The organism is Lacinutrix sp. YIN62, assembly GCF_057219185.1.
In genome coordinates this window covers 1-55,560 of sequence record NZ_JBXVVH010000022.1, presented here as the reverse complement: position 1 = coordinate 55,560, position 55,560 = coordinate 1, and the positions used below count along the sequence as shown (strand labels likewise).

General features: G+C 31.4%; 50 protein-coding genes and 1 pseudogene. 27 read left to right on the top strand and 24 right to left on the bottom strand.

Annotated features, from left to right (window positions below; genetic code table 11):
• Positions 1-54 precede the first annotated feature (54 nt).
• From AC2D8I_RS13725 to AC2D8I_RS13690, 8 genes are all read left to right on the top strand, one after another.
• Positions 55-1,905, top strand: a complete 1,851-nt coding sequence (locus AC2D8I_RS13725) for a hypothetical protein (protein ID WP_484706593.1) — start codon at positions 55-57, stop codon at positions 1,903-1,905.
• Positions 1,902-2,381: a hypothetical protein gene (locus AC2D8I_RS13720; protein WP_484706592.1), complete on the top strand. Its 480-nt coding sequence runs from the start codon at positions 1,902-1,904 to the stop codon at positions 2,379-2,381. Before AC2D8I_RS13725 ends, AC2D8I_RS13720 begins: the two co-directional genes overlap by 4 nt.
• 358 nt (positions 2,382-2,739) lie before the next feature.
• Positions 2,740-3,312, top strand: coding sequence for a hypothetical protein (locus tag AC2D8I_RS13715; protein WP_484706591.1), 573 nt, complete (start codon positions 2,740-2,742; stop codon positions 3,310-3,312).
• Between the two features lie 220 nt (positions 3,313-3,532).
• Positions 3,533-4,021, top strand: coding sequence for a DUF7000 family protein (locus tag AC2D8I_RS13710; RefSeq protein ID WP_484706590.1), 489 nt, complete (start codon positions 3,533-3,535; stop codon positions 4,019-4,021).
• 162 nt (positions 4,022-4,183) lie between these two features.
• Positions 4,184-5,134, top strand: coding sequence for a helix-turn-helix domain-containing protein (locus AC2D8I_RS13705; protein WP_484706589.1), 951 nt, complete (start codon positions 4,184-4,186; stop codon positions 5,132-5,134).
• A gap of 67 nt (positions 5,135-5,201) precedes the next feature.
• The gene (locus AC2D8I_RS13700) at positions 5,202-5,564 is read left to right on the top strand and encodes a nuclear transport factor 2 family protein (protein ID WP_484706588.1); all 363 of its coding nucleotides are present in this window, start codon (positions 5,202-5,204) and stop codon (positions 5,562-5,564) included.
• 10 nt (positions 5,565-5,574) lie between these two features.
• Positions 5,575-6,117, top strand: coding sequence for a nuclear transport factor 2 family protein (locus AC2D8I_RS13695; protein ID WP_484706587.1), 543 nt, complete (start codon positions 5,575-5,577; stop codon positions 6,115-6,117).
• Between the two features lie 8 nt (positions 6,118-6,125).
• Positions 6,126-7,136, top strand: a complete 1,011-nt coding sequence (locus AC2D8I_RS13690) for an alpha/beta hydrolase (RefSeq protein WP_484706586.1) — start codon at positions 6,126-6,128, stop codon at positions 7,134-7,136.
• A gap of 232 nt (positions 7,137-7,368) precedes the next feature.
• Here AC2D8I_RS13690 and AC2D8I_RS13685 read toward each other — a convergent pair whose 3' ends face one another.
• The 7 genes from AC2D8I_RS13685 to AC2D8I_RS13655 all read right to left on the bottom strand — a co-directional run bounded on the left by AC2D8I_RS13685 (position 7,369) and on the right by AC2D8I_RS13655 (position 13,526).
• A complete protein-coding gene (locus tag AC2D8I_RS13685) occupies positions 7,369-7,626 on the bottom strand; it encodes a DUF6952 family protein (RefSeq protein ID WP_484706585.1) in 258 nt (85 codons plus the stop codon).
• Between the two features lie 44 nt (positions 7,627-7,670).
• Positions 7,671-7,979 carry a thioredoxin family protein gene (locus AC2D8I_RS13680; protein WP_484706584.1) on the bottom strand — a complete coding sequence of 103 codons (309 nt, stop codon included), beginning with the start codon at positions 7,977-7,979 and terminating at the stop codon, positions 7,671-7,673.
• Positions 7,980-7,986: 7 nt separating this feature from the next.
• Positions 7,987-8,631, bottom strand: coding sequence for a peroxiredoxin (locus tag AC2D8I_RS13675; RefSeq protein ID WP_484706583.1), 645 nt, complete (start codon positions 8,629-8,631; stop codon positions 7,987-7,989).
• 146 nt (positions 8,632-8,777) lie between these two features.
• Positions 8,778-10,244 carry a Na+/H+ antiporter NhaC gene (nhaC, locus tag AC2D8I_RS13670; RefSeq protein WP_484706582.1) on the bottom strand — a complete coding sequence of 489 codons (1,467 nt, stop codon included), beginning with the start codon at positions 10,242-10,244 and terminating at the stop codon, positions 8,778-8,780.
• A 357-nt stretch (positions 10,245-10,601) separates the two neighbouring features.
• Positions 10,602-11,147 (bottom strand): OsmC family protein, encoded by a 546-nt coding sequence (locus AC2D8I_RS13665; protein ID WP_484706581.1) that lies wholly within the window; start codon positions 11,145-11,147, stop codon positions 10,602-10,604.
• Positions 11,148-11,152: 5 nt separating this feature from the next.
• Positions 11,153-12,418 carry a trans-sulfuration enzyme family protein gene (locus tag AC2D8I_RS13660; protein ID WP_484706580.1) on the bottom strand — a complete coding sequence of 422 codons (1,266 nt, stop codon included), beginning with the start codon at positions 12,416-12,418 and terminating at the stop codon, positions 11,153-11,155.
• A 13-nt stretch (positions 12,419-12,431) separates the two neighbouring features.
• Positions 12,432-13,526: a flavin-containing monooxygenase gene (locus AC2D8I_RS13655; protein WP_484706579.1), complete on the bottom strand. Its 1,095-nt coding sequence runs from the start codon at positions 13,524-13,526 to the stop codon at positions 12,432-12,434.
• A gap of 154 nt (positions 13,527-13,680) precedes the next feature.
• Between AC2D8I_RS13655 and AC2D8I_RS13650 the strand changes: the two genes are divergently transcribed.
• The 4 genes from AC2D8I_RS13650 to lpdA all read left to right on the top strand — a co-directional run bounded on the left by AC2D8I_RS13650 (position 13,681) and on the right by lpdA (position 17,994).
• Positions 13,681-14,139: an Lrp/AsnC family transcriptional regulator gene (locus AC2D8I_RS13650; RefSeq protein WP_484706578.1), complete on the top strand. Its 459-nt coding sequence runs from the start codon at positions 13,681-13,683 to the stop codon at positions 14,137-14,139.
• Between the two features lie 41 nt (positions 14,140-14,180).
• On the top strand, positions 14,181-14,807 hold the full coding sequence (locus tag AC2D8I_RS13645; protein WP_484706577.1) for a CPBP family intramembrane glutamic endopeptidase: 627 nt from the start codon (positions 14,181-14,183) through the stop codon (positions 14,805-14,807).
• A gap of 84 nt (positions 14,808-14,891) precedes the next feature.
• Positions 14,892-16,472 (top strand): S41 family peptidase, encoded by a 1,581-nt coding sequence (locus AC2D8I_RS13640; RefSeq protein ID WP_484706576.1) that lies wholly within the window; start codon positions 14,892-14,894, stop codon positions 16,470-16,472.
• Between the two features lie 121 nt (positions 16,473-16,593).
• Positions 16,594-17,994 (top strand): dihydrolipoyl dehydrogenase, encoded by a 1,401-nt coding sequence (lpdA, locus tag AC2D8I_RS13635; protein WP_484706575.1) that lies wholly within the window; start codon positions 16,594-16,596, stop codon positions 17,992-17,994.
• Between the two features lie 280 nt (positions 17,995-18,274).
• Here lpdA and AC2D8I_RS13630 read toward each other — a convergent pair whose 3' ends face one another.
• A complete protein-coding gene (locus AC2D8I_RS13630; RefSeq protein WP_484706574.1) occupies positions 18,275-18,874 on the bottom strand; it encodes an NAD(P)H-dependent oxidoreductase in 600 nt (199 codons plus the stop codon).
• Positions 18,875-18,976: 102 nt separating this feature from the next.
• On the opposite strand from AC2D8I_RS13630, the gene AC2D8I_RS13625 reads away from it, so the two are divergent.
• Positions 18,977-19,339, top strand: coding sequence for a winged helix-turn-helix transcriptional regulator (locus AC2D8I_RS13625; RefSeq protein ID WP_484706573.1), 363 nt, complete (start codon positions 18,977-18,979; stop codon positions 19,337-19,339).
• Between the two features lie 189 nt (positions 19,340-19,528).
• Here the strand turns inward: AC2D8I_RS13625 and AC2D8I_RS13620 are convergent, their stop codons facing one another.
• From AC2D8I_RS13620 to AC2D8I_RS13560, 13 genes are all read right to left on the bottom strand, one after another.
• On the bottom strand, positions 19,529-20,005 hold the full coding sequence (locus AC2D8I_RS13620; RefSeq protein WP_484706572.1) for a hypothetical protein: 477 nt from the start codon (positions 20,003-20,005) through the stop codon (positions 19,529-19,531).
• A complete protein-coding gene (locus AC2D8I_RS13615) occupies positions 20,006-20,977 on the bottom strand; it encodes a hypothetical protein (RefSeq protein WP_484706571.1) in 972 nt (323 codons plus the stop codon). It abuts the gene before it with no gap.
• Complete coding sequence (locus AC2D8I_RS13610; RefSeq protein WP_484706570.1) at positions 20,961-21,488, bottom strand: hypothetical protein; 528 nt, start codon at positions 21,486-21,488, stop codon at positions 20,961-20,963. Before AC2D8I_RS13610 ends, AC2D8I_RS13615 begins: the two co-directional genes overlap by 17 nt.
• A 1-nt stretch (position 21,489) precedes the next feature.
• Positions 21,490-22,674 (bottom strand): hypothetical protein, encoded by a 1,185-nt coding sequence (locus AC2D8I_RS13605; RefSeq protein WP_484706569.1) that lies wholly within the window; start codon positions 22,672-22,674, stop codon positions 21,490-21,492.
• The gene (locus tag AC2D8I_RS13600; protein ID WP_484706568.1) at positions 22,674-24,596 is read right to left on the bottom strand and encodes a type II secretion system protein GspD; all 1,923 of its coding nucleotides are present in this window, start codon (positions 24,594-24,596) and stop codon (positions 22,674-22,676) included. The genes AC2D8I_RS13605 and AC2D8I_RS13600 overlap by 1 nt, the downstream gene beginning before the upstream one ends.
• A 3-nt stretch (positions 24,597-24,599) precedes the next feature.
• Positions 24,600-26,012 (bottom strand): GspE/PulE family protein, encoded by a 1,413-nt coding sequence (locus AC2D8I_RS13595; RefSeq protein WP_484706567.1) that lies wholly within the window; start codon positions 26,010-26,012, stop codon positions 24,600-24,602.
• Positions 26,009-26,494, bottom strand: coding sequence for a prepilin peptidase (locus AC2D8I_RS13590; RefSeq protein ID WP_484706566.1), 486 nt, complete (start codon positions 26,492-26,494; stop codon positions 26,009-26,011). The genes AC2D8I_RS13595 and AC2D8I_RS13590 overlap by 4 nt, the downstream gene beginning before the upstream one ends.
• 1 nt (position 26,495) lies before the next feature.
• Positions 26,496-26,912, bottom strand: coding sequence for a type IV pilin protein (locus tag AC2D8I_RS13585; protein ID WP_484706565.1), 417 nt, complete (start codon positions 26,910-26,912; stop codon positions 26,496-26,498).
• A 74-nt stretch (positions 26,913-26,986) separates the two neighbouring features.
• Positions 26,987-28,117, bottom strand: coding sequence for a type II secretion system F family protein (locus AC2D8I_RS13580; protein ID WP_484706564.1), 1,131 nt, complete (start codon positions 28,115-28,117; stop codon positions 26,987-26,989).
• Positions 28,107-28,592, bottom strand: coding sequence for a prepilin-type N-terminal cleavage/methylation domain-containing protein (locus AC2D8I_RS13575; RefSeq protein WP_484706563.1), 486 nt, complete (start codon positions 28,590-28,592; stop codon positions 28,107-28,109). Before AC2D8I_RS13575 ends, AC2D8I_RS13580 begins: the two co-directional genes overlap by 11 nt.
• Positions 28,579-28,932 (bottom strand): hypothetical protein, encoded by a 354-nt coding sequence (locus tag AC2D8I_RS13570; RefSeq protein ID WP_484706562.1) that lies wholly within the window; start codon positions 28,930-28,932, stop codon positions 28,579-28,581. Before AC2D8I_RS13570 ends, AC2D8I_RS13575 begins: the two co-directional genes overlap by 14 nt.
• Positions 28,910-30,148, bottom strand: a complete 1,239-nt coding sequence (locus AC2D8I_RS13565; RefSeq protein ID WP_484706561.1) for a hypothetical protein — start codon at positions 30,146-30,148, stop codon at positions 28,910-28,912. The genes AC2D8I_RS13570 and AC2D8I_RS13565 overlap by 23 nt, the downstream gene beginning before the upstream one ends.
• Before the next feature lie 72 nt (positions 30,149-30,220).
• Positions 30,221-30,877, bottom strand: coding sequence for a toxin-antitoxin system YwqK family antitoxin (locus AC2D8I_RS13560; RefSeq protein WP_484706560.1), 657 nt, complete (start codon positions 30,875-30,877; stop codon positions 30,221-30,223).
• Positions 30,878-31,196: 319 nt separating this feature from the next.
• Here AC2D8I_RS13560 and AC2D8I_RS13555 point away from each other — a divergent pair, with 319 nt between their 5' ends.
• The 6 genes from AC2D8I_RS13555 to AC2D8I_RS13530 all read left to right on the top strand — a co-directional run bounded on the left by AC2D8I_RS13555 (position 31,197) and on the right by AC2D8I_RS13530 (position 48,864).
• Positions 31,197-32,192: a hypothetical protein gene (locus tag AC2D8I_RS13555; protein ID WP_484706559.1), complete on the top strand. Its 996-nt coding sequence runs from the start codon at positions 31,197-31,199 to the stop codon at positions 32,190-32,192.
• 909 nt (positions 32,193-33,101) lie between these two features.
• Entirely contained in the window at positions 33,102-34,298 is a 1,197-nt protein-coding gene (locus AC2D8I_RS13550) for a hypothetical protein (RefSeq protein ID WP_484706558.1), read from the top strand.
• Between the two features lie 613 nt (positions 34,299-34,911).
• Positions 34,912-35,553: a hypothetical protein gene (locus AC2D8I_RS13545; RefSeq protein WP_484706557.1), complete on the top strand. Its 642-nt coding sequence runs from the start codon at positions 34,912-34,914 to the stop codon at positions 35,551-35,553.
• A 16-nt stretch (positions 35,554-35,569) separates the two neighbouring features.
• On the top strand, positions 35,570-36,127 hold the full coding sequence (locus tag AC2D8I_RS13540) for a hypothetical protein (protein ID WP_484706556.1): 558 nt from the start codon (positions 35,570-35,572) through the stop codon (positions 36,125-36,127).
• A 12-nt stretch (positions 36,128-36,139) separates the two neighbouring features.
• Positions 36,140-44,968: a LamG-like jellyroll fold domain-containing protein gene (locus AC2D8I_RS13535; RefSeq protein ID WP_484706555.1), complete on the top strand. Its 8,829-nt coding sequence runs from the start codon at positions 36,140-36,142 to the stop codon at positions 44,966-44,968.
• A gap of 1,424 nt (positions 44,969-46,392) precedes the next feature.
• Positions 46,393-48,864, top strand: a complete 2,472-nt coding sequence (locus tag AC2D8I_RS13530; protein WP_484706554.1) for a collagen-binding domain-containing protein — start codon at positions 46,393-46,395, stop codon at positions 48,862-48,864.
• Between the two features lie 188 nt (positions 48,865-49,052).
• Here AC2D8I_RS13530 and AC2D8I_RS13525 read toward each other — a convergent pair whose 3' ends face one another.
• Positions 49,053-49,286, bottom strand: coding sequence for a LytR/AlgR family response regulator transcription factor (locus AC2D8I_RS13525; RefSeq protein ID WP_484706594.1), 234 nt, complete (start codon positions 49,284-49,286; stop codon positions 49,053-49,055).
• A 329-nt stretch (positions 49,287-49,615) separates the two neighbouring features.
• On the opposite strand from AC2D8I_RS13525, the gene AC2D8I_RS13520 reads away from it, so the two are divergent.
• The 6 genes from AC2D8I_RS13520 (at position 49,616) to AC2D8I_RS13495 (ending at position 53,570) form a co-directional block, all read left to right on the top strand.
• The gene (locus AC2D8I_RS13520; protein ID WP_484706553.1) at positions 49,616-50,551 is read left to right on the top strand and encodes an RHS repeat-associated core domain-containing protein; all 936 of its coding nucleotides are present in this window, start codon (positions 49,616-49,618) and stop codon (positions 50,549-50,551) included.
• Positions 50,552-50,986 (top strand): hypothetical protein, encoded by a 435-nt coding sequence (locus tag AC2D8I_RS13515; RefSeq protein WP_484706552.1) that lies wholly within the window; start codon positions 50,552-50,554, stop codon positions 50,984-50,986.
• 308 nt (positions 50,987-51,294) lie between these two features.
• Positions 51,295-52,257, top strand: a complete 963-nt coding sequence (locus AC2D8I_RS13510) for an RHS repeat-associated core domain-containing protein (RefSeq protein ID WP_484706551.1) — start codon at positions 51,295-51,297, stop codon at positions 52,255-52,257.
• Positions 52,247-53,053: a hypothetical protein gene (locus AC2D8I_RS13505; RefSeq protein WP_484706550.1), complete on the top strand. Its 807-nt coding sequence runs from the start codon at positions 52,247-52,249 to the stop codon at positions 53,051-53,053. Before AC2D8I_RS13510 ends, AC2D8I_RS13505 begins: the two co-directional genes overlap by 11 nt.
• Before the next feature lie 24 nt (positions 53,054-53,077).
• Positions 53,078-53,230 carry a hypothetical protein gene (locus AC2D8I_RS13500; protein WP_484706549.1) on the top strand — a complete coding sequence of 51 codons (153 nt, stop codon included), beginning with the start codon at positions 53,078-53,080 and terminating at the stop codon, positions 53,228-53,230.
• Positions 53,231-53,234: 4 nt separating this feature from the next.
• Positions 53,235-53,570, top strand: coding sequence for a cytochrome c oxidase assembly factor Coa1 family protein (locus AC2D8I_RS13495; RefSeq protein WP_484706548.1), 336 nt, complete (start codon positions 53,235-53,237; stop codon positions 53,568-53,570).
• 14 nt (positions 53,571-53,584) lie between these two features.
• Here the strand turns inward: AC2D8I_RS13495 and AC2D8I_RS13490 are convergent, their stop codons facing one another.
• Together AC2D8I_RS13490 and AC2D8I_RS13485 are read right to left on the bottom strand one after the other, a co-directional pair.
• Positions 53,585-53,707 carry a hypothetical protein gene (locus tag AC2D8I_RS13490; RefSeq protein ID WP_484706547.1) on the bottom strand — a complete coding sequence of 41 codons (123 nt, stop codon included), beginning with the start codon at positions 53,705-53,707 and terminating at the stop codon, positions 53,585-53,587.
• 181 nt (positions 53,708-53,888) lie between these two features.
• Entirely contained in the window at positions 53,889-54,014 is a 126-nt protein-coding gene (locus tag AC2D8I_RS13485; protein WP_484706546.1) for a hypothetical protein, read from the bottom strand.
• Positions 54,015-54,159: 145 nt separating this feature from the next.
• Here AC2D8I_RS13485 and AC2D8I_RS13480 point away from each other — a divergent pair, with 145 nt between their 5' ends.
• Positions 54,160-54,357 (top strand): hypothetical protein, encoded by a 198-nt coding sequence (locus tag AC2D8I_RS13480; RefSeq protein WP_484706545.1) that lies wholly within the window; start codon positions 54,160-54,162, stop codon positions 54,355-54,357.
• A 2-nt stretch (positions 54,358-54,359) separates the two neighbouring features.
• Positions 54,360-55,115: pseudogene (locus tag AC2D8I_RS13475) on the top strand (hypothetical protein); the annotation flags it as partial.
• Positions 55,116-55,560 lie beyond the last annotated feature (445 nt).

The following is a 55,560-nucleotide window of genomic DNA, read 5'->3' as shown; positions in this document are numbered from 1 at the left end:
CTACTTTTGCAGCGAATCTAAAAATAAATCCCTAATTTGAAACAGCTGTAAATTTTGCTGAACAAACTTAAACAACTAACCAAAACTATAATTTTACTCTTTGTAATTTCAATACCATTAACCAACTGTCAAGACGACGACATCTCAAACGAACAAACCCAGCAAGAATCTGGGGAGAAATCGACTTTTAAATCTTCTAGAATAGCATTTGACGAAATTTCCAAAAATGAGCAATTAATTTCAAGATTACAAACCTTAGAGAAGAAACTATCAAAAGGCAATCAACAAGTACAGAATAAAGGCGAATACAACAACAGCAACACTTACGATTTTATAATAGATACAAACGATGCAACATACATTGAGAGTATTGACGGGGAGTATCATTCTTACACATTTCCTATTTACAGAAATACAGAAAACAACCTTTTAGAAAACCTGTTACTTTCCCTTCAAAAGGACGGTACTTATCGTGATTTTTTAGTAACTTATGACCTCACAAAACAGGAGCAAGAAAATTTGATAAAAGGTAAGGGGGTTATTGAAATTGAAAACCAAATACAAATGACCGATTTAAGCAGTAAGTTTTCTGCTTATTGCATTACAGGTTATGCTAGTCATTGGACTTGTGCAGCTAATAATAACCACTCACCTGGCGATGCAGCAGCTGGAAATTGTGAGCAAACATCATTCACCGTATCTCTTGAAGCGATTACTGGCCTTTGTCCAACAGGTGCAGGTAGTGGAAGTAATAATTGGACAGGAGATGGAGGGAATACAAATGGAAATACAGACTCTGATGTTTACAATACAGGTAGCGGAAGTAGTGGTTCTGGAGGGGGCAATGGCGGTAGCGGAAGTAATGACTTAGGAGACACAAACCTTAATGTTACAACTCCTACTATACCGAAACTTTGGAAAGAAATTATTCTTTGTTTAGCTCAATTTAGTATAAGTGGTTCTCCAGGTAATGGTTTTACTTCAGAAATGTCTCAATGGTTGCAATCTCAACCTAAAAATGTGGTTGGTCCTATTAATAGTTTTCTTAAAAATGAAAGCTGTAGTGAGGAAGCTCAAGATTTTGCGATACAAGCTATAACAGCTTTAATGAATGATGGTGAAGTAGATTTCGAAGACGAAGTGATTTTGGATTCAAGTTTTAAAAACTCTATAACAAAATGTATTCATGATAAAATGAAGTCAAATACAAACAACATTTATTCTAAAATGCTAAATCATTTCAATTCATCAACACAAAAAAATATTACATTTAGTATAAATAATTCTATTGGTTTAGATTGGGGGATAACAAATGGGAATTCTCAAGTGTTAAATGACTACAATATAATTATTAATCAAAACATTATTGAAACAATTGGTTCTAATTTAATGAGGTATGTAACTCTTAGTCATGAACTAATTCATGCGTTTATGTTTGCAGCGTTAGAAGATGTTGGTATAATTACTTTTGATTTAACTGGGGCTCCAATTTTAAATGTAAACTGTCCTTCAAATAATATTAATTTAAATAATCAGGACATAAAAAATCGGTTTGTATCTTTAATTTGTGCTATGAATAATTCTGGGACATTAACTCAAAATTGGACTCATGATCTTTTTAATTCAAATATATTTAGCATTCAGGATTATAGACAGCAATTGGAAGTCTTGATTTTAAATGATTACGATTGGAGTAGTGAAAACTCTACATTTACAAGTAATGCAAATATGACTTTTGGTTCTAGCTGGAAACAAGAAATCGCTAAAGCAATTTCTTGGATTGGATTGGAAAACACTAATGAATATTCTGCATATTTAAATAGTTATTCAACCCAGCCGTTAAAATTTATATTTATATCTGATATCAGAAATGAAATTTTAAACACAAACAACAATTGTCCATGAAAACTATAATAATATTTTTTATAGGTGTTTTTAGTACTTTATGTTTTTCTCAGAACAATGAATTATACATATTAATTGATAACCATTCTAAATTAGATACATTAAATGCTGTAAAAGATTCATTAAAACTTAATATTTACCGATTAAAATTTAATTCTAATTATGTAGAATATGAGTTTTATAAAGACAGTAATGGTAATTTAAAGAAAATTATTTCTTTAAAAAGTGAAAAATCAAAAACTATTGAATTAGAATATAAAAATGTTAATAATAACAATCCTCTATTTTTAATTCCTGATTATTTGCATTTGAATCAAATTTCTTATGATGATATAATAAAAGAGAAGTATTTTAATAAATTAAAAAATCTTATAAAATCTTATAACAAGATATATATAATAAATAAAGATGATAAACGTAATGGTAATTATGTGGCGAAAAAAGTAAATATAAAACCCAATAAATCGGAATTATAAAAATGTTAACTTAATATAAATGAGGTGAAATACGTCAGTATTTTGCTAAAGTGAATTGTGAATTTTCATTTTTTAGGGAAGCTTACAGTCATTATGCTAATTAAAAGTTTAGATCTTTATCGATCAAAAAAAGCATTTCTTATTTCTTCTCTTATTTTCATAACAGGTGGAATTGTATTGAGAACAATTTAAAAATGAAAATACAATAATGCTGTATAAGTCGGGTATAACTTATTGCTAGTATTTACTAAGTTGCGAAAATCCTTGTAGATTTTCTATTCGGGTTGTATTCGCCAAATTAGTTGCTTGAACGAACGGAATCGTACACAAATACATTGTGCTCAAACTAAAAGAAACTATGATTAGTAGAGAATTAACATCAAAAGACGCGCTAAGTTCCATTCTAAATAATAAAGGAATTAAGACTTGGGAAGAATTGATTGTGTTTGTTGAATCTTTGCCTTATGGGCGAAACGCAAACCGAACCGATTTTGAATTGGTAATTACCGAGAGAAAAGGCAGTTGTAGCTCAAAACATGCTCTCTTGAAAAAAATAGCAGATTTAAACAATATCCCGAAAGTTAAGTTAATACTTGGGATTTATAAAATGAATAAAAACAATACATCAAATATCGGTAATGTCTTAGTTGAAAAGGGTATTGACTTTATGCCAGAAGCACATTGCTATTTAATAATTAATGGAGAAAGAATTGACATTACGACATTTCAGAGTGATTTTAAAAAAATAGAAGCAACTATAATGCAAGAACTTGAGATTCAGCCAGAACAAGTGGCTGAATTTAAAGTTGCTTATCATAAAGATTATCTAAAAAAATGGATTACGGATAATGGTATAAAATTAAGTTTTGATGAATTATGGTTGATAAGAGAAAAATGTATAACCAATTTAATAGAAAATGCTAGTGTGTGACTTAAACCGTATGAAATTAATGTGATTTTTTAGTTTTAGTCAAAATTTTGTAGATGTTTACAATCTTGTTTATGGTTTATTTGAGTATTTTTAAGTCGATAAGGATAAAAACATAAAATAAATATTAGTTTGTGGTTAAACTGAAAATAATGGTTTGTTCTCTGCCAACTTGCTATATGTTTAGCGCTATGTATAAGTTAACAGGTTTATAAAGAATAGAATGGAGAACTTGAATAAATATGTATCAATTTATAAAGAGCAATTAGCGAAAGGAGATATATTAATCGCCTATACTGAACTGGTGAAGCTTGTAATGAAATTAAGAACAGGTTTTATTAAAAACCTTTCAGATCAATATTCATTTTCTGGAATTCTTCATGGATATATGGACTATACATATTTCTATTATTCTAATGCTTTTTTTAAAAGTAAAAAACTAAAATTGGGACTTGTTTTAAATCATCTGGAAATGAGATTTGAAGTTTGGCTTCTAGGAAATACCATACCGAATCAAAAGCAATATTGGGAAATAATGAAAGCGACAAAATGGAATAAAGACAAAATAAAAATGCCTCAATATTCAATTCTTGAAACCACGCTAGTTGAAACCCCAGATTTTAATAATCTAAATAGACTTACTGAACAAATAGAACAGAAAATGATTAAAGTTTCGGATGAAATATTAGATTATCTAAAGACACTAGATTAAGAAGTGTAAAAAGAAGGGGTACATCTCTAGATCAAAAAAAAGCAGGAGGCCTTAAAAAGCAAATGATTAATTTAGATGTATGGATAAGAAAAATACAACACTTCTAAAACATAACAATTGCAAGAGTAAATCAAAACGTTATTTAGGATATTAGAAAATCGGATGAGACATTTTAAAACTTTAGAGGCCTATTGTGAGGCAATTGGAATTTCTAAGCCAATGCACCAGCATTTTGACATACGAAGTTTTGAAGAGAATATGCCAAAAGTTGTACACTCTACCTCTCCATTTAGACATGAATTCTATGCAATAGCCCTAAAAGTAGAAGGAAGTGGTATTGCTATATCTGGCCACAATACAGATTTCCCAAAAGGGGCGACTATATTTTTTAATTCACCTTTTCAGATTTTATCTTGGGATATTGTACCAGACTGGCAAGGCTTCTACATTATGTTTACTCAAGACTTTATAGCAAAGTCAGAACATTTACAAGATTTATTAAGTCATTTCTCTTTCCTTAAAATAGAGAAAGCCGTTCCTTTTGAATTGGATAAGAAAGATGTTGGTACTATTCTTTCAATCTACAATGCCATAAAAATGGAGTATCAGCATGCGAAAAGCGATAAGTTTTTGCTTATTGAATCTTATGTGCTTTTGTTGCTTAATTACGTAAAACGCTATTTCCATAAAAATATTTCTGAAAATAATGCGGAACAAGAAATTAGAAAAACGGACTTAAAATTATTGACGCGATTTCAAACACTTATTGAGACAAATTTTTATCCAAATGCAACGATAGAGACCTTTTCAAATTTGCATTCAACAGCTCATTACGCTCAAAAATTAAATATCCACCCTAATCATTTAAATGCAGTTGTAAAGGGAATTACTGGTCATACAGCGAAGCAGCAAATTCAAAATTATATTCTGCAATTAGCAAAGTCGCGTCTTATTCATACAGAAGAGAGTATTAAAGAAATTGCGTATTCGCTTCACTTTGATTCGCCCAACAACTTTAGTAGTTTCTTTAAAAAAAAATACTTCGAAAACACCAAATACCTTCAGAAAAGAAACTTTTATTTGATTTTTATACTTCTTGCTTTGATTTTATAAATAATACATATTTCTATTTGCTCAATTTTGTAGTGTTCAAAAGATAGGACTTATAAAAGGATTGATAATGGAAAGAAAATTTAGGCATGTAGATGCTTTATTTAAGGGTTTAGATAGTAAACAACCATGTGAAGTATTGCAGTATATAACAGAAGACTGCTTTTTTCAAGCTGGTAACTCTAAGCCAGTAAAAGGAAAAGAAAATATTCGAAACGTATTTGAAGAGTTTTTTCCCGCTATAAAAGCAACACAGCATATTATTACTGATGTTTTCGAATCACAGCAGACCATAGTGTATAGAGGTATTGTTACTTATACACGTTTAAATGGTTCTCAATTAAAAATTCCCTTTTGTGACGTTTTCAAAATAAAAAATAAAAAAATAGCCGAATATTATATTTATATCGATTGGTCAGAATTATTTAAATAAAACTAAAAAAATGAAAAGATTAATAACGATTTCAATTTTTGCAGTGTTCCTTTCTTGCTCTAATTTAGAGCAAACAGAAAAATTACAAAGCGATTTTAATCAATTAAAACAACAGCAAACAATGATAACAAAAACAGGAAAGAAAAATAAGGAATCAGTAAAGGCTTTTTTTAAAGCATTGGAAGATGAAAATGTAGAAGCCTTGATTGATTTATTTGCAGAAGAAGCAAAACATATTAATCCGTACCACTCTAAAATATTTCCAGAAGGAGCTATTGGAAAGGAAGGGATTAGAGCCTATTGGACACCTGTTTTTTCAAATTTTGATGGAATGAGCTTTCCAATTGAAGAAATCTATGCTATGGAAGACCCGAGTATTGTATTTGTAAAATATACAGGAAATATCAAATTAAAAAATGATGGAGGTATTTATAGCAATGATTATTACTCAACATTTAAATTTAATAATAATGGGAAAATTACTGAATATGTAGAACTCTTTAATCCAATTGTTGCAGCGCGTGGCTTTGGTTTGTTAAGTGAAATCAAATAAATAAAAATATGAAAAGACTAATAATGCTATCTACAATTCTACTCTTAAGTGTTTGTGGAAACTCAGAAAAGAAACAACAGCAAATGAAACATTTAGAAAAATCACGAATTATGAAAAAAGTAAATTTTAAAAGCGAAGGATTAAATTTAGTTGGAAACTTGTTTTATCCGCCTAATTATGAGGAAGGGAAACAATACCCTGGAATAGTAGTTTCAGGAAGTTGGACTACGGTAAAAGAGCAAATGGCAGGGTTGTATGCCAAAAAACTTTCTGAAAAAGGGTTTATAACACTGGCCTTTGATTTTAGAAACTTTGGAGAAAGCGAAGGGGAACCAAGATTTTTTGAAAGTCCCTTTTTGAAGAAAACGGATATTAAAAATGCAGTAACTTATCTTGAATCTTTGCCAGAAGTATCAAAGTTAAAAATAGGGGCTTTTGGAGTTTGTGCAGGGGCTATGTATACGGTTATGGCAGCGTCTGAAGATAGTAGAATTAAAACGGTTGTAACAGCAGCATCTTGGCTTCATGATGCCGAAGCTGTAAAACTGTTTTATGGCGGTGAAGAAGGTGTGCAATCTAAAATTAAATCGGCACAAGAAGCAAAAAAGAAATATGCTAAAAGTGGTATTGTTACATATATTCCTTCTATATCAGAAACAGATACAAGTGCTGCGATGTATGGCCCTTATGATTATTATCTAAATCCCGAACGAGGTGCAATTAAGGAATGGAGTAATGATAAGTTTGCGGTAGCAAGTTGGGAAGATTGGTTAACTGTAAATCCAATGCCTTCGGCTAAAAGCATATATCAACCCATTTTAATGATTCATTCTGATGGGGCAGTCTTACCGCAATACACTAAAAATTTCTTTAATGAATTAGCAGCAGAAGATAAGAAATTACATTGGATAGATACAGAAATGGAATCGCCTTACCATCAGTTCAGTTTTTATGATCAAGATGCTGAATTGAAAGAATCTATTACAGAAGCAAGTCATTGGTTTAAAGCAAAAATGTAGTGCGCAAACTATAACAAAAAACAGTAGTGAAAAACGAGTAAAAGACGGTTGCTTTTTTATTTTAAAAAAAATCTATAATATTGATTATGAATAAGGTAATTGTTGATTTGTGACAAAAAAACATCAAAATTATAATTTATAAAGCAAAAATCTCCAAGAGTTGTAACTCTTGGAGATTTAACATTATTTTATAAAACCCTGAAAAGGAGTATTAAAAGAATAATTCTGTAATCTATTTGTCTATAGATCCTAAAACACGTTTCATAAAATGATTAAGCGCTTCTTTTTGAGTCGTTCCTTCCTTTATCATTTTATTCACTTCGATGGCGCCATACATATTAGAAATTAATTCACCAATAACATCTAATTCTTCATCTTTAAGCGAAGGAACTTCAGTTAAAGCTTCCAATGTTTCTATGGTTTCAACAATGTAATCTTCATCATTGTTTTCTATAAACTGTGTTAAATGTTTTATAACAGGTAATTTCATAGTAAACTTTTTAAAGGTTTGTTTTATAGATCCTAAGTGCCTTTTTATATAACCTCATCAACGAGTGTTTTTAAAGCGTCAAATTTGTTAGTTTGTACTTGATTAACAAAAGCTCCGTTTTTAAAAGTAGCAAAGGTTGGTAAGTTATCGACTGTAGCCAATTTTCTGGATTCAGGGAATTTTTCAGCATCAGCAATGATAAAAGTTATATCATCCAATTCTAAAGCTAATTTTTTTAACTTGGGTTTCATTATACGGCAATTACCGCACCATGTTGCAGAGTATTGTACTACAACAGTTTTATTAGCGTTAATTAATTCGCTTAAATTGTCTTGACTTAATTCCTGTACCATAACAAAATTAGTTTACGTGAGCAGCTAAATACTCAGCAGTTGCATTTCTATTGGCTCCCATAGCATCTTTACCTTCTTCCCAGTTTGCAGGACAAACCTCTCCATTTGTTTGCACATGCGTGTATGCATCTACTAATCGTAAAAATTCAGCAACATTTCTTCCTACTGGCATATGGTTAATACCTTCGTGAAATACGGTACCTTCCTCATCGATTAGGTAAGTTGCTCTATAAGTAACATTATCTCCTTCAACAGTTACAACACCTGTTTCTTCGTTGTATTGTTCGTTTGTAATGTCTAAAATGCCTAAAGTTGAAGCTAGATTTCTATTTGAATCTGCTAAAAGAGGATAGGTAACACCTTCTATTCCGCCATTATCTTTTGCTGTATTTAACCAAGCAAAGTGTACTTCAGGAGTGTCGCAAGATGCCCCAATAACAATGGTATTACGTTTTTCAAACTCAGCTAAAGCTGCTTGAAAAGCATGCAGTTCTGTTGGGCATACAAATGTGAAATCTTTTGGATACCAGAATAATAATACTTTTTTCTTGTTCTTTTTTGCTTCTTCAAGAACGTTTAGTTTGAAAGTATCTCCCAATTCATTCATTGCGTCCACGTTTAAATTTGGAAACTGTTTTCCTACTATTGCCATTTGTGTGTAATTTTTATAATTAATGATTTGTTTTTCGAGCTGCAAAGATACACTTGAATGTATGTAATTAAAGAAGGTATAAAATTCTAAAAATTTATTGACCTATAGTATTTGCCTATACTATTTTCAAGTGAGATAGTTACGAATTATTTAGAGGCTTTTATCTGTCTAATTTTAATGTTTAGAGCAGCAAATAAAAGTGTTGTAAATGGACTTAACCAGTTAAAAATAGCGTAGACAAAATATTGTCCTACATCTACGCCTAAAACGCTGCTTTGATAGGCGCCACAGGTATTCCAAGGAATGAGCACAGAAGTTACGGTTCCAGAATCTTCAAGAGTTCTACTCAAGTTTTCAGGAGCCAAACCTTTATCTTCGTATGCTTTTTTAAACATTTTCCCAGGAATAACCAATGCTAAATATTGATCTGATGCTATAGCATTTAGTCCTAAGCAGCTTATTACAGTACTTGCAAATAAGCCAAAAGCAGTAGTCGCAAACGATAATAGTACATTTGTGATTCTGGATAATGCGCCTATAGCATCCATAATTCCTCCAAATACCATGGCACAAGAGATTAAAAATATTGTCCAAAGCATACCTTTCATACCTCCAGAACTGAACAAGTCGTTTAGTTTTTCATTGTCTGTTGTAATTTGAGTATCAGTAAAAACAGCGTTTATAATTGTTGTGAATCTCGATTCAGATAAGCCATCCAATATTTCTGGTTGAAAAATAAAAGCAAAAATAGCAGCTAGTATAATGCCGCTACCTAAGGCTATAAGCGGTTTTGTTTTTAATAAAATTAAAGCAATAACAACACCAGGGACTATAAATAGTAATGGAGTAATGTTAAAGGTTGATTGGATTGTTCCTAAAAGGCCGCTAACATCTGCGCTTCCTGTAGTATCTACAGTTGCACTTAAAATTCCAAAAACAATTAGCGTAATAAGTATGGTTGGAACAGTTGTAATTGTCATGTATCGAATATGTGTAAATAAATCTGTTCCAGCCATTGCGGGGGCTAAGTTTGTTGTATCACTTAAAGGGGACATTTTATCTCCAAAATAAGCTCCAGAAATTACGGCTCCTGCAATCATTCCTGTAGGTATTCCTAAAGCGCTACCAATACCAATTAAAGCTATACCAACTGTAGCAGACGTGGTCCAAGAGCTTCCTGTTGCAATAGAGATTATAGCTGCTATTATTACTGAAGCAGGTAAAAAAATAGTAGGGTTTAAAACTTGTAATCCATAATATACCATAGCCGGTATAATGCCACTAACTAGCCATGTTCCAGCCAATGCGCCTACTAAAAATAAAATCATAATAGGAACAAAAACACTTCTTAAATTATCCCATATTTCTTTTAACATAAGACTTATACTTACTTTATTAAAAAAACCAACACCAGCAGCAATACCTCCTGACATTAATAAAATAAATTGATTCGAGTAATCTCCTAGCATTGCACCTTCAGCGAAAAAAATGTTATAGGCTAATAGCAGCATTAAAAAAACAACAGGAATTAAGGCTTCCCATATATTTAGTTCTTTGTTCTCTATTATTTTTTGATCTTCTGTATTTATTTCGGAGAGATTATTGTCTTGCATTCGTATTTTTTTAGATGATGTAATGTTACGATTTTAGAAGAAGTTATGCAAATGGAATTCCTTACTGTAAATTAGAGGATTATAAGGTTTTAACAATTTTAATAGTATTATAAAAAGTCTAGAAAGAAGTTATTCTTAATGCATAAATACAGAAAAAGCCTCATGGTATTTAAAGTAAACATGAGGCTTTTTTTAGGGGGAGATACTTTTGTTAGAAACACACTTTTACATGTGTTGAAATTACTAAGCTGTAATACCTTTTATAGGACAATACTTTAGAATAACAAATTTTAAACAACGCAGGGTATTAAAGTGGCTGTATTACGTTCGTTATACTCCGTAAAAGTAAGGTGTAACTTAATTTTCTTCAGTTTTTAACTCTCCAATCATTCTTACTTCATTTTGTATCGTATTAAAGTTAGGAGAATGTTTCGCTACACGTTCAATTAGTTTGTTGTATTCTTCGCGCGTTCCATTGCCTTTTACATGGAATATAAATTTTAATTCAGGAAAACCAGCATTTATGTGATTATCGATTCCTAGTAAACCATTTAAATTTAATTCTCCATCAACCTCAATTTTTAATTGGTTAATTTCAATATTCATAGTTGTTGCGCCAGCCATAAATGTTACAGCCATACAGCCTGCCAATCCCCCCAACATATATTCCGCAGGATTTGGGGCATGGTTAACACCTAGTAGTTGAGACGGTTCATCTATAACAAATTCAAAATCTCTTACTATTTTATGATTCCCTAAAACCATATTTTTAGTTTTGACTTTTGTTTTTGTTCCGCTAATCCAATCAAGGGCTATGCCATATGTTGCTTTTCCTTCGTTGGGCGTTTCTTTTACTTCATTGGTGAATTCGCTAAGTCCAGCGATATTAATATTGTTTAACATGCGAGTTACTTTTTAAATACGTTATCAATTGCTTGTTCTAAGTCTGTGATTAGGTCTTCTATGTCTTCTATACCCACGGATAATCGAATTAGTCCTTCGTTTATACCAATAGCTTTTTGTTGTTTTTGAGTAAGTGAGGCTTGCGATGTATTATAAGGTAAAGAAACTAAACTCTCTACACCACCAAGACTAGTGGCCTCTTTAGGCAGTTTTAGATAGTTTAATAATTTATGAGCGTTTTCATTGCCACCTTCAATTTCAAAGCTGATCATTCCAGAGTATTTGCCTTTTAATTGCGATTTTGCTAAGTTATATTGGTTATGAGAGGCTAAACCTGGATAATATACTTTTTTAATGTTTTTATGAGCCTCAAGGTAGTTTGCTAGTTCTAATGCGTTGGTATTATGAGTTCGCATTCTAAGAGCAAATGTTTTGAGACTGCGTTCTAATAAAAAGCAAGCGTGAGGATCCATAGAACCTCCGCTTTTTAACATTTGCGGCCAGATGCGGTCAACAAGTTTACGAGAACCTGAAACAGTACCTCCAACAAGATCGGAATGTCCATTTAAATATTTTGTTGCCGAGTTAACTACTAGGTCTACACCTAATTCTAATGGTTTAACATTATATGCTGTTAAAAAGGTGTTATCGATTATAACTCTTAAATTATACTTTTTACCTAAAGCGACTAAATCTTTTAAAGGAGTTATTTTTAATAGCGGATTTGTTAGGGCTTCAAAATATAAGACTTTTGTATTGTCTTGTATTGCCGCTTCAATAGCGTTTATATCGGTTGGCGAAGTAAAAGTCACAGACATGCCATAACGATAGAGGTCTTCATAGAGGAAGTTATAGGTGCCGCCATAGATATCTCGTGAGGAAATAACATGACTTCCTTTGTCTAATATCGCTAATAAAGTAGAAGATATCGCTGCCATTCCTGATGAAAAAACAATAGAGCTTTCAGCATTCTCTAAAGCAGAAAGTTTTTCTTGAACACTCCATTGTGAAGGGTTTCCATATCTGGAATATATCATTTCGTCTCGACCTCGTCCTTCTTCTATGGCTTTGTAGGATGCTTTATTTAGATAAAATGTAGAACATTGATAAATAGGTGTCCCTAATGCACCTGTTTTAGGATCGTTATATTGACCAGCATGGACCGATTTTGTAGCGTCTCTAAACTGAGAATAAGACTTTGATTTAAGTGTGGGGCCTTTTTCTCTTTTACGTTCAAGGTCGTTTATCCATAAATCTATTTTAGTATTCATTTTTAAAAAGGGCTTATATTGATAATAGGGGTTCTTTTTTTATTTTTTTATTTGAATGTGCTAGAACTGTGTTTGCTTTTAAAAAATGTTTGCACAAATACTCGGCATCATTTTTTACACCACCAAGTGTTGCAGATCCTCTTGTGTGAAGCCAAGGCAAGCCTAAGTAGTATAAGCCTTTTATATTGCTAATTCCTCTATAGTTTTTGGGGTAGTTATTAGCATCCAATTGCTCATTTTCAATCCAATTAAAATTAGGTTTGAATCCTGTTGCCCATATAATGTTTTTAATAGAAGTGATTTTGCCTTTCTCAAAAATAATACCGTCATTATTCGCTCCTATAGTTCTTCCTACGCAATGGATATTCGATTTTTTAAACAGTTCTTTTACATTGGTTCCAATTACAGGCTGTTTTCCGTTGATAATTTTTTTTCCAATCCAGGAATGTTTACTAGCACTTAAAAAACCTATTTTTTTAAACCACCACCAGAGCGTCTTGCCTAATATTTCTTGCGGTAATGTCGCAATATTGGTTGTTCCAGAGAAGTAAACTTTTCTATTGGATTGGGATATTTCCTGAAGAATTTGAACTCCAGAATCTCCAGCGCCAACAACTAAAGTGTCCCCATTTTGTAATTGGTCGGGATTTTTATAATGCTCACTGTGAATTTGAACAACGTCATTTGCAATGTCTTTATGACAAGCTGGGGTAAATGGGGTATGGAATGGTCCTGTAGATACCACTACATTTTTAGCTTTGAATATTTGGTCTTTACTTTTAATAATGAAATGCTCTTTTTCTTTCTTTAAAGCAATTATTTTTTGGTTAAAATGGATCGGAATATCGAAGTTTGAAACATAGGATTTTAAATAATCGGCGACTTCATATTTACTAGCATAATGTCCTTTTTTTAAAGGAAAAGGAAGTCCTGGTAGGTTATTAAACTCCGAAGGCGTAAATAATTTTAAGGAGTCCCAGCGTTTTAGCCAAGGTTCACCCACCTCAGCATTTGCATCGACAATAAGAAAGTCTTGATTTTGCTTTTTTAAATGATATGCGATAGATAACCCCGCTTGGCCAGCTCCAATAATAATAAAATCTTTCATAAGTGTTAGTTGGTAGGCAAATTTATGTTTTAACAGTGTAAAAATCAATTAATAGATGTATATTTAGATTATAAAACGGGTTAATTGTATTTTTGTAGTTTAATTTTAATTTAAAATTAGGCTTAAAACCTTTTTTACTGAAAAATTTTCAACTATGAAATTTGACACTATTGATAGAAATTTAATCGCATTATTACAAAACGATAGTAAGAAAACAACAAAGGAGTTATCTAATGTTTTAAATCTATCTGTAACGGCGATCTATGAGCGTATCAAAAAATTAGAGAATCAAGGGGTAATAGATAAATATGTCGCCTTGGTAAAAAAAGAAAAAATTAATAAATCTTTTGTTGCATTTTGCCATATAAAATTAACGCAACACACTAAAAAATATGTGGTTAGGTTTGAAGAAGAAGTCGCTAATTTAGAGGAAGTTTTAGAGTGCTATCATATTAGTGGTGATTATGATTATTTACTTAAAGTAATTGTAGAAGATATGGAAGCTTTTAGAGAGTTTATGGTTAAGAAGTTAACCTCTATTAGTCATATTGGTAGTACACACAGTATGTTTATGATTAACGAAGTTAAGCATACTACTGCAATTTCCGTATAGGTGGATTTATAAGCGTTTTATTTTTTTTAATTTTTACATTCATGCAATCATTTCAATATAAAGTCGTAGAGTTTTTTATACTATTCATTTTAATTCCTATTAGTTATGTTGTTTCATTCCCTGTTTGGATAAAAATGATTCTGGGCTTTTTAGGGTTTGGTTATATTGTTTACGTATTATTAAGGATAGAAAGAAATACATTTAAAATAGCTAAAGGGATAGATTGGAAAACCTTTTGGATAACAACTTTTTTTAAATTTCTAGCAGTAGCGATACTTACAGGAATATATGTTTGGTTTGTTGCACCAGAGAATTTGTTTATTGTGGTTTTAAATAAACCTAAGCTTTGGGTGTTTATTCTGTTTATATATAGTTTTTTTTCGGTTTATCCTCAAGAGCTTATTTATAGAACATTTTATTTTAAGAGATATGAAATTCTATTCAAAAATAAGACATACTTCCTGTTTATTAATGCCTTAGTGTTTTCGTTAGCACATTTGTTTTTTAGGAGTATTTTAGTTATGGTATTAACCTTTTTAGGCGGGTTATTGTTTGCCTATACATTTAATAAAACAAAATCAACACTATTGGTAAGCATAGAACATGCTATTTATGGAAGTTGGTTGTTTACCGTAGGAATGGGAGATATGCTAGGGTTTCCATCTTAAGATTTTGGTTTTAAGCCTTTTTTTAAGGCCTTAGAGTTTTCTATTTAATATTAATCGAGTTATTTAGCCTCTCAAACGTTATAAATGAGAAAAATAGTAGTTGTTATTAGTATTGTATTATGCTTTTCATCTTGTATTAGTGTGAAAAAACACAATGAACAGATTATGCGTTTGCACAGTGTTGAAAGCTTACATAAAGATGTAGATAAAGCTTATGCACAATTAAAACGACACCACCCCAAATTATATCAATATACAACTCAAGAAGCCTTAGAGTTTAAATTAGACAGTCTTAAAAAAACAATTATAACGCCTATTAATAGTAGGGCGTTTTATAAAAAAATAGCACCTGTAATAGGAGAAGTAAAACAAGGGCATATTTCTGTGGTTCCACCTAGTAAATGGTTTACTAGTGAAGAGCGCGAAACAAGGAAGACAGAGGTGTTTGAGTTAGCAGACTTTAATTTTGAATATATAGAACAGAAGCTTTGGGTGCAAAGTGCAAGCATAAAGGATAGTGTTTATATTGGTTCTGAAGTCATTAAAATTGAGGAAGAATCAGTTGTAGATTTAATGCGTAAATATAAAACGTATATAACCTCAGATGGTTATAATGAAACCTATTATAATACAGCTTTAGGACGTAGATTTAAAAGTTTATATTATAGAGATAAGGGGTATTTGGACAGTTTAAATATTACTTTTAAGCAAAAGGACTCTGTGTTTAATAGAACCTTTAAGCGTATCGTAAAACCCATTAAAAAGGATGCAATTAAAGCCGAAAAAAAAGATGTTATAAAATTGACTAAAATAGAGCGTCGTAAGCAAAGGGCAAAGGAAAAGCAACTACGTAAGTATAATCGAGAACATGGTTATGTGGCATCAAAAAAAGAGTATACGCGTAATTTTAGTTTTATAGGAAAGGATAGTACTGTGGCTTATATGAAGATAAGAAGCTTTTTGAATGGCAGATTTAAACCTTTTTATGAAAAAAGTTTTAAAAAAATGGAGACGCGTCATACAAAACAGTTAATCATTGATTTAAGAAACAATGGTGGCGGACGTATCGCAGAGATAGCAAGGTTGTACTCTTATTTAACCGATAAAGAATATCAGTTTATTACAGAAAGTGAAACCAACAGCAGAGTTCCATTTTTAAAAGCATTTATGTCTAATAGTACACCTAATGGAATTAAGGTTGTATTAGCCTTGTTTTCTCCATTGGTGGTTATTCATAACCTTATACACACAAAGAAGAGAGAAGGAACATTATATTATGCTTTTAAGCAATCTAAAAAAGCGCAACCTAATCCTTTACACTTTAAGGGCGCGGTTTATGTTTTAATAAACGGAAGTTCTTTTTCAGCATCATCTATATTGTCAACACAATTACAGGCTAATAAAAGGGCCGTTCTTGTAGGAGAAGAAACAGGAGGTGCATATAATGGTACTGTCGCTGGGATTTTTAAGTATTATGAATTGCCAACATCTAAAGTAAGAATAAGAATGGGATTAATGCAAGTAGAGACTCCTTTTACTCAAAAACCAGACGGTTATGGCGTAAAGCCAGATATTAAGATAATACCGCGTGTAATCGATAGAAAAGCGAATAAAGATCCAGAATTGGAATGGATTTTAACAGACATAGAAAACAAAGAAGAATAGGGCCTTTTTTTATTAAAATGTGTACTTTTGTACTTCTAAAATTTATATTATCATTCCTAATATATCATCTGAGTAAAAGATAGATTTAGGCGGGAATTCATATTAAAAAAATACTTGTTTTATGAGTAAATACGATGTAGCCGTTATAGGCTCAGGACCTGGAGGATATGTAGCAGCAATACGTTGCGCACAACTAGGAATGAAAACAGCAATAATTGAAAAGTATGCTACCTTAGGAGGGACTTGTTTAAATGTGGGATGTATACCTAGTAAAGCGCTTTTAGATTCTTCACACCACTATGAAGATGCAGTAAAGCATTTTGAAGACCATGGGATAGAGGTTCCTGGAGAAATTAAGGTAAATCTTGAAAAAATGATTGCGCGTAAGCAATCTGTAGTAGATCAAACTACAGGAGGAATTGATTTCTTAATGAAAAAAAATAAAATAACGGTTTACGAAGGTGTTGGTTGTTTTAAAGACGCTACTCATATCACTGTTTCTGGAAAAGAAACAATAGAGATAGAAGCTACAAATACGATTATAGCAACTGGGTCAAAACCGTCCTCTTTACCATTTATAGAAGTAGACAAGGAGCGTATCATTACTTCTACTGAAGCTTTGAAACTTAAAGAAATCCCGAAACATTTAATTATTATTGGAGGTGGTGTTATCGGTTTAGAATTAGGGCAAGTGTACAAGCGATTAGGAGCTGATGTTTCTGTTGTAGAATATATGGATCGCATCGTGCCAACTATGGATGCTGGAGTATCTAAAGAATTAAATAAGGTGTTAAAAAAGCAGAAATTCAAAATGAACACGTCTCACAAGGTGAAATCTGTAGTGCGTGTTGGTGATGAGGTTGTTGTAAAAGCAGATAATAAAAAAGGAGAAGAAGTAGAGTTTAGAGGGGATTATTGTTTGGTTTCTGTTGGACGTAAACCTTATACAGAAGGCTTGAATTGTGAAGCAGCAGGGGTGGTATTAAACGAACGTGGACAAGTAGAGGTTAATGAGCATTTGCAAACATCTGCAAGTAATATTTATGCGATTGGAGATGTTATAAAAGGAGCTATGTTAGCCCACAAAGCAGAAGAAGAAGGTGTCTTTGTGGCAGAAACACTGGCAGGACAAAAACCACATATAGATTACAATCTTATTCCTGGTGTTGTTTATACTTGGCCAGAAGTGGCAGCAGTAGGAAAAACAGAAGAGGACTTAAAGGCTGAAGGTGTGACGTATAAAACAGGTCAATTTCCTATGAGAGCCTTGGGTAGAAGTAGAGCTAGTATGGATTTAGATGGTTTTGTAAAAGTTCTTGCCGATAAGAATACTGATGAGATTCTAGGGGTGCATATGGTAGGAGCTCGTGCAGCCGATATGATTGCAGAAGCTGTTGTAGCTATGGAGTTTAGAGCAAGTGCTGAAGATGTTTCTCGTATGTCTCACGCACATCCTACATTTACAGAAGCTATAAAAGAAGCCGCTTTAGCCGCTACAGATGATAGAGCATTACATATTTAAAAATAATATGTCCTTATAAAAAGGACGTATAGGACTAAAAGAGGTAGGCTGTTTATAAATTAAAAAAAAACCAAAGCATTAACAGCTTTGGTTTTTTTTGATTTATAACTAATTTAGCGTTTATTACTCAGGTGTACTAATATGTTTTTGCAATAAATGCAGGTGATTTATTTTGTTGCTTAATCTCTTTTGTTAAGCTGTCTTATTCAATTTTAACTTGGTAAAGAGTTTTAGGCCTTTATTAGGTCAAAAAAATAAATCTCTTAGAAATATATGGGACTTAAGCTGATGTCTTTTTTATGAGTTGCGCTTTAATATGGTTTTCAAAACGAATTAGATCATTTGGAATATCGGCATTCTTCATTACATCATAAGCGAAAAATGTTTCTAAAGGTTTTAAACCAAACCATTTCATACTTAAGTGTATTGGGAGTAACAAATCATCTTCACTGATACCATTAAAAAAGGCTTCCTTAGGATTATTAAAAGCTTCCTTAGGAGCATTGGCTGTAAAAGAAAGCATATACTTCGCTTTTAATAAACCACCTAAGCCATAATTTTTTTTAGGTGTTTTAGCATGTCTTCCGTCTCCAGCAGATAAAGTTCCCATCATGCCAGTTGTAAAGACATCATCTAAATACTTTTTAAAGCGCCATGGAATGCTCATCCAATTTAATGGGGCTTGAATTAAAATAACATCTGCCCATAAGAATTTTCCAATTTCTTCTTTTACATCATATTCTTCTTCTGTAGCTGTAAACTTAATTTCGTAGTTCTCATTTTTTAAAAGTGTTGAAGCTTTTTCCACAAAAGTTTTATTCGCTTTGCCTTCAGAAAAAGAATAATACTGATGACCATTTATAATAAATACCTTTTTCATTTTATTTTTTTTAATTAGTTTTACAAATAAACTAATATTAGTTTATATTTTGAACTAATGTATTGTCTACTGCTAAAAATAGTGGTAACTAAAAAGTAACTAATGAGCAGAAAAATTATTGACAACCCTAATGTGTGTTCTTTAGTGCATGCAATGAACTTGATAGGAGGAAAGTGGAAACCCATATTGTTATATTTATTGTCTAATGGAAGTTTGCGATTCGGAAAACTTTTGATGTTTACGCCAAGTATTTCAAAAAAAGTTTTAACAGATCAATTAAGAGAATTGGAAGAAGATGGGCTAATTATTAGAAAGAAATTTGCTGAAGTTCCACCTCGCGTAGAGTATTCATTATCAGAAAATGGAAAAACATTACTACCTGTTTTAAAAATGCTAAGCGATTGGACAACAAATACATTTAGAGAAATAGATTTTCAGGAGTGTAGCATTGTTACTCATAAATAGCTATAGGTTAATTTGGGGTGAAAATAATATTGTAGACTGGCTTTTATTTATATAATTGGTTAATTATTAATGTGTTGTTTGTTTGTTTGTTTGTTTGTTTGTTTGTTTGTTTGTTTGTGGAGAAAGGTCTAGAATTTAATTTATCCAAAACTGTTTTAATTTTTGGGATATAATTTACTGATTTTAACATTATTTTCTTTTAATTGTTTTTTTATTTTTTTGCCAAGAGACAATAATAGAGTCGCTATAGGCTTTGGTAATGTTAAGTCCATTTATATTTTCTTTTTCTTTTTTTCTAAATAACTTTTTGTTTACTTTCATTAATACCGTTTTGTTTTTGTTCCTTGAACTTTTTACAAAACCATAATATTCAATATTAGGCCATATTAACTTTTTTTTAGAAAAATTTTTCCTGTTATTTTTTTTAGGTTGCTCAACTTTTGTTTTTATGGGGTTTCTTCTTTTTGAAGTTTTAAAGGGGTCTCTTTTTTTTAATTTAAGTATAAATGTATCTTTCGCTACTGTATAATTATTACTTAATTGTGCACTGATATAGTTCCTTTTTTGAGAAACTGTATTTTGTTTTCCAAAATATTTATAGAAAACACTTCCCCAAATAAAAAGGAGGGCGACAATTAAAATCGTATTTAGGTGTTTTTTATTCATTTATTGAATTTCAATTGACCAGACAATACTATAGTCACTTTCATTACTTGCGCGGTCTGTAGCTTTTACTCTCCAATAGTAAACTCCAGTAGTATCGAATGTATGTGTGTATGTATTATTCTCTGTAGAAGGAGTATCAATAATGGAAGTGAAATTGGAGTCATTAGCTATTTCAATAGTATTGGTGATTGTTGTTTGTAGGTTACCAGAATCACTACCATTTAACCAGTTAAAAATAACAGTTAGGTTATTTGTGACTTCCATATTTAAAGGAGATTCTAAGGTTGGTTGGTTGGGAGTATTTGTGTCTATGAATATTGAACGTTCTGAGTATTCTGTTGAAGTTGTATTTGTAGAGTTGACAGCTTTTACTTTCCAGATATATTTTGCGTCAATACTTAGAACACTAGGATCATTTATAGTATAACTTTCAGTAGTAATACCTGTTTCTGGAAATCCATTGACTATTTGTTGACCATTATCGTCTTTTATTAGTTCAAAAGTATAGCTAGTTGCAGCTGTAATTGGCGTCCAAGTAAATGTATGATTGGTATTATTGGTGTAAAGCGCATTATCTGGTAATAAAAGTTCTACGTTTTGATCTGTTAGGATATCTGAAGCTTCTACAGAAAAAGCACTTGGAAAAGTATAAGCTGTTTCGTAAGCAAAATTAGTGCCTTTTATTCTCCACTTGTAATGCCCTGGATTAATAATATAACTAAATGAGGTTCCTGTAACTAATGAGTCTACTATAGAGGCTTGGGCTTCGTTTAATATTTGAACTCTGTAATTATCGGCACCATCTATGTTTAACCATGAAAAATTTACTGTATTTCCTGTAATAATATCACCATTGGACGGAGCTATAACTTGTATAGTATCATTAGTGATGTCTTCTTCTAAAATATCATCACAAGCAAAAGCTATTCCTATTAAGGAAAAAATGATTAAGGCTTTATTTATTCTTTTCATAATTTTGTAATATTATTTTTAAATACAGTTTTGTCGTATTTGTTTGATAATTTTTTTTTGAATATAATTTAGAGCTTACAATCCTAGAATCTTTAAATTCTTTTTCTATGGCATACAGTAATGTAACCAAATGATCAAAAAGGCCTTCTAGTATTATTTGGTTTGAGTAAATTTTAAATTCTGCATCAGGAAATAAATGCACATCTTCAATAGATACAACGTTAAGTTCTATATTTTGCTTTGTAATAAAGTCAAGAATACTTTGTTGTACGAGATCAGGTTTTAAATTATTACCTCCTATTATTCTGTCTAGGTTTTTAGTTTCTTCTTTGAGAGCAAACAGAATATTATGTGATTCTGCTGTGTTCATTAGTTTTTTTTGAATATGATTCAATTTTTGTTTTGAATCTATAGTATGGCGAATAGTCTTTTTATAAGCTCCTAAAAAGAGCACTACAAAGCCTATAATGACAGCAATAAATTTTTGCTTATATGTTAGGTTATCAAACACTTTAAAGAGTTATTTTTATTTTAAAGGTATTTATCCTTTTATTTGATTGTACATAGTCCAAAATTTCTGAAGCATTCATCCATTTCAAGACTTTTAATTCTTTTACCCATTTATTAAAGGCATTATCACTTAAAGCTTCTCCTTCAATAATTAAAATATTTGAAGCGAGTTTTATTTTATTCTTTTGCCTGATTTTTTTTGTTTCTGGAAAAACTGAAATTGATTTTAAGGTTATAGTCTTCGGAATAGAGTTACTTATTTCAGAAATATACTTGGTTATAAAATCCTTATTATTTATCCTGTTTTCTAAAAGAATATGTTTTTTTAAAATTATTTCGTCTTTTAGTTTATTTATTTCAGAAGCAGTTTTTTGATAGGAGTTGTAATTATACTCATTGAGAATTATTTGTTCCCTGTAATAGTTTGTTAGATTATGACTAACTAAAAGAGTTATTAAAATGAAAACCAAGGTGAAAACACCTAGATATTTAAAACGTTTTTTAAATTTATATTCTGATTGATTACTAATGAATTCTGGGCCATCAATTTCAATCTTTTCATTTGAATATTTATAATCAAAGAATGTCGCTAAAAGGGCTACTTCATTTTCTTTAAAGGACTCATCGTTTATAGTGTAGTGAGATCTGGGCTCAGTTTTATTCTGAAAGGCTGTAATATTTCCATTAGCGATTTCTAAAGCGTAGCTTTTAGTCCCTATTTTTGAATGCGTTTTAATTAAAGATAAGAGATTAGCTAATACAAAAGGTCCAAAGGCTATGTGGAAAGTAAATAGGTTTAGGTTATTAATTTCATTTAGATACCTGTCTATGTTATTTTTTCTAGAAACGGAAGCATAAATAAGATTATTTTGTTGGTATTCATAAAAATAGAAATCTTCAGGATTAGCTTTAAAGATTAAATTATTTCTATAGCCAACAGTATTATCTACTATTTTATTTATAATATTATCTCCTTCTATATATAGAAGAACTGGGTAACTATGAGATAGCTTGTTTTTTAAGTCATTATTGAATGCGTTAGTGGAATAACGTTCTTTTATTTTTAATTCTTCATCTTTTAATTGAATGGTAAGCAAGGAAACAAGAGTAACACCTTCGTTATTAGACACTCCAATAACATAAAAATAATCATCTAAATTTAATATGGTATTAATTTTTTTTAACATTAATAAGTCACTGTTGGTTTAATAAATATATGAAGCTTAGATTTATCTTTACGTTTTTTACGGCTGCTAAAGAACCATTTTATGATTGGGATTCTTGAGAAAAAGGGCGTTCCTGTTCCGGAGTTTTCGTTTTCTAATTCATCTAATCCGCCTAATAATACCATTTCATTGTTTTTAACACGTACCATAGAATCGAATTGTTGAGTGGCTTTACCTGGAGGGGCATTTTCTCCTGCTCTAGCTAAAAAGGAGCTTTTTTCTACAGAAATAGTTAATGTAACGTTTTCATCTTTAGAAACGTAAGGGGTTATTTTAACACTTAAGTTCGCTTCTGTGGATTTCCATGTTCCTGTCTGTAATACCCCATCTGTTACACCTCTGCTAATCAATTCGTTGCTTTGTTCAAAGTAATAGCTTGTTTGTCCTATAGAAGAATTTGCTTCATGACCATTAAGCGTCACTAATTTTGGTGTTGAAGATAGTTTTATAAGGGAATTATTTTCTAAGGCTTTTAAGTTTAAATAAAAATTCTCTGTAACCTTTCCTAATTTTACAATTCCTAAACCGTTAAATGCATCTATTAAACTATTTACAGAAGTAGAATTTAAAGAAACATCAGTAGTTGGAAATAAGACTCCAGATGTTGTGCGCTGTTGACCATCTATTCCTGCTTGTAGTCCTGTTTGAATTTCATATGATTTTTGATATTGTACTATAATGACTTCAATTTGTATAACAGGAACAACACGATCTATTTCATGGATATAGTCTTTAAATTCATCTATTTGAATCTTAGAGCCAGCAACAACAAATCCATTAAGTTCTACAAATTCTTTAATTTCTAAGTTTTCAGTAACCGTTTTTGGTAATGATTTTTGGACGCTTTCTATAGATCTATTTTCTAATTGTATTAATTCTGTTGTTCGTAACCCTTCAGTTTTATGTTCCCCTATTAAATAAAGGTCATCTGTTTTTTTATAGGTATATTTTTTACCTTTAAATAGGTGGTTTAATAGATTGTCGAAGGTTATTTCATTAGCGATTAAAGTGCTTTTAATTCCTGTAGGTGTGTTATACATGAAAAAATTTACATGAAGTTTTTCCGCAGCATCGGTTAGCATATCTGCAGCATCAGCTTCAAATGCTCTTATATTTAAAAAGCCCTGGTTGCTAGTGTTTACCTCAAAACTGCCTGGATCTCCTTTTTTAAAATTATTCGACCTTCCTTTTCGGCTTCCTCTTTTTGAGCTAAACGTTTGCTTAGGACTTTCTTTTGGAGCCATATTTTTTTCTAAAAAATAATTTTCATTTTCATCTTTTGTTAAGATCAAATCATTAGATTTAGCGACCATTTTCATAACTTGATCAAAGGATCGGTTTAAAATATATGCAGATACTTTTTCCGCCTTTACATTTGGAGCCAATATTATATTTCGTTTAGAGGCATCTGTTATGGCTTGAGCCACTCTGAACAAGGAATCATTTTTTAGTTTAACTGATAAAAATTGATTTTGTTTATTATAATTAACATCTATAGGTTTTAAAGGCTTAGGTTTTTTTAGAATTTCTACTTTTTTCTTTTTATTGAATACTATTATAGAGTTTTCTATATTAGCTTCTAAATCATGTTTTTTAACTAGAAAAAGAAAAACTTCTTTAATGGGAATATCGAAAAAATTACCTGTAATGAGTTGATTTAATTGAGTATCCACGCTAACATTTAATTTATGTTCTCCGGCTAAAGTACTAATGAAATCATAAAGAGTTAATCCTGTTAAATCAATTCTAATGGCTTCGTTTAGACCTTTTTTTGTTTCAGAAAGTTTTTCAAGCTCATTTTGAAAACTAATAGTGTTAGATTGTGAATGGCTTAAATTGAAGAAGCATAAAAATAGGATAGAAAGTAATAGTTTATGGGGCATTTTTTAGGGATTTATAAGCATTGGGTAGATCTCATCTAAGGAAGTGATTCCTTCGGCAAGCATATTAAATGCCTTATCTGATAATCTAATATTGTTAGTGAAATTGGTCTGTTCTAATGTGTTTTTTTTAATGGATTCGGAAACCGCTCTGTTAATGGGTAATATTTCATATATAGCAGATCTACCATTGTAGCCTGTATGAAAACACGCATCGCAACCTTGTGCAACAAAATGGGTTGCTATTGTTTTTGTTAAATGATAAGTACTTGGAAGGTCTTCTTCATTGAAAGGTTGTTCTTTTTTACAGCTATTACACAGAGTTCTAACTAAGCGTTGTGCGACTGAAATATTTATGGTTTCAGCTATTAAAAAAGGAGGGATTCCCATGTCGATCAATCTAGAAATTGTGCCTATAGCAGAATTTGTGTGAATGGTAGATAATACCAAATGTCCTGTTAAAGAAGCTCTAATTGCCATTTGAGCGGTTTCTGCATCTCGAATTTCTCCTAGCATTATAATATCGGGATCTTGTCGTAAAAAAGAACGTAGTGCAGAAGAAAAAGTTAATCCAATATCTTCTTTAAGTTGAACTTGATTAATTCCTTTTAATGTATACTCTATGGGATCTTCTACAGTTACAATATTTCTTTTGGTATCGTTAAGATGTTTTAAGGTACCATATAATGTTGTTGTTTTACCAGATCCAGTTGGGCCGCTAATAAGTACTATACCGTTTGTTTTTTTAACAGCCTCTAAATATTTAACGAGTTCCTCTTTTTCAAAGCCTAATTGATTAATATTTAGGTGAGATGCGTCTCTTGCTAGTATTCTCATTACTACTTTTTCACCATGATGAGTTGGCAAAATAGAAACCCTTATATCGAAATCATCGTATTCAATTCTACCATCTTGTGGAAGTCTTTTTTCTGTGATATCTAAATTAGATTTTATTTTTATTTGATTGATTAATTCAAGATAATAATCCTTTTTGATATGATTCTTTTCAATGAGGTGGCCATCGATTCGTAATCTAACTCTAACATCATTTTCATAAATTTCTATGTGAATGTCACTAGCATTTATGTTTTTAGCTTCAAATATAAGTGCCTCAAGAAAGTCATTGCCATAGGATACTAATTTAGGTTTGTCATCATTAATTCTATAAAAAGTAGATAGAGCCTTTTTTATTATATTTGAAGCAACTGGTTCTAAAATTATGGATTTATCTAAAATTAATTTAAGTTCATCTTTTATAGTGTTCGCTTTTTGATTATTAAGCTCATCTATGTAAAAGGACATACTCTGTTCTTGAATGTCTTTTGGAATAATTAGAAAATGATTGGCTATTTCAGAACTAATAGACTGTTGTAAATCAATATTTAAAGTTAATGGCTGTATGTTGTTTATGGTTTTCAAAATATAATGTTAATTTTCAAGACATTTTTTAGTATTATGTTAAGTATGAGGAAAATTGAGAGGTAACCTGCTAGCGGTATTGTATTTTTATTTTTCAGAAGGGCTTCTGTTACGATATGAATGATTAATGAAAAAATTAATCCAAATATGAAAAATAAGATAAAAGGTTTGAAATTAAATAACGGGACTATTGCTATAAAAAAAACGATGTCTCCTAAGCCAATTAAGCGATCTATCGGGTTAACAAAAGTCTTTGTTTTAATAGAGAAATAAAGAATCAATCCTATAATATTTATTAAAATAAAACTACTATTGTACAGAACGGCTTCTAAATTTAAATTAGCAGACATTATATTTATTATTAAGCCTAAAATGAAAATTAAGAGAGGTAAAATTGCATGTATAGTTCTTTTTTTTAAATCTTGAAAAAAAACAAAGAGCAGTACAATAACTAATAGCGAAGTCGCGAGGTTAACAGCCAATTTAATCTTTAATTATTTCTTTTAATTCTCTATTTTGATCTATTTGCCAAGTGTTGTATATACCATCTCCATCAAAGTCTTGAAGCGATGTAGCTGTTGCTTTAAAACCGTTTAAAGAGGACTCAGTAATTTCTATTTTATATACAGCTTGTCCACCTTTGTCAATCGTTAAGGATTGTTCAAAATTTATTTCATTAAGGTCTGACGAGTATTTTGAATGTCTATAAAAATGATTTTTTTCCAAACTATGTACCATTGTAAGCATATTCTGTGCTTCTGTAGATCTTGCCATTGCGACAATAGGGGCTTGACTTGGTAATACTAAATAAATTAAAATACCTATAATACAAAGAACTATCAATATTTCAGATAAAGAATACGCCTTTAAACGGTATTTTTTTGAGTTAGGGATTATCATTTTTATTAGAATTTTAGTAATTTAAGGATTTGATACACAGGTAACAAATATATAGTTTTTAAGTTTTCTTTTTGTTAATTTTCTATGATTTTACTTAGATCAAACAAAGGGGAGTACATTGCGACCATAATAAAGCCTACTATGCCTCCAATAATAACGATCATTAAGGGTTCTAAGATGGTACCTATCATCTTAGTAGAGTGGTCTATATCTTCATTGTATTGATTCGCTAATCCATCATACATTTTGTCTAATTCATTAATTTGCTCCCCAATAGATGTTAATGAAATTATTTTTGGTGTAAAAAAAGAATGTTTTTTTAGGCTACTAGTTAATGACTCTCCTTTAAGCACGTTTTTTTTGCTATCAGAAATTGCCTTTTTTAATGGATAAAAAGTAATCATTTTTTCTGTGAGTTCTAACGCTGTTATTAATGGGGTTCTAGCCGATAGTAAAAGACTTAATGATTGGCAAAATCTAGCTAAATAGATTTTTCTTATTAATGCTCCAAAAAAAGGAGTTTTTAAAAGGATTACTGCTTTTGTATTTTTGAATTGTATATTGTTTTTGAATATTTTTTGAATAATAATTACAGATAAAATAATAATCATAATTATTAAAGCTATAGTATTGAAGTTATTAGATAGCTTTACAACAAACTTTGTTATTTTAGGTAGTTCTTTTCCAAACTGTTGAAATACAGTAGAGAACATAGGGACAACATAACTGAGCATAAAGTATAATACAGCAAAGGTAATAACCAAAACAAAAATAGGATAAGCCAAAACGGACACTATCTGTCTTTTCATTTTAATTTTTCTAGTATAGAATTTTTGTAGTTGATCAAATATTTCAGGTAACCTCCTTGTTTCTTCTCCTATTTTAATACTGTAATATTCATATGGTGAAAAAAAAGAATACTCTTGAATAACTTCATTAAGTGGTTTCCCTTTAACCACAGCGTCGTTGATATTTTTATATACAGACTGTATGAATTTAGACTTTTGCTGCTCTGTTAATATTGTTAAAGCTTGATTAAAATCTACTCCTGATTTTATGAGTGTTGAAAACTCTCTATAAAAATCTTCTTTTTGTTTGTCTGGAAAACGATTAAAAAGCGATTGTAAGAACCCTAATTTTCGAAAGGAAACCGCTTCTTTTTTTCTTTTTTTTTCTTTATTGTATGCGCTTACATCAATTTTCATTGAAATATTTTTTATTTATTATCTCTGCGTTGCTTTTATTTAAAAAATAATAAGCGATAATTGGTTTATTCAATAGTTGTAACGTTATGTCCAGCCGCTTAGCATTTGTCATTGTTTTATTTTCAACAACTTCAAAGTTGGTAACCCTAAGCTTAAAGGTATCTATTACCTGTTTATGTTGCCTTAGGATATGTTTTTTTGTAAAATGATAGCTAATTTCTGAATTATTATACTTTTTTAAAAGGAGAGAACTTTTGTTTACATCAAATTGAGCCGCTGCATTAATATCATATTTAAGAATACTATTAAATAAATCGTATTGAATGGTTGCTGTGTTTTCTTTTTCAAATAATACCATTTGTTTGTTAAAAAGGTTGAACATTAAATAACTTAGGCTAACAACAATACTTATAATTAATAAACTTAATAGCACCTCCATTATTGTAAAACCTTGTAATGACTTATTCATAATCATAATGAACTATTCTTTTTTCTTGGTACGTTTTTGTTTTTGTAGTGATGGTCCATATTAATATTACTATATGTTCTTCTTTTCTTATATCAACGGTCTTTAAAAGGCTATAGCCATCATATTGAAAGGTGTTATTCTCATAATCTTTCTGCGCTATAGTACGATGAGTTAATAATTCTATAGTTTGTTTTGCGTTATAATAACTTAAAGGATTATTCCGTTTTATCACATTAATGTATATGGTAAATGCGACTAAAATACATATAGATATAATTGAAATAGCAATTACTGATTCCATTAAGGAGGCTGCTTTTAAATATTTAAAACGTTTTAATACTACCATAGTTTTTTGTTGGTGCTACATTTTTAAACATGGGCAATCCTATGAAGTTTTTAGGTAAGCTGTCTCTATTAATAGTTGCATTTAGAATAACATTTTCATATTGTGATGATTTTGTTTTCAAAAAAAAACGATCGGAGTAAATGCTTCCTATAATTTTTCCTTCTACTTGTGTGCGGCCATAACAATAAATATCTCCAACAATCATTGTTTTTTTTTCTATTGTTAGTATTCGTTTTAAGGAGCCTTTATAAGTATTACCATCAATAATAATTCCTCCGATTAATTTTGCGTTTTTTTTTATATTTACAGAAACGGAATCTATGTCATTTTTAATGTAAATACTAGAAGGGTATTGTAATAACGCATTTTCTTTTAATGTTACATTTTTTTTAGCTATAATTTGAATATTACCTTTAAATCCAGAAGCTATAACTACTTTTGGTGCTATTAATAAAATATCGTTTAATATTGCTGAGGCCTCAATTTGTATAGGGGTCTTAGATGTTAGTATTAGGTTGCCTTTATATGTAACATTTTCTAGGTTATGTATACCATTTAAATCAATGTGTTTTGTGTCATTTTCAAAATTATTTTCAAATGTTTTAAGGGCTATATTTGCGGGGTGGTAGGTTTCGTATGCTGATGCGTTTATAGTAATATCTTTGTCTATCTTAGGAAGTCTATTTTCAGACGCGGTTTGTTTCCCTTTTATGTATATATTATTAGCTATTTGATTATTAATATAGATTTGTTCAGTTTTGCCATAAGGGACTTTTAAATCTCCTAAGATTTTAGTTTTTCCTGAAAACTTTAGCGGTTTATCATAATTAGTGGCGTATAATGAAAGTTTTTTTGATTTGATTTGTTTTTCTCCAACTAAAGCAATCTTAGAAATAGTATCTTCTTTAAAAATAGTTTTTATAATGAGAATATCGTAAAACCCCCAATTCTTTTTTTTTGCATAAGAGAAAATACCGTCGTCAAAAAGATCCAAAGATTGTACTTCGTTGAATTTAAGTAAATCTAGATTATTTATGTAATAATTAAATGCAGAATCATTTCGGTTTATTAAATGATTACTCATTTCTAGTTTGGCACTTAGCATATTTTGATAATGGGAGATCAAAACTAAACTGCTACAAATAATTGAAATTAAGATACAAATAAAAACAGCATTACTTAATGCAGAAGCTTTATATGCTCTTTTTATCTTCATTGTTTTTAAAAGCTTTTGTTTTAAAGTTTATGTGTTTTTATATTATGAAATTACGAGGCATTGAAAAAAATATTAATAGCTATTCTTTTTTTGTTTATGGTTTTTTTCTTTTTTAGAACGGGGCCTTCTTTTTAAATCTTTTTTATTTTCTTTGGTTAGGCTGTCCTTCTTTTTAAAAATTTTTTTGAGAAAGGATTCTTTATCTGACTTCTCCTTTTTTATAAAGACAACTCCTTTTTTATAAAAGGTAGTATCTTTAGTTTTTACATTAATCCAAGCACCGACTTTGTTGCCTTTTTTGTATTCCCCTTTTTCTATAATATGGCCAATAGAATCGTAAGACTTATAATAGCCTTTTTTTACTCCTTTAGTCCAATTTAGAACCTCTTTTAATTGACCGTTTTGGAACCATTTTTTCCAAAGGCCATCTTTTAAACCATAGATAAAATGACCTTGTTCTGCTAATTGATTGGATTTGTAGAATTTAGAATAGGATTTATGTAATAAAAAACCTCCAGCACCGAACTCAGAATTATGAATTTTACCAGATTTAAACCAATAGTATTGCTTTTCTTTTTTAAAAGAAGAAACTTTTTTTAGAGAAACATAACATTCTACATCGTAATTACCGTTTCTAAATGTTTTTTTTTGAAGATCGTCATTTTCTGAATAAAAAATATTTGAAAAAAATAAAAAACTAAAAAATAATAATAGAGTTGATTTTAACATTAGGGCTTAATTTCGTGTAAATATAGTTTAAATAAATAGTTCAAAATGAATTAAAAAGCTATGTTTTAATTTATATAACTAAAAAACATAGACATTGGATACTTTGTAGGGCTTTTTTATGTGGCTATTATTATTATTATTATTATTATTATTATTATGAAATTTAACGTAATATTTACTTAGTTTCAAATTTTTAATGCTTGGTTAAGCATATATGAGCTGTTTGTTTAACTGAAAAAAAGCATAGACTCATTGATTTTTTTTGACTTCAGAATTTGAACCTTATATTTTTATTTAAAACTATTAAATAAATAAATTTATGAGAACAAAACCCAAAACACTCTCGTTAATGCTTTTAACAGCATTACTGCTTTTAACAGCCTGCTCACCTAATAATTCAGAAGCTAGTTATATCCCTGTACCAGATACAATTACTTTTAATCCTGTCTTGTCAGATTATAATATTTACCAAGGTGATATTAATAATTTAATGCCAACTGATGGTTATGAGCTTATAGAGCTAGCATCGCCCCTTTTTGTAAATTATTCAGAAAAACAACGCTTGGTAAAACTACCAGAAAGCACCCAAATGACGAAAGTTGATAATGGTATTCCTAACTTTCCTAATGGAACAATTTTAGTAAAAACGTTTTACTATTATAAAGATAAGCGTAACCCAGAATTAGGAAAAAAAGTTATAGAAACCCGATTGTTAATTAAAGAAGCAGATATGTGGAATGTTGCTACTTATGTATGGAATGCAGCTCAAACTGAAGCAAGTTTAGAGCTTAATGGCGTGAATAAAAATATTACTTGGATTGATGCAAATGGTAATAATAAATCTGTGAAATATGAAGTGCCAACGCAGCAGGATTGTACGACTTGTCATCAAGTAAATTCTAAGATAAAGCCCATAGGTCCTAAATTAACGAATATGAATATAGAGGTTATAAGAAACGGAGCAACCGTAAACCAATTACAGCATTTTCAATCATTAGGTTTAATGGAAAACTTTAATCATGCTCAAATACCAACGTTACCAGATTATCGCTCTTCAACATATACAATTGCAGAAAGAGGAAGAGCGTATTTTGAAATGAATTGTGCGCATTGTCATAATCCAGAAGGACTTCCTAAAGCAGCTAGAAAGGGGTACGATTTTAGATATACTACACCTTTATCTCAAACAAGAATATCAGAAAAGAAAGGTAAGATTAGTAATGTTATTGGTAGTGGACGAATGCCATGGATTGGAACAACCACTTTGGATGTAGAAGGTTATGCAGTAGTACAACAGTATTTAAATAGTTTATAAGTTAAGTATTAAAGAAATAACTAATTGTAATATACTATTTTAGATAAAAACGAGTATCAATTAATTTTAATAGATTCTATTTTAAGAAAAGAACGAATATCGTAATGATTTTTTTTAATTGATGCTTGATTTTTAGGTTATTATGTTTATAATTGCAAAAAAAAATAAAAAAATAATATTTTTTGAAATTTTAATGAAAATAGAACGACTTAAGCGTTAAATAAAAATAGAACCCCTTGAAAAATCAAACCCCTTTAAAATCCGCACATTATTTTTTATATGAAAAATTATTTATGCCATTCATTATTACGATAATGAGGTGTATGAGTTATCTAGAATTAAAATAATGTTTTCCTTTATATAATTCCTGAATTATACTGCTTATTGATTAGAAAGTAAATAAAATTCTTATTTATAAAGGAATGGTATGTCTTGTTTTAATCTTTAGGGATATGTGTAAAACACTTGCTTTTTTATGAGGTATGAGTAGAATTATGTTTAAAAATAAATAATTAACTGCAAAAATGATAAAAATGACAACAAAAACGTTAATACGATTTTATTAGCCTTTAGAGCCCTCAATAATGAGTGTTTAGGCTCTAAATTATAAAAAAAAACAGAACCTCTTAAAACCTCGTAAATTACTTTTCTATTAAAAAAATATTTATGCTATTCACTATTTAGATAATGAGTAGCCTATTCTTAGGCTAAGAATTGAAGTAATGTTTCCCCTTACATAACTCCTAAATTATATTCATTGACTTAAAATAAATAAACACCTTGTTTATAAGGACTATTTATGCCTTTTTTTAAGCTTCTTAATAAGGTGTAATGCGTTTGTTTCTAGTGATGTAGTGTAAATATGTATTAAAAACGTAAAAACAATTATTAATAACAAAAATGACAAAAATGACAACAAAAATTAAATTAACAACCCTCTTTTTATTGGTGTTAGGAACTCAGTTAATGGATGCTCAGGCTCCTAATTATGAGTTTTGGTCCAATGCAACTACGTCGCTATGGGCAAATAGAGATAATAGTGCACATCATGAGTATATTAAGTTTAATATTGGAGATCGGCAAGTTGGTAAAATGGATAATAATACCTTTTTTTTCGATGGAAGAACCAATGGTTTAAATCCAGTAGGAACCCATGCTAATTTTGCTACGAACCGAGGACTCAGTCTTATAGCAAATCTCGATTATGGAAACGAGATACATCAACAATCTATATATATGAAAGTAAGAGTCCCAGGAGCAGAACATGATGTAGCAGTTTTTAGACCGAATAATATAGATTTAAAGAAAGATGTATATATGCGTGGTAATTTAGGTATTAATAATACGGTACCAACAGAAAGAATTCACGTATCAAATGGAAACATACGTGTAGACAATGGACAATATCAAAGTTGGGGACCATTAGTATTACGTCCAAACTCAGACAATATAGGAGGAGATGATTATACTTCTTTTATGAACAGTGACAATATTGAAACGGTTAGAATACAAAGAGGACAAATACGATTAATTACAGTTGGAGGTACAGGAAGTGAAGTGCATTCTACAGGAGGCCTTGTTTTACGACCAGACATCGAAAACAATGGTGGTGATGATTTTGTATCCTTTAGAAATACCCAAAATGTTGAGCAAACAAGAATCCAAGATGGTACAGTTACCACGCATATTGGCTCTTATACAGATGCTTCCGGAGAAGAACAAACACGTATAGAAAATGGAACCATTACTACCAATAGAGTGGTTTTAAATGTAGGATCATTTCCCGATTATGTGTTCGATAACGACTATAATTTAATGCCCTTAAACGAAGTGGCCGAGTATATTAAGCAAAACAAGCATTTACCCAATATGCCATCAGAAGTAGAAGTGGTTGCTAATGGTATGAGTATTGGTCAAATTAACACCATTTTAGTTGAAAAAGTAGAGGAATTAACATTACATACGATTAACCAGCAAAATACAATAGATGCACTAAGTGCTAATGCTATTATTCAAGATAATAAAATAAAAATGTTATTAAAGGAGTTGGAATCGTTGAAATCTGTTTTAAATACAACCCTAAACAAAGTAAATAAATCTTTATAAAGAATAAATCTTTATAAAGAATGAAACTATGTTAAAATTATGATAAAACTATATTAGTTTTATGTTAATAACTAGGCGTTTCGAATAGTATAAAAAGGACGGTTATTGTTTCTTAAGTAAAATGAAAAATGTGGGGCTTCTCTAGGGTATTAAACATTTAATATAATAAAAATATATCCAAGGTACTATATGTGACTTAAACGACATAGAAAATAAGCGATAAATTATCTGTTTGAAAGGCACTATATTTAATTGAAATTTAATCTGTTTTTTTATAAAAATTTAAATATTTATTAAGTGAATCCCTTAAATGCAGCTTTGAAAAAGAAATTCTTTAAAATTCGTACTATACTTTCTTAGACAAAAGAATATATTAATTCAATTCATTGTTTTAATAATAATGGATAGTCTTAAAAGTAACATTTATCCGAATGTATTAGCTAATAGTATTTCTAGATTTAGGTAATAAATAAAATTCTTATTTATAAGGGATATCTATATCCTATTTTAAGCTTTTAATAAAAAGATATAAATCATTTTTAAAGATGTAAAGGGGAGACTATATCTAAATTAGAATATTGAAAAATAATTATTAATAATAAAAATAATACCAATGATGAAAACAATAACAAAGATCAAATTAGTAGCGCTATTTTCATTAGCAATAGGAGCACAATTAGCAGGGGCTCAGGATGACTTTATTTTAACGGGGTCATCACCTGATGATAATGATATTAATTTGGATAACGGAAGACAATATCAAAATGAAGGTGTTTTAGTATTGCGTTCTGGTTTAGATAAAAAACCAGATGAAGACTTTATATCCTTCAGAAATGGAGATAATGATGAAATTGCTAAAATCGATAATGGAACCCTTACAATTAACATAGGTTCTTTTACTAATGTTTCAGGGGTTGAAACCACACGCATAGAAAATGGAACCATTACTACCGGTAGAGTGGTTTTAAATGTAGGATCATTTCCCGATTATGTGTTCGATAGCGATTATAATTTAATGCCATTAAGCGAAGTGGCCCAGTATATTAAGCAAAACAAGCATTTGCCCAATATGCCATCAGAAGCAGAAGTGGTTGCTAATGGTATGAGTATTGGCCAAATTAATACGCTTTTAGTAGAAAAAGTAGAAGAATTAACGCTGCATACGATTAACCAAGACGAAAAAATAGAAATGCTGATAAAGAAGCTGGAAGCAATGAAATCTACTTTAGAATCAGTAATAGAAAATAATAATTAAACATTTTACATAAATTATGAAAAAACATATCATACTATGCATTTTATTATGCATAGCCGGGATAAGCATGTCCAATGCTCAAGAGACCGAACTCTTTCGGTTTGTAAGTATGCAATTAAATGCTAACGGAGAAAAACAAGTCTTGCATCATAACCTAGAAACTCATCAAGCAAATGCAATTCCGCTTTCAAATGAGACTTTTAATACTGAAGATGGCTATTTACAAGCCTTCATTCTTAAGCGTGTAAATCCTGGGAAAGTTCTTATTGTTTCCGCAAAACAAAGCACTCATTTTTTAAAAAGAAATCCATCAACCGGACTCTGCGTGTTTAGCCCAATAGAAAGTAATGAAACGTTAGCAAACTATACCTGGGAAATAGAGTTTTCAGGAAATAACTCTAATGAAGTCGTGTTACGGAGTACAGCAGCAAATCAGCATGGCCTTTCTATTTCTACAGAGGGCAATGTTAGAGTCCAAACCTTAACTAATACCTTAGGTCAAGCCTTAAATAATGGTGGAATCGTAGGCGATATGTATCGCTTTACAATGGCACGTATTACAAATGTATTTTAAAAACGAAATAGGATGAAAAATACTATAAAAGAAATTATAAACAAAGCTTTAGTGTTAGTATTACTATGTTTTAGTATACTAAGTACTGCACAAAATAGCCCTGGGATTTTACGAATTTTAGGCGCCAATAATTATACAAGTCACTTCGATACCCAAACAAAGTTAAGTACCGACTTAATTAATAACGGAAATGTGGGGCATGCTACCATAGAATTTTGGGCCAAAGCAATGCCAGAAACAATGGGAGCTAATTATAGTCCATGGCATCTTTCTAACTTAATAAAAGGGAGTAATGGGTTTGCTTTTACAGTTAGTCGAGAGCAATTAGAGGTTACAATAGGAAATGTACAAGTTCCTATTGCTTTAGATGGACAAGATTATCTGTTTAGTAACCAATGGAATCATTTTGCATTGGTTTTTAATACCGCAGCAAGCACTATTGGCGTTTTTGTTAATGGTGTAGAACGTGGGCTGTTACCCTACACAAATATTACTCCAGAAAATTTGTATATGACGATTTCATCGCCAAACGATGAATTGTATATTACTGAATATAGAGCCTGGAATCATTTGCGTTCTAGAGGACAAATACAAGATAGTCAATACCGCTCATTGTATAACGCTACGCAAACGTCTTTAGAAGTTTTTTATGATCAAGGTTTGGTGATTGCTTATACTAATGATGATTTTGAAGAGGAGTCTATAAGTGATTATTTACCAGAATTAAGCCGAATTTCATGGAACAATGCCATGCAAGTATTATCGGCAGACAATATTACTACAGAAGCATCCTATATTACAAGTAACTATACGGGAGGTGTGGGGCTGTCTCAAATACGAAACAACTTGGATCACCCTATTTTTGAATTATCAGAAATTTTATTAACGGCTTCCGATGGCGATGGCGCAACATCAGAAATTTCAGGTGGAAGAAATGGGGTGTATCTAAAATGGCCACATATAAAAAATGTAGCATCCTACAGAGTCCTAAGGAGAAATATAGAAAGTGCAGGAGAACCTATACTTTTAGAAACCATAAACGATGTGGTTAATAATATCATATCTGTGGATATGACCTTTTTTGATGCAGGGGGCTTACCTAATGAGTTGTATGAATATAGCGTAGAACCTGTTTTTGAAGATGGGACTACAGGTAATGCAGGTAAAGATAAAGGTTTTGTATTTGCGAATGGGAGAGTAGAAGGAGTAATAGAAACAGCACTACCTGTAGTCGCAACACAAAATGCTAAAGTTGTAGCTATTCCAGCATCAGAGGCGGTTAGCCTTCCTGGTAGCGCCTTACACTTTAATACTGGTTCAAGTCCAATTATAATGGAAGGTGTAGAAGATTTTAGAGAAGCTAATTTAGAAGGAATGGTAGAGTTTTGGTATAAAACACCAAGCCTAGCATCAGCTAGTAATACTATTTTTAAGTTAGGTACTTCAGAGATCCGATTAGACCAAAATACGATAAATGTACAGCTTAATGGTAGTACTTATATTTCTGCAGACCGCGCTAATGATACAGCATGGCATCATTATGCTTTTATTTATGGCCCTAATGGTGGTAAATTGTATGTTGATGGCGGGATAGCGCCTACAGGAGCAGAAACAGAAGACAAGCCTAATAGTGAGGTCAGTACTCCATTTTTAGTGAATTTGGGAGTGGTTTCTACATTTTCATTAAACAATACAGTAAATACGCCTTATTATTTGGATGAAATTCGTTTATGGAAAGGAGTAAAAACGACTTTAGATGTTAGGCGATTTAATGAGCATATTGTGTCAAATAATAACGAGGCAGCAAGCCTTATAGCTTATTATCGTTTGGATTTAGAAGATTCAAATCAAATTTATAACCAAGCACCAGCAACCATTGGTCGCTTAACTGGAAATAGTGAAGATGAATTGATTCATTTGTCAGCTTCAGAGCAGCCAGAGATTAGCTATGCAACTTATACAAATTCCGATGGGCGTTATAGCTTTAACTCTATAAATACAGGAGCAGAAGGTGATGCATTAGAATATCGCGTAGAGCCTTCTAAACTTAATTATAAGTTTATGCCAGAAAACAAGGTTGTTGAACTCGATAGAATATTACAAACAATCCCAGTAGAGGCAAGTTTTACAGATGTCTCTGCGATACCTGTTTCTGGGCGTATTGTTTACCGAGAAGTAGATCCTAGCGCAGTAGGTGGTTATGCACTTTATCCTTCATTAATAGGTACAGGAATAGAATTAGACGGGGTACTTGTAAATGGTGCAGGCTCTAATTCAGGAGTAACTACAGATGCCGATGGGGTGTATGCGATAACAGCATCTCCGGGGAAGCATACTTTTGGAGTCTCTAGTCAGGTGTCATCAGGAGATTCGAATTCCGAAGATAATACCGTGTTAGATCTTAGAAGTTTAGATTTTGATGGAGCAACAGGCTATGCTGTTTCTAATACGTCTATAGCAGTTACTAATGGACATGGATTTACTTGGTCTGGTTTTGTAAATCCAGATGTAGTCGTCGATCCCAATGCTGAAATACCAGAAAATCAAACTATTTTGCATTGGGGAGCGTTGAGGCTAGAGCTTAGAAATAACAACCGCTTGCAAGTAGTTGTTAATGGCGTAGCTACGACATTGTTTGCTAATTTAGATCCTAATAGATCGCAATATGATTTCTTTGCAATCTCTGTAGATCCTGAAAATGCGACCATTGGATTTTTAGTAAATAATAATTATAGTACGGATGTTTTATCTTCTGGATTAGCTATAGATTCTAAATTTTATGTAGGTGCGCGATATGTTAATGAAACAGATGTTTCTTTTGATAATTTTTCAAGAGCAAATGTAGATATATTGGAATATAGAGATATAGCTTATAACTTAAGTCAATTGCATGCTATAAGAGATGGTAATGTTATTACTGAAGATAATGAATATTTAAAACTGTCTTATAACTTTGAGCAGTTACGAGGCACTAAAGCAATAAGCTTAGTTGTAGATAAAAATTCCAATGAAAATAATTATTTACAATTAGAAGAAGGAGCTTATTTTAGTGAAGAATCGTCATCGGTATATCGTAGAAACTTTGCGTTTGACTATCGTGTACTAAATGAACGTTATATCCCAGAAGGTGGCGAGAACGATACAACTTATAGTTTTCCTATAGTCGAAGCGGTATCGAGTTTGAATTTTGAAAACCTAACCCGTCGATCTTTTATAGGAAATATAGTGGTGCCTTGTAATAGTGATGTTGGCGGTTGGACGGGAACCATAACCCGAACAGATATTGCTTTTCCAACTTATAAAGTAGATATCGATGCGACTCATTTTAATGCCGAAGGGTCTGTGTTTACTATAAATGATTTACTGCCAGGTCAGTATCGTGTAGCCTTAACAAACCAAGAATCAGGACGTCAATTACCGTCGTCAACAATTGATTTAAGATCAAGGAATAATACGTTTGATTTTGCGTATAGAAATGATATTAAGGTAAAAACGACTCTTTATCGTTATACTGTTGCAGAAGCTGAAGCAGGAGTTGAGTTAACAGAAGCCGAATTAAATGAACGTCTTATTTCAGCGACTTGTGGCCCAGAAGAAGATATTTATAATATCCCAGCAGGAACAGGGGTATTGATTTCAGTTGAGGTGTTTGAACGTTATGGAGATGGAGATTGTCAAGTTTCAGATGCTGTTGTAGATCTGTCTGGAGATATGATTGCGGTCGCTATGAATAATACTACGAATGCTTTAGGAAAAGCCAATTTTGTTGTAAATTTAGGAGCTCCTAATTTTTTAGGCGATTTATTAAGAGGCTTAAATATAACAGTTGGACATAGTATAGGTTCTCAAAACAGAACTGCAAATGATAATATTTCAGCTTATTTAACAGGTGCACGCCGTTCCAATTCCGATTTTACTTTAGTGCAACCTACGATAGGTTTTGTATTACATGATCCACCAGGCGATGGGAGTACTGCAACTCTAGAAAGAGGGAGTAGCTATTCTTATAACACTTCTGTAGATAGAGAGTTGAGTACAGTTGCAGGGTTTACTGGAACTCCAGCAGGGATCTCAACAGATGTAAGAATGATAACTTTAGTTTTAGCCGCTCCATTAGGTGTTGGTACAGCTATAGGAACCTCTACTCAAATTATAGAGTCAAGTACTAGTCCAGAAATTTCTAATAATACAACATATACGTATACAAGATCAACGGGAGGTGGTACAAATGTTAGTTTAAACCAAAGTATTACAACCCCTGGTTTTGATGATTATGTGGGGCAAGATGCCGATGTATTTATTGGGACTTCACAAGTACTAACCTTTGGTACCGGAAGTAGCTTAGAAGTAACCGACTGTATTGCTAGTGTTAAAGCAGAGAATAGAGTGATGACTGCAGAAATTCAAACACCATTCGTCTTTACCAGACAACAAATACAAGATGAGACAATCCCAGACCTACAACGTTTGTTAATTGTAAGACATGACGAACTTTATCCACCTACTCAAGAAGAAATAGATGCTCGTAGTTCTTTAGATTTAGGAGGAACTATAGCAGGATTTAATATTGATATAGCATCTGAAGATACCGATAAAACTCTAGGGAATTATCTTTATGAAATAGATAATTGGCAACAAATCATTAAACGAAAGAGTAGAGAAGAATTGGAGGCACTTTTTAATACAGCACCAGGTTTTTCAGATACAACAAGTGATTTAGTTTCAAACGATCAAAGTATTGGGTCTTCAGTAACACAATTAGATGAAGAGATTGCTTATAGTGCGGGACCGAGTGTAAGTTATGCTTTAACAAGAGAGACCAGTATGAGTGAGCAAATAGGACATAGTGGAACGAACGTGCTTTCTGGAGGATTTAGTACAAGTCATTCTATTTTTGGTTTTGAATTTGGTTTAAGAACAGAACTTAGTATATCTGGAACACGCGGTAGTGTAACAGCAACAGGAACGACCAATGGAAGAGTCGATAGCTTTACTCTACAGGATGATGATGCTGGCGATCAATTTAATGTGAGAATACGAAGAGACCCTTTGTATGATACGCCCATGTTTTTTACTACAGCAGGCCAAAGTATGTGTCCTTTTGAATCTGGTACAGTACCACGTCAAGGTGTAGAAATAACAGCTGATAGAACCGTAGGATATGGTACAGGGGATGAATCTATATTGTATAATTTAACCTTGAGAAACACGCAGATTTCAGCCGATAATACACCAAAACGCTATATTGTAGCTATGGACGGCGCTTCCAATCCTTTAGGAGCTATTGTACTCTTAAACGAGTCTCCAATTTTTGAGCCAGGAACAGCCTCTCCATTTACTTTTGCATTGGATGGCGGATCAGATGTCGGCGTACGTCGTGAAATTTTAGCGAAATTACGAATCGCTCGAGGTACAGATGCGCCTTCAGATATTTCTTTTGAAGATATAGGAATAAGAATCTATGCCGAATGTGAATTCGAAGGGTTTAATCACTTATATCGAGAAGATGAATATGCAGAAGTAGGTGTTGTCCCATTTCAAGAAATAAAGGTAACAGCACATTTTTCTGGAGCATGTATCGAGGAGATTATACCAAGTCAGCCTCAAGAGGATTGGGTGGTAAATAATACCGATAATAACCAATTAGACTTTAGATTTAGAATACCAGAAGTATCTAATGAAACAGCTCCAGAAGGATTTACAGTAGATATTGAATATGCTATAGACGGAAATAACGAACCAGCAATATTAGAATCGATACGCTTAGCAGATTTAACGGCTAATCTGCAAAATGATGGCTTTATTACCTATAGTGCCGATGTTTCAGCATTAACAGATGGCGTGTATCGTTTTAGAGTCACTCCAGTATGTGATGATGGCGGAGCAGGTATTCCAGCAAGCCGAATGAACCCAACACCATTTGTAAGTGGCCGAATAGCAAGGAATGCGCCAACGCTTGTGAGTACGAATCCTGTCTCAGGAGGTATTCTTACAGACCAGACCATCTCAGCGACATTTACAAGCGCTATAAACCCTGTAACCGCAACCAATAGTACTATTTCATTACGTGGAATATTAGGCGGCTTGCCCAAGGAATTGGTCTCTGCAGAGTTAACAGAAGTTGCCGATGAAATAAGCATCCCTCACCAATCACAATTTGATATTTCAGGGGCTTTTACCATAGAAATGTGGATGCAACCGTCAGGGTTTCCTTCTTCTCAAAATGTGCCTATTATTAAAAAAGGCGAGAATTATGAAGTTGCATTAACGCCTTCAGGACGTATATTGGTCAATGGATCAACCTTGTCTAATGTTTCAGTGCAACCATTTGTATGGACTCATGTTGCTGCCGTTTATGATGGGGCAAATACCATTCAGATTTATTATAATGGTTCGCCTGTAGGATCGGCTACATATAATGGAATTACAACAAATACACAGGCTATAACAATTGCTTCACCTGTAAATGGGGAGTCGTATACTGGATTATTAGACGAATTACGTCTTTGGACAGATGTTAGGTCTGTATTGGAAATCTCAACGAATATGGATAAGTACCTTATCGGAAATGAAACCGATTTATTAGCTTATTATGTCTTTGATGATAATGGCATAGAAGGCATAGGTGGAGATATTCAAGACTATACGGAAAATTCTGTAGGTACTACAGCTAATGGGTTGAGTTTTGTTGTAGGAGAAAATGCTGCACCATTGGATAATACTAAAATAGTGCAAGATTTGCAATTTACAACAACAGCTTCTCAAGGCAATACAGTATTGAACATCTTACCTGTATTTTCCAATTTAGAATTAGAAGGGGCACAGTTAACAGCTACGTTAAGTGCAAACAAGTTAGAAGATCCCGCAGGGAATCGTATTGCAGGAAGCTCTTGGAGTTTTATTGTGAATAGAAATACAATTGCTTGGAGTCAAAATAATATTCGTGTAGCACAGGAGCAAGGAACAGCAACTATTATAAACACTATAGATTTAGTTAATGAAACAGGAGGTATTGATGTCAATTATAATTTTGTAGGCTTACCTGCATGGCTTTCTGTTGTAGAAGGTGCTAATCAAAATGAGGTTAATACAATAAATGCTACCCATACCAATAGTAATATTGAATTTGAGGTCGCTGCCTTTTTAAATAATGGAATCCATACAGCGAATGTAAATATTGAAACTTTTAATGCAGAGACAGGAACACCTTTAGGAGTAGAAACTTTTACGGTAGAAGTAGATGTTACTTGTGCAGCACCAGCGTATGATGCTTTTAATCAAAATGCCTACTTAGGAAGCATGAGTTTTGTTGGTAAATTAATGATTGATGATGCACAGTCTATAGATACTAGTGATGCTATAGGGGTTTACTTAGATGGAGAATTAAGAGGCACTACTAATGTAGGAATGGATGGCTTGGTTCATCTTACTGTTTTTGGTAATATAACAGATAATGGAGCGTTAAGCTTTAAAGTATGGGATGCTTCTGAGTGTACCGAATACCAAGGCATTATAGAACGCTATACTTTTGCATTAGATGGCTTAGAAGGCTCTAATGCGAATCCTGTGTCTTTTACCGTAGGCGAGCGTCTATCTCGTAGAATATCATTGGTACCAGGCTTCCAGGAAATTAGTTTTAATGTAACAGATAATGCAATGTCTTATGACTTATCATTAAATGCCTTGGAAGGGTTGCTCGCAAACGATGTTATTACAGATAGGGAAAACCTTTCTATGACAGCAACTGCTAATGCAGATGGTACTTTTAGCGGAACATTAACAGTATTAGATGTAAGAAAAGCTTATTTAATTCAATCGATGTCTACAAAGAATACAATGTTAACGGTTTCAGGAGTTCCTGTAGCGATCACTACAGATATTGCTATTGAAGGTTCAAATATTTTAAATGCAATTCCTTTTTACCCTAATGAGTTACAGCGTACTAAATATGCATTGCGTTCCCTTAATGCAACATCTGTAGGTGAAGGCGATCGTATAGAACGTAGAAACTTATTTGCGATATACAGTATAGAAAATGGATGGGAAGGAAGTTTAACGCACCTTACGCCAGGTTTAGGATATATTTATAGAGCGAATAATTCAGGAATATTGAATTATAGTGGCATTGCAGGAGCGGGAGTATCAGCTAGAGGAGCAGTGGTGGCAGAACGCGAAATATTGGCTGAAAAAGCTTATAAAGAAAAAGCAGCCCAGATAGGCTGGGAGGTCGATGTAAATGCTTATCCAACCTTTATGTATGTAAATGCAATATTAGAGAGCGAAGCTATTGACGAAACGAAGTCATATAGTATAGCGGCTTTTGTAGATGGCGAGATTAGAGGTATCGCTAAACCAGAATTAATTGATGGGCAATACCATTATTATTTAGGAATAGGAGGCGCAAATGCAGAAGACGTACATTTTAAATTATTTGATGGAGAACAAGTCTTAGATTTAGATAATAAGGAACAGTACCAAAGCGATGCATACATTGGAACAATGAAAGCGCCTTATAAGCTTAGATTAACTGAGGCTGTATCTGAATCTTCAGGAATAATATCACAAAGAGGCTATGTCTTATCGCAAAATGTACCTAATCCACTATTAGATCGAACTCAGATTAAATTTAGTGTGCCCAAAAGTACATTTGTAGAGATTGTTCTATATAATATTTGGGGGCAAAAAGTACATACTTTTATTTCAGAAAAAGTGAAAGGAGAAGTTGTGCATACGATAGACTGGGATGGGACTGTAAATAGTAGACCTTTGAGTAGTGGTGTATACATTTATATGCTAACAGCAGACAATCAGAAATTACATAAAAAACTTATGGTTAGATAAGCCATTATTTTATGTTCTTATAATAAAAAGGCTGTCCAAAATGGACAGCTTTTTTTATAAGATGAGGTTAGTATATAATTTTAGTTATAATTAATAAAATGGTTTTTGTGACTCATTATTTAAATTGTTAAAGATGATGACTATCAAATTATAAAAAGATAGATGTTATTTATTATTCTATGCATAATTAGGTATGATAACTTGTTTTAAAAGGTTGTAGGGAAAGTACTTTTATGGATAACTAAGACTTAATCTAAAAACTCTAAAAAATATTGTTAGTTTAAAGTTAATATAATTATAAGGGTTGGTAGAAAAAACGAGTCTTCCTGAACGGGGTATCTCTTTTTTTGCTATTAAAAGTATTCGTAAAACTTAGATTTTTATTCTTACTTTATGTTGAATTTGAATTTCACATTATGATTTGTAGTTAAAAAAGCATTTTATAGTCAAAAATAAATAAATAAACATTAAAAAAACATCGTTTAAAAGCTGTTTTTTTTAATATTTTTTTAACATTTATTGTTAATTAAATGTTAAAATTATTTATTTAAGAATTGTACTAATTTCTATTGAGGCGATTATACTTAACGTAGGAAAGGAAAGTCTTACAAATAGTTATAACTAATTAACGCGCTTAGACTTTGCGATTTAACTTTAATAAAAATTAATCTGATAAAAATTTTAGACATTATATTTTATAAGCTATTTGAATCGTTAATCTTTTGATTCTTAATTAGCTTTTTTTAGCGTTATATGGTATTGATATTGAGTGTGATAATTGCTAATAACGAAGTTCGCTTATTAAGTTTAAAAGCAATTATGAAAGTGTTAATTATGTTTTTTACAGAAGATGTGACTTATTGTACATAACATAAGACGCTATCATTTTGTCTCATAAATGCAATACCTTTATACTAGGTTAGAGTATAGGAAAATACTAGTCCCTTTCTATAAAACGAAACCATTTAAAAAAATAATAACGATAATAACAATATGAAAACAATTTCCCTTGCCGTTAGGTATTTTTCAGTTTTTATGCATTTATATTTTCATAGAACCAAGAACTTTTTCGGTGAATAAAATATGATTTATTAATCTCCTAATATCAAATAACTAAAAAGAAGAGATATCTTATAAACAAGAAACAATAACGCTATTTTTATTAATGGTAAGCAATACCATTACATTAAATATTGAGACTCAATTTTATTGCGTTATGTTAAGCAATGTTTAAAAGATTTACTATTTAGAATTAAAAAATATATATAATTAATTTTTTAAATATTTATTAATGTAAAAATTATACACTAATAAGTCTATATAAAGTTACGCTACTCAAGCTCAATCATATAATATAACTAATCCCTATAATTAAGTTGTTTTATTATATAAAGCCTCACAATTTTAAGATAATACAATAAATTATGAAAAACATAACAAATTATAAGTCTACTTTTTTAGGTAGCAAACAATATAACAAAGCTTATAAAGCTTTCTTGCTAGTGCTAGTATTACTTGCAAGTGGAATTACTTCTGCGCAGAGTACTTCTGAATGTGATGACCCTTTAGCATTAGCATTGGGGTATAATATATTTATAGAGAATAATGTAACCTTGACAGCTGGAGATTCTGAAGGGCCTTTAGCTTTAGGAAATGATCTTGATATAAATGGAATTTTTATTGCTGCTACCCAAAGTGCTGGAGCTAATTTTTTTGCGCCTAATAAGGCTTTAGGGTTAGTTATAGGGGGGAGAATTCTTTATGGAACAGGAGAAGGGTTAATGTTAAATAACGGGTATGCTGCTCTTGGGAATGCTCAAAACTCAACAATACACACTGTAGATGGCAATGGAACTCCAGTAAATACACGTATTACTTCTGGATCTTATGAAGCGATCCCTCGTGTTCAATTAGTAGAAATGCAATCAGCAGCATCTATTTTAGGAAATCAAAACATTGACTTTGCTTCAAGATTCGTTGGATTAAGAGGGGTTTCATCAAGGTTAGGTGCGCTTCCAGCAACGACTACATTAGGTGCTAATAATACTATTACATTAACTGCTAATACTGTTAATGTTTTAAATGTAAACGCGAGTTCATTAAATAGTGATTTTACGTTTACAAGAAAGCCAAATAAAGCGACACCCTTAATTATTAATGTAAATGCTGCAAGTTCATTTGCTTGGAATGTGCCAAATTTAGCAGGAATTGCAGATCAAGAAGGGGCTTTTATTATTTGGAATTTCTACAATAATGCTTCAACAATTACTTTAAATGGAGGTGGTACTGTTATTGGTAGTATTTTAGCTCCGAATGCAGATATTGTAAAAAATTCGTCAGGGAATATTAATGGTCAAGTTATCGCTGTGAATTATACTCATGGTAATGGAGAGTTACATAGTCATTCTTTTGATGCTTGTATAGTAACAGAATGTGAATTAGAAATTGCAATTAATGCTAGTGCAAGTGTGATAGACTGTGATATGGAATCTGTTAATTTAACAGCATCGGTTGTAGGAGAAACTAATTGCGACACTCTTGAATATTTATGGTCTAATGGGGCAACAACTCCATCTATAACTGTTTCTAAAGGTGGAACATACTCTGTTACAGTTACAGGTTGTGATGATTGTGAAGATTCAGCATCCATTTGCATAGGACAAAATGGGAACCCATTAGATATAGCATTAGGTTATGATATTTTTGTAAAAGGTGATGCTTCTTTAGGAGGCGGAGATACAGAAGGACCTGTAGCTGTAGGTAATAACTTAACAATAAACGGAACATTTACTGTAGCAAGTCAAACAGCAGGAACATATACTATTCCTGGTGCTAGTCAGCCTATCGCATTATTGGTTAATGGAAGAGTGATATACCAATCTGGAGAAGGTCTTTTTATTCCTAACGGATATTTGAATATAGGAAACCTTCAAGGGACTACAATTCATAATCGAGACAGTAACAATGCGCTAGTTAATACACGTACAACTGCTGGTGCTTATGATTTAATGCCTAGAATTCAATTGTCAACACAACAACCTCTTGCCACAATTAATCAAAAGTCGGTTGATTTTGATGCAGCCTTTACAGAGCTAGAGCAATTGTCTTCAAGGTTTAGTACTTTGTCAAGTAATATACAATTAGGCGCTAATAATACAGTAACGTTAATTCCAGGGACAACAAATGTTTTAAATATAAGTGGAAGTGCTTTAAATAGTGATTTTGCGTTTACAACGAAACCAAATGCGAGTACACCATTAATTATTAATGTAGATGCTCAAAACTCAGTGTCTTGGAGTGTACCAAACTTTGCTGGTATAGGAAGTGAAGAGGGAGCTTTCATTATTTGGAACTTTTACAATGCTTCAACACTTACATTAACTGGAGGAGGTTCAGTAACAGGAAGTATTTTAGCTCCTAATGTAAATATTACAAAAAATTCATCAGGTAATATAGATGGGCAAATTATAGGAGCTAGTTACAACCATATTCAAGGCGAAGCTCATAATAGATCTTTTAATGCATGTATCGTAATAAGTTCTTGTCCAGGTGCTAGTGCTCGTGTGGTAGTAAGAAGTACTAAAGTAGATGCTAAAGTAGAGGAAGAAGCTCCAGCTAAATCAGAAGCAGTAAACATAGTAGTATATCCTACATATCTTAATAAGTCTGAAACTTTAAATATTAAAGCAGAAGGATTTATGGCTAATGGAAATGCTGAAATTTCTATTTATGATTTTTCAGGAGTAAGATTAGGTAGAACTTACAATGAATCTTTATCTGATGCTAAAAGCGTTAAAATAAATCTAAGTGCTTTTAAACTTAGAAGTCAAGAGACATACTTTGTTAAAATAAGAACATCTAATGGTACTATAGTTAAAAGAATAGTTATAAAATAAAAACGTATAGAAAATAACTTGACTAATTTGTGATTATTGAGTAGCATAACTTTGGTTAGATATTTTAAAGTCTCTTTGAATTTATTTCAAAGAGGCTTTTTTTATTACGTTTATATTTAATAATAGTATTGGTTTTAGATTAGGTGTTTTCTTAACTAGGAGCGATTTATAATTAAATATGGTGAGTTTTAATATTGTTCTAATTGTTTTAATACTTCTTTTTTATAACTTCTACTAATAGGTAAAGCCGTTTTGTTTATTGTGATGTGTTCATTGGTAAACGAAGTTATATTTTTTATAGAAATAACGAAGGATCGGTGAATTCTTAAAAACTGTTGTTTGGGTAACTTAGCTTCAATACTACTTATCGTTTCGCGTGTAACTATCGTTTTGGACTTGCAACAAAAAGTTGGACAATTAATTGCGAAATTTAAGCCACTACATTTTGGTTTTACATTTCTAATTCAAATTCGCTAATTTGTAATTAGTGGCGGTAATGATAAGAAATAAAGATAAGAGCCAGTTACAGAAAAGTAGCTGGATTTTTTATGTGTTATTATTAGAAAGTCTACTTGTCACATAGTTTAGCATCAATTTAGAACAAACCATAACCCTTAGTTCACCGAGTATAGAAGGCGAAATAAACAGTTTTAACCATGATCCCCAAAAATATGATGCGTATTGGTATCATAGTGATCATTTAGGCAGTTCTTCGTACATTAGCAATCGTAATGGAGTCGTAACGCAACATATGGAATATTTACCTTTTGGAGAAACCTTAGTTGAAGAGCACCAAAACGCTTACAATACCCCATATAAGTTTAATGGCAAGGAATTGGATGATGAAATCGAGGATCGAGCATATGACTTTAGGGAGATTCGGCGAAGCCAAACTGGTAACTATTATTATGGTGCTAGATACTACAATCCTAAATGGAGTACTTGGTTAAGTGTGGATCCATTAGCGGAGAAGTTTGCAAGCTGGTCACCATACAACTACGCTTACAATAACCCAATAAATTTTGTGGACCCAGATGGTCGTGAAAATATTCCAGCATTAATTTGGGCAATGAAGAATATGGCGAATAAAGGAATTCCTTTTGCTACTTGGTATGGAGGAAATGGCGGTTGGAGATTTAATAAAGGTAAAGTTCCTACAGAAACTGTTTGTTATGAAAGTTGTTGGACATCTTATATGAATGGAGCTGATGCTTCTACAATGAGTACTTTAAAAACAGGGTTTTCAACAAAAAGTGGTGGTTTTAAAGGTCGTTCTCACGATACAGGAGGAATGAATTGGTTTAAAGAAGGTGATGGTACAGATAGAAGTTTCGTTACAGATATTGCTAAAGGAGAATTAGGAGATATTGTTTTTATGGGAGAAGTTGGAGATATGCAAGGACACGCAGTTCTTTTAGCAAGTGATATAACAAAAGGAACAACAGAGATTGATGGAAAAGAAGTAAATACTATGTCTTTTTATGTTATGACTACAAGTTCAGATTCAGATTCAGGAAATTATGGAGGAGAACAAATAACTTGGACGCAAGGTGAAGATGGAAAATGGACTGGTAGTCACGGTGGATATGAGTTTAAAGGTTATGGTCAAATGAATAATGTGCAAGGAACAGAAGCTCAAAGACAAGAAGTGAAAACACTTGTTGATGAAGTTAAAAAAGGAAACTAAATGAATAAGATATTTTATTTAATATGTATATGTTGCCTGTGCTTATCTTGTGTTAGCTCAAAAATAGATAATAATTGTGGGGTTTTAAGCAACACTGTTTTAAATACTATAGAACAAGATTTTTTTGATGTTTATAGGGAAAAAGGAAAACTGAGCGTAATAATAAAAAGTGAAGAAAAGCTGTTGGAAGCTCAGAATTGCTCAAAAATAAAGAATGTAAAATTCGATACTATTAGCAAGACATCTCGATATATTAAATTAGAGGAGTATCGATATGTAGGGGATTTAGTTAGATTACAATTTAGTTGTTATAATGAAATTGAAGAACCTTATAATATTTTATATTCAACTTCCTATTTTGTTCAAAAGGATAAAACCTTAATCCTAAATAAAAAAAGTAGTCCGTACATAGATACTTTACAAGTTAAAAGATAAGATGAAAAACCACTCTTCGGAGTGGTTTTTTTATGCTTTTAAAACTTCGCTTTTCCATCCAATAAATCTTTCATTCTTTTTTTGGTAAGCATCGAATTTATAATCTTAATCAAAGCATTTTTTCATATTCATCTAATTGATTAATAAGCATTAGTTGTTCCATCGCTAGGCTATAAGGTTTCGCTACTGCTAAACTTAACTTGTTAACACTAAGAGTAATAAGCAAGAAGAATCAGGTGTTATAAATTTGTGATCATTTAGGCAGTTCTTCGTACATTAGCAATCGTAATGGAGTCGTAACACAGCATATGGAGTATTTACCTTTTGGCGAAACCTTAGTTGAAGAGCACCAAAACTCTTACAATACCCCATATAAGTTTAATGGCAAGGAATTGGATGATGAAATCGAGGATCGAGCATGTGACTTTAGGGAGATTCGGCGAAGCCAAACTGGTAACTATTATTATGGTGCTAGATACTACAATCCTAAATGGAGTACTTGGTTAAGTGTGGATCCGTTGGTGGAAGAGATGCCAAGCTGGTCGCCGTACAATTATGGCTTTAATAATCCAGTTATGTATACAGACCCTACTGGGATGGCTCCTGAGAGTTTACATTGGATTCCCAATGTAGACGAAAATGGAACAGTTACGTATATAGCCGAGAAAGGAGATAATGCAGCTACATTAAAATCACAGTATGGTTTGAAAGAAGGTCAAGCGGAACAAATAATAGGGAATAAAAAGATTGAAACTGGTGATGTTATTTCTGGAGAAGAGGTAGCTGGTGTTACTGGAAATGAAGTTTTAAAACTTCATTTAGGAGATAAAGAAACTACAGATGAAGATATTGCATACCAAATGTTATTTTCTATAAGAAATGAAAATATTATAGATCAAGGTTGGGATGATTATGTAAATGAGGGGCTTGCGGATTATACTGTAAATGGGCATGACTATTTTATAGGTTTAAATGAAGCTTCTGCTAGTGGAGCAAGTGGTTCTTTTGATGGATTTAGTACAGGTAATGCTAATATTAATATAAACGGGTTTAATGTGTCATTGACAGTTACTTATGGTAAAAGTGGAGATGGTAGATATTCAAGTTTTTCAGCAGGTAGAGAACAGTATTACAAAGGAAAAACAAGATTAGATTTTTTACATCCAGATGCATATGACAAAAGGCAAAGACAACCTTTTGCAATTATAAATTTAAGAGGCTCACATAGTGACATTGATGTAGTACGTAAATATATAAAAAATGAAAACTAAAAATACGATATTCTTTTTGTTGTTAATTTTATTATTTAATTGTGAAAGTAATAAAGAAATTTTACTTAATGATGATATGATTATTCTTTCGGAAGAGGTAAGTAATGCGATTGATGCCTATTATCTTGATAATTTAAAACTGCCTTATTCTTTGAGTTATTTATCAGAATATTATTCAGACCCTATGACTAATAATTTATTAAAAGAAATAGAAGTTAATTCTATAATAAAATATATTCCTTTAAATATTGAGTCCAATATGGCTGAGTATTATTTGGTGGCAACAAAAAAAAGTAAAAGAGAAATTAATACTGAAGGTTTTTTAACTAAATTAAAAAGTGTTTGCGAATTTCAAAGAGAAAAAAAAGGAGATATCATTTTAAATTATAATTCAACGTATTTAATTTCTAAAGAAAGAAAAACACTTAGCTTACAAGAAGCCCAAATTCCATATTGGAGAAAAAAAATGTTTTTTAATATATCATTTATTTTAGAAGCCTCAAATGTGAGTTTTTTGGACAAAGAATTAAAATTTATAGTACATATAGATTCTTTTAATATAGAAGGGGAGTTTTTTAATTTAAAAACTAAAAAACGTATTATGGAAAAAATAAGTCAAGGAGAAAGGTTGAATTTACATGGATTAAAAGTCAATGATTCAACTATTGATAATATAAAACTAGTTGATGTAACCATTAATTATAGTGAGAGAGAACGAAAAAAAATAATTGGAGAATATTATAATGAAATTGGAGAATTAAAAATACTACCAAATAGGAGAGGATGTAAAATATAATAATAATACACCTCCCCGTATTCTATGATTTTAAAGATATTCAACATAGATATAGAGGTAGTAAGGCAAGTAATGGTAAAAGAAGATAAAGTTGTTATTTTGGGATGTAATACTTTAATAGAAGATATGGAAAAATATAAGTTATTGTTTTTAGACATTGGAGCTTCGATAAATTAAAGAAATGACTAAAAAATTTATAAAAGTAGGAGGTTACAGTATTTTAGTATTTATAATCTTATTTTCTGTTTCATGGATAATATCTGTATTAAAAATTTCTAATTCTGATGCATATCATTTTGCTGTAGATCAAATATCTAAAAATGAAAAAGTAATTGATCGAATTGGTAAAATAAAAGAGTTTGATAAGTTTCCTTATGGTAGATTAAGGAAGAAAGAGGCACAGATAGAAACTGATGTAGTTGGGGAAAAAGGGAAGGCAAGAGTAATTTTGCAAATGGAAAGAATTTCTGATAGTATATGGGAAGTAAATAATTTCTATTTTAAAGAATTAGATTAAATGAAAGTGTTTTTTTATGTAATGGCTACATTTGCTTTTGTTTTTTGTATAGCATCTGTTATTAAAGTGCTATTTGTTGATAAAATAAATATTATAAATATTTTTTTAGGCTTTGTTGGATTATTATTTTTTTTCATTTTTTTCATTATTTTTTATAAAATTGGAAAGTATTTTGAAGATAAGGAAGATAACCTCCCCTGATGGCGTTAGTTTGTCAAAGTAACAGCTAGGATTTCCTAGTGGTATTGTGTAGTAAGTAAAAAGAGTAAAATAATAAAGAGAAGCCTTTACATTAGTTTGTAAGGGCTTTTTATGTGTTTAAAACGTAGCCTTTCCATCCAATAAATCTTTCATTCTTTTTTTGGTAAGCATCGAATTTATAATCTTAATCAAAGCATTTTTTTCATCTTCATCTAATTGATTAATAAGCATTAGTTGTTCCATCGCTAGGCTATAAGGTGTCGCTACTGCTAAACTTAACTTGTTAACACTAAGAGTAATAAACAAGAAAAATCAGATGTTATAAATTTGTGGTCATTTAGGCAGTTCTTCGTACATTGGTAATCGTAATGGAGTCGTAACGCAACATATGGAATATTTACCTTTTGGCGAAACCTTAGTTGAAGAGCACCAAAACGCTTACAATACCCCATATAAGTTTAATGGCAAGGAATTGGATGATGAAATCGAGGATCGAGCATATGACTTTAGGGAGATTCGGCGAAGCCAAACGGTAACTATTATTATGGTGCTAGATACTACAATCCTAAATGGAGTACTTGGTTAAGTGTAGACCCGTTAGCGGAGAAAATGCCGAGTTGGAGTTCTTATAATTATGCGTTCTCGAATCCTATAAATTATACTGACCCTACTGGAATGGCACCAGAATGGGTTCCTGATAGCAATGGTAATCTAATTGCAGAGAAAAATGATAATGCAAAAACACTATCTGAAAATTACGGTATTTCTATGGATGATGCCAATAAAATGGTTTCAGGATTGGAAAAAGATGGAAGTGGTAATGTAAAAGCTGGACAAACTTTGAAAATGGACAATGTTTTTTCACAATCAATAAAATCTTCTTACGGCGATTTTAGTATGGATAATCCTTTTGGCAGAATTGACCCTAAAGATAACTACAGTTGTTTTACGTCTTGTGATAGAGGTACTGCTGGTGAAACTATCAGAAATCCTGAAGGAAATGGCACTAATCATATTGAATTCGATGGGATATTGCGAAATGAATCAACACCAACTGATGTAAATAATCTAGTTCCTAGAAGTTCTATTGCTAGATTTGTTTATCGTAATGGTTCTGCTCGTCACGGAGCTGTTTATTACGGAAAAAGCAATGACGGTACTAAATATTTTTATACTAAAGATGGTGTAGATGCTGCACCTCGAATAACAACTCTAAATTCAATAATTAGTAATTATGGAAAACCAAAAGGACTTAAAGTTCAAAAAGATTTTATTGGAAGAATTAAAGATTGGTGGAACGATGCGCCTGCTACTTATGAGTCTGGTTTTTATACTCGTAACTAGTTGTTCTACTAACCAAAAGGAGAGCATTGAATTTAAATGCAAAAATAATTCAATAGTTTTAGATAAAAACGAATATCAAATAACTAAACATAAAAAGTATATTGAATTAAAAATATTGACAGAATCTAAATTAGATTTAATTAGAGAATTAATGGAATGCTCAATAATTTTAAATTTAGATAATAAAAGACATCTTGTTAAAGCTTTAAACACTTTTGAATCAAGAGTGCCTAAAGGTTGTGATTATTTTTTTACTGAATACGACAATGGGTGCATAGTTATTCAAGACGAACAAATTTTCATAAGATCAATAGATATATAATTTTTTTAGTATAAAATCGGCAGTATCTCATAAACTGTGTAAGTTTAAAAATCTCGGGGTTTAATTCACCCTCGAGATTTTTTTATTTATTAACTTTAACACATTTATGAAACCAGAAGATTT

Excerpts from the sequence above, each read along its gene's own strand:
- AC2D8I_RS13645 (WP_484706577.1), top strand. The coding sequence starts at position 14,181 with ATGCAATCATTTCAATATAAAGTCGTAGAGTTTTTTATACTATTCATT.
- AC2D8I_RS13700 (WP_484706588.1), top strand. The coding sequence starts at position 5,202 with ATGGAAAGAAAATTTAGGCATGTAGATGCTTTATTTAAGGGTTTAGAT.
- AC2D8I_RS13515 (WP_484706552.1), top strand. The coding sequence starts at position 50,552 with ATGAATAAGATATTTTATTTAATATGTATATGTTGCCTGTGCTTATCT.
- AC2D8I_RS13655 (WP_484706579.1), bottom strand. The coding sequence starts at position 13,526 with ATGAAAGATTTTATTATTATTGGAGCTGGCCAAGCGGGGTTATCTATC.
- AC2D8I_RS13530 (WP_484706554.1), top strand. The coding sequence starts at position 46,393 with ATGAAAAACATAACAAATTATAAGTCTACTTTTTTAGGTAGCAAACAA.
- AC2D8I_RS13585 (WP_484706565.1), bottom strand. The coding sequence starts at position 26,912 with ATGATAATCCCTAACTCAAAAAAATACCGTTTAAAGGCGTATTCTTTA.
- AC2D8I_RS13620 (WP_484706572.1), bottom strand. The coding sequence starts at position 20,005 with ATGAATAAAAAACACCTAAATACGATTTTAATTGTCGCCCTCCTTTTT.
- AC2D8I_RS13690 (WP_484706586.1), top strand. The coding sequence starts at position 6,126 with ATGAAAAGACTAATAATGCTATCTACAATTCTACTCTTAAGTGTTTGT.
- AC2D8I_RS13505 (WP_484706550.1), top strand. The coding sequence starts at position 52,247 with ATGAAAACTAAAAATACGATATTCTTTTTGTTGTTAATTTTATTATTT.
- AC2D8I_RS13720 (WP_484706592.1), top strand. The coding sequence starts at position 1,902 with ATGAAAACTATAATAATATTTTTTATAGGTGTTTTTAGTACTTTATGT.
- AC2D8I_RS13570 (WP_484706562.1), bottom strand. The coding sequence starts at position 28,932 with ATGGTAGTATTAAAACGTTTTAAATATTTAAAAGCAGCCTCCTTAATG.
- AC2D8I_RS13675 (WP_484706583.1), bottom strand. The coding sequence starts at position 8,631 with ATGGCAATAGTAGGAAAACAGTTTCCAAATTTAAACGTGGACGCAATG.
- AC2D8I_RS13665 (WP_484706581.1), bottom strand. The coding sequence starts at position 11,147 with ATGTTAAACAATATTAATATCGCTGGACTTAGCGAATTCACCAATGAA.
- AC2D8I_RS13480 (WP_484706545.1), top strand. The coding sequence starts at position 54,160 with ATGGAATATTTACCTTTTGGCGAAACCTTAGTTGAAGAGCACCAAAAC.
- AC2D8I_RS13705 (WP_484706589.1), top strand. The coding sequence starts at position 4,184 with ATGAGACATTTTAAAACTTTAGAGGCCTATTGTGAGGCAATTGGAATT.
- AC2D8I_RS13650 (WP_484706578.1), top strand. The coding sequence starts at position 13,681 with ATGAAATTTGACACTATTGATAGAAATTTAATCGCATTATTACAAAAC.
- AC2D8I_RS13660 (WP_484706580.1), bottom strand. The coding sequence starts at position 12,418 with ATGAATACTAAAATAGATTTATGGATAAACGACCTTGAACGTAAAAGA.
- AC2D8I_RS13565 (WP_484706561.1), bottom strand. The coding sequence starts at position 30,148 with ATGAAGATAAAAAGAGCATATAAAGCTTCTGCATTAAGTAATGCTGTT.
- AC2D8I_RS13560 (WP_484706560.1), bottom strand. The coding sequence starts at position 30,877 with ATGTTAAAATCAACTCTATTATTATTTTTTAGTTTTTTATTTTTTTCA.
- AC2D8I_RS13630 (WP_484706574.1), bottom strand. The coding sequence starts at position 18,874 with ATGAAAAAGGTATTTATTATAAATGGTCATCAGTATTATTCTTTTTCT.
- AC2D8I_RS13555 (WP_484706559.1), top strand. The coding sequence starts at position 31,197 with ATGAGAACAAAACCCAAAACACTCTCGTTAATGCTTTTAACAGCATTA.
- nhaC (WP_484706582.1), bottom strand. The coding sequence starts at position 10,244 with ATGCAAGACAATAATCTCTCCGAAATAAATACAGAAGATCAAAAAATA.
- AC2D8I_RS13575 (WP_484706563.1), bottom strand. The coding sequence starts at position 28,592 with ATGATTATGAATAAGTCATTACAAGGTTTTACAATAATGGAGGTGCTA.
- AC2D8I_RS13685 (WP_484706585.1), bottom strand. The coding sequence starts at position 7,626 with ATGAAATTACCTGTTATAAAACATTTAACACAGTTTATAGAAAACAAT.
- AC2D8I_RS13535 (WP_484706555.1), top strand. The coding sequence starts at position 36,140 with ATGAAAAATACTATAAAAGAAATTATAAACAAAGCTTTAGTGTTAGTA.
- lpdA (WP_484706575.1), top strand. The coding sequence starts at position 16,594 with ATGAGTAAATACGATGTAGCCGTTATAGGCTCAGGACCTGGAGGATAT.
- AC2D8I_RS13500 (WP_484706549.1), top strand. The coding sequence starts at position 53,078 with ATGATTTTAAAGATATTCAACATAGATATAGAGGTAGTAAGGCAAGTA.
- AC2D8I_RS13680 (WP_484706584.1), bottom strand. The coding sequence starts at position 7,979 with ATGGTACAGGAATTAAGTCAAGACAATTTAAGCGAATTAATTAACGCT.
- AC2D8I_RS13600 (WP_484706568.1), bottom strand. The coding sequence starts at position 24,596 with ATGCCCCATAAACTATTACTTTCTATCCTATTTTTATGCTTCTTCAAT.
- AC2D8I_RS13510 (WP_484706551.1), top strand. The coding sequence starts at position 51,295 with ATGGAGTATTTACCTTTTGGCGAAACCTTAGTTGAAGAGCACCAAAAC.
- AC2D8I_RS13550 (WP_484706558.1), top strand. The coding sequence starts at position 33,102 with ATGACAACAAAAATTAAATTAACAACCCTCTTTTTATTGGTGTTAGGA.
- AC2D8I_RS13710 (WP_484706590.1), top strand. The coding sequence starts at position 3,533 with ATGGAGAACTTGAATAAATATGTATCAATTTATAAAGAGCAATTAGCG.
- AC2D8I_RS13545 (WP_484706557.1), top strand. The coding sequence starts at position 34,912 with ATGATGAAAACAATAACAAAGATCAAATTAGTAGCGCTATTTTCATTA.
- AC2D8I_RS13580 (WP_484706564.1), bottom strand. The coding sequence starts at position 28,117 with ATGAAAATTGATGTAAGCGCATACAATAAAGAAAAAAAAAGAAAAAAA.
- AC2D8I_RS13495 (WP_484706548.1), top strand. The coding sequence starts at position 53,235 with ATGACTAAAAAATTTATAAAAGTAGGAGGTTACAGTATTTTAGTATTT.
- AC2D8I_RS13625 (WP_484706573.1), top strand. The coding sequence starts at position 18,977 with ATGAGCAGAAAAATTATTGACAACCCTAATGTGTGTTCTTTAGTGCAT.
- AC2D8I_RS13540 (WP_484706556.1), top strand. The coding sequence starts at position 35,570 with ATGAAAAAACATATCATACTATGCATTTTATTATGCATAGCCGGGATA.
- AC2D8I_RS13520 (WP_484706553.1), top strand. The coding sequence starts at position 49,616 with ATGGAATATTTACCTTTTGGAGAAACCTTAGTTGAAGAGCACCAAAAC.
- AC2D8I_RS13715 (WP_484706591.1), top strand. The coding sequence starts at position 2,740 with ATGATTAGTAGAGAATTAACATCAAAAGACGCGCTAAGTTCCATTCTA.
- AC2D8I_RS13485 (WP_484706546.1), bottom strand. The coding sequence starts at position 54,014 with ATGGAACAACTAATGCTTATTAATCAATTAGATGAAGATGAAAAAAAT.
- AC2D8I_RS13490 (WP_484706547.1), bottom strand. The coding sequence starts at position 53,707 with ATGAAAAAAAATAATAATCCAACAAAGCCTAAAAAAATATTTATAATA.
- AC2D8I_RS13640 (WP_484706576.1), top strand. The coding sequence starts at position 14,892 with ATGAGAAAAATAGTAGTTGTTATTAGTATTGTATTATGCTTTTCATCT.
- AC2D8I_RS13605 (WP_484706569.1), bottom strand. The coding sequence starts at position 22,674 with ATGTTAAAAAAAATTAATACCATATTAAATTTAGATGATTATTTTTAT.
- AC2D8I_RS13695 (WP_484706587.1), top strand. The coding sequence starts at position 5,575 with ATGAAAAGATTAATAACGATTTCAATTTTTGCAGTGTTCCTTTCTTGC.
- AC2D8I_RS13615 (WP_484706571.1), bottom strand. The coding sequence starts at position 20,977 with ATGAAAAGAATAAATAAAGCCTTAATCATTTTTTCCTTAATAGGAATA.